Source organism: Campylobacteraceae bacterium (assembly GCA_013215945.1).
Classification (GTDB): domain Bacteria; phylum Campylobacterota; class Campylobacteria; order Campylobacterales; family Arcobacteraceae; genus NORP36.
The window spans coordinates 1-57,671 of record JABSOM010000012.1 but is presented as its reverse complement, the minus strand read 5'-3'; the positions used below and the strand labels follow the sequence as shown (position 1 = coordinate 57,671).

Here is a 57,671-nt window from a genome sequence, read left to right as displayed (position 1 = left end):
TATATTCAAAGTCTTGGGCTTAGTCCTCTTATTATTGGAATAATACTAGGAATTGTATATGGAAATACCCTTGGAGTATATTTACCTCAAAAATATTCCATAGGAATAATTTTTTCAACAAAAAAACTTTTAAAAATTGCTATTGTATTTTATGGATTTAGAATCACTTATCAAAGTATTTTTGAATTGGGATTATCTGGTTTTGTAGCTGGTGTTTTAATTGTAACAATGACATTTACTCTTGGTTATTTTATAGGAGTGAAACTTTTGAAATTAGATGCACATACTACTATCCTAATAGCAGCAGGAAGCTCTATTTGTGGAGCCGCAGCTGTATTAGCTACAGAATCTGTTTTAAAAAGTGAAGCGTATAAAACAGCAATTGCCGTATCTTCAGTTGTTGTTTTTGGAAGTACTTTAATGTTTTTATACCCCTTTTTATATAAAATAGGATTTATTTCTTTGGATGAAAGTGAGATAGGTATTTATATTGGCGCTACTTTACATGAAGTAGCAAATGTAGTGGCTGCAGGAAATGCAATAAGCCAAGATGTTTCAAACGATGCTGTTATTGTTAAAATGATTCGTGTAATGATGCTTGCGCCTTTTTTAATAATTTTAGCTTTGTTTTTAAAAAATAAAACAAGTAGCGTTACAAATAAAACACCTCTTTTTATTCCTTGGTTTGCCCTTTGTTTTATTTTAGTAGCAGGTTTTAATTCTTTAGATTTATTACCTTCTACTTTTGTATACGCCATTAATGAAGTAGATACTTTTGTTTTAACAATGAGTATGTGCGCACTGGGGATGGAAACAAGTTTTTCTAAATTTAAAAATGTAGGGCTTAAACCTTTTTATCTATCTAGTATTTTATTTCTTTGGCTTATTTTTGGAGGCTATTATATTACAAAGTTTTCTATTAGTATTTACTAGCTAAAGCGCTTTTTATTTTAGAGCTATAATCATTTTTTAAATAAGAAGATGTTTTTTTAAATTGGTTATAATACGAGTTCAAGATTAAAAGGAACAAGGTGCAGTATATACATGACGAGGTTTATTTAACTCACTTACAAGCGTCAAAACTAAGTAAAACTAAAAATTTACAAAAACAGATATATAAACTCTTATTGGATTTAATTACAAAGGGTATTTTGCAATCCATGGTAATATTATCTGATAAAAAAATTTCACTTACTTTGAATGTAAGTAAAAGTCCTGTACGTGAAGCTCTTAAACGCTTAGAACAAGATGAACTTATTCGTATTATGCCTCAAAGTAAAACCTATGTTTTACCTATTAATATAAAAAAAGTAAGAAGTTCTTATCTTATAAGAGAAGCTTTAGAGTTAATGCTTATTAGAGAAGCAATTAAACACGTAACACAAGACGATATCCTAATCTTAGAGTCTTTGCTTCAAAAACAACAAGTGGCAATTAATAAGGATGATATACAAAATTTTTATCTATACGATGTGGCTTTTCATTTCCATCTTGCAAAAACAGCAAAATTATTAGATGCTTGGACTATTTTGGAAAAAATAAATTTGCATATTGATAGAGTACGATGTCAAAAAAATGTTACTTCAAGTTTAAATGTACAGTCTATAAAAGATCATGCAGATATCTTAGAAGCCATTAAAAATAGAAATCAAGAAGAAGCAAAAAACTTAATGTCTTTGCATCTTACACGTGTTATTGCTTTAATAGATAAAGAACTAGATAAAGAATAAACTAGCGTGATAAAGAGATACCAACAGAGATTCTATTAATTTCTTTGTCATAATCAATTAAACTTTCCCCATAACCAGAAGACAGTTGAACATAAGCAAAAGCATTTTTTCTAAAAGCAAAAGAATAATCTATTTGTATTAGTCCTTTGTTTTCTTTATTTAATTTAAAATTGTTTCTTAGTTTTAATTTTAGAATATTGTGTCGATACACATAAGAGAAATTCATTTCTCCATAACCATAATACTTATATAAATCAGGGTTATCATCTTTAGAATCTGGAATTCTATACCAAACTTGCGGTTTAATAAACATATCTCCTACTTGAAAATAAGCTTCTGCATATATTTTATTCCATGACCGAGATTGTTCCCCTTCTCTTCCATTGGATTCATGCATTAAAGAAAGTTTATACGCTTTTAAAGAGGTATGATCAAGGTTTTTATAGGGAAACAAAATATAAAGTTCTGGTTTGTAGTTTGTTTCCCTAAAAGGGGCAGATTCTTTGTATATCTGCCAAAATGAGGTTTGAGTATAAGCTAAATTAATGGTTTCATTAAGAGAGAAAAAATTATATGAAATCGGTTTTTTGAATGATATTTGAAATTTTGCCTCCATATTTTCTCTGTCTTTCTTGTTTTTTAAGTCGTAAGAAAAAGGCAGGAAATAATTGTCTTTATAGGGATAAATATCAAAAGAAGAAGTAATCACTTGTTCAATACTTTGATTTGTTTCTTCATCTTCACTTTTGTCTATGTTTTCATTAAAAAATTGTACTTGTTTATTGGTTATGCTGTCTTTTTGAAGTAGCTTTTTGTATAAAATATTTGCTTCTTTATATTTTCCTTGTTTTTCCAGTTCTTGTGCTTCTCTTAAAACATCATTATTGGCAAAAAGCAAAGACGAAAGAAAGAGAAGGGAGTATATTTTTTTCATGGGCTTAAATATTTTCTTTCTTTACTTCTTTTATTCTTAAAGAACAGAGTTTACTGCGTGCATATTTCATTTTTGACCTTTATTATAGAGAATAGAACTAGCATACTCTAAATTTGCAATTGAAATTTCATAGGAATAATAAATATCAACCAAAGAGCTTAGTGCTTTTGTAAACTGGACTTTAGAGGTGTTTAACTCATAAATATCATTTAAACCATTTTTATATCTTTCTTGGGATAAATACAGATTATCTTTTGCTAAAGCAAGGCTTTCTAAAGAAAGTTTTGTACTCTCATAGTTTTCCAATAATGAAATATACGCTGCACTTATATTTTCTTGTATTTTCAATTCTTCTTGTACTCTTTTTTCTTTATTTTGATTGAGTGCACTTTTATTTTTAAGTACTTTGGCTTTAGAAGAAAAACCTGTGAAAAGATCCCATGAAAGGTAAACTCCTACAATATTTTGTTCTTTGTCTAAAAATTGTTCGTGGGAGAGGGTATTATTATAAGATGCTTGTATATTTACTTTTGGAAAAAACTCTGCATTGCTACTGCTTAAGGCATCTTTATTTCCTTGAATTAAGTATTCATACATTTTAAGTTCATATCTGTTTTTTAAGCCTTGAGCCAAATAATATTCTAGGTCTTGTAAAGGAGGGGCAATCTTTTTACTTAAGTCTTTAATATCGCGTTTTTCTTCTTTTATAAGATATTTTTCTTTTGTACCTAAGAGAGAAATCAAACTATTGTAGGCTTGTTTTAATGCAAAGTTTGCTTTTATTAAGTCCAGTTTTGATGTGGATAAAGAAAGTTTAGCATTTGAAATATCAATTTTACTTTTTATTCCTGCATTTACATACTCTTGTATTCTATACAATTGTTGGGCATCTATGTCAACAGATTGTTGCGCTACTTTAATCAGTTCATAATTCTTTAAAATACTGAAGTACGCTTTTTTGACATCAAAACTAACTTTAGAAACAATGCTTAATACTTTTTCTTTGGACGCATTATAATTACTTTTACTTGCTTTTATACTATAAGATGTTTTTCCAAAATCATAAATAAGTTGTTTGGCTATAAGAGAGTATGTTTTTACGCTCTTATCTTTGACAGCAGATGAAGCTTGTTTTATATCATAAGAACTAAGATCTGCATTGGCACTTAGTGTAGGTAAATATGCAGCTTTTGTACTTGTAATATTGGCGTATTGTTCTTCTTTAATATATTTTTGTATTTGAACAGAAGGATTGTTTTTTAATGCCAGTTCAAGTAAAGCCTGCAAATCAAGGCTTGTACTTGCTTGTAAACTCAAACTTGATAATAGAATAAAACTAAATACTTTCATTGTTTTTTTCCTTTTTCATTTTTTTCTTTTCTCTTAATCTTTGTAAAACAACAAATAATACGGGACTTAAAATAAACGTTAATATGCTTGATACTAACATTCCTCCAAAAACAGCTGTTCCTAAAGAGGCTCTAGCTGCTGCCCCTGCGCCGCTTGCAAAAACAAGAGGTAAAATACCCAGAAGAAAAGAAAAAATAGTCATTAAAATAGCTCTCATACGTAAAATAGAAGCTTTTATAGCTGCATCTACAATACTCTCTCCTTGATCTCTTAACTCTTTTGCAAACTCTACAATTAGAATAGAGTTTTTGCAGGACATGGCTATTAGAAGGACCAGTCCAATTTGTGTATAGGTATTGTTTAAAAGACCTGCCATCATATTTGCACCTAACGCGCCTAACATTACAATAGGAATAGGTAACATTATCATTAAGGGCATCAACCATGATTCATATTGTGCTGCTAAAAATAAAAATACGATAAAAATAGATAAAGCAAAAATATACATTGCCGCATTTCCTGCTTCTTTTTCTTGTAAACTTAAGCCTGAAAAAGAATAAGACATACTTGAAGGAAGGCTTTTAGCAATGTTTTCTATACTTCTTAGAGCATCAGAGGAACTAAAACCTTCTTTAATATTATGTATACCGTTAACCGAAATACTTTGGTAAGAGTTAAAATGCGTAATACTGTTTGCACCTACTATTTCTTTGATACTTAAAATGGCACTTAAGGGTATTAGTTCCCCATTTTTGTTTTTAACAAAAAAACGTGAAATATCATTTTTATTGTCTCTGTATTCTTGCTGTGCTTGGATAAAAACTCGATAAGATTTTCCAAATTTAGAAAAATCATTGACATATAAAGAACCTAAATAAGACTGTAATACAGCAAATACATCGGATAATTTAATATTTAAAGCAGCCACTTTATCTCTGTTTACATCAATAAAAAGTTGTGGATATTTGGAATTAAATGTGGTATAGGCCATCATTATGGTATTTTCTTGATTTAATTTCTGTATAAATTCTTTTGCATGGTTCTCAAAATCAAGTAAAGGAATATTTTGTATGTTTTGAAGTTTTAATTCAAAACCTCCTACTGCTGAAATACCAGGGATAGAAGGCATATTAAAAACTCTCACCTTAGCATTGTCAATACTTTGCGTTTCTTGATTGATAGAGCTAATAATACCATTAATAGATGTTTGAATGGTTTTTCTTTTTTCCCAATCGTCTAAAACAATAAATAATGTAGCCGTAGATGAATCAATTGCGCCTGAAATAACAGAAAAACCTGGAATACTTAGAACATCAGAAACGCCTTTTGTATTTTGTATAATAGCACTTACTTTTTTGGTTACTTCATTGGTTGTTTTTAGTGTTGTTCCTGCTTCAAGACTTATAGATGCCAATAATGTACCTTGATCTTCATTGGGAATAAAACCAGTAGGCAGAATTTTAAAAGCCATAAAAGTTGCGCCTAATAATAAAACATAAATAACTGCAATGCTAATCCAGTGTTGAATTAATTTTCTTAAGATTTTTTCATAACGTACTTTTAGTGCTTCAAGTGCTTTATCAAAAGCTTTAAAAACAGCATTTTTTTCTTGATCTTCTCTTTTCCTTTTGAGGACAGTCGCACATAAAGCAGGCGATAAGGTCAAAGCATTCAATGATGAGATAATTACTGCAAAAGCGATAGTGGTTGCAAATTGTTGATACAGCGTTCCTGAGATTCCTGGAATAAAAGTGACAGGAATAAAAACAGCTAATAAAACAAGCGTTGTAGATATAATAGGTGCAAATACTTCTTTCATTGCTTTTGTTGTGGCTTCTTTTAAAGAAATATCAGGATTTTTTTCTAAGTTTGCTTCAACATTTTCAACCACAATAATTGCATCATCTACTACAATTCCAATTGCTAGAATTAAACCAAAAAGAGTGAGTGTATTGATTGAAAAATTCATAGCCAAAAGAAGAGCAAATGTTCCTACTAAAGAAACTGGAATGGCAATGGCTGGAATAATAGTGGTTCTAAACGATTGTAAAAAGAAGTATACAACTAATAAAACTAAAACCAAGGCTTGAAATAAAGTAATAACCACTTCTTTAATAGATGCTTCAACAAACTTAGTTGTATCATAAGTGGCTTTTATTTTAAGACCAGGAGGAAAGGTTTTTTCAACTTTTTTTAAAACCTCTTGAATATTTTTTGCAAGTTCCAAGGCATTTGAGCCAGGCAATTGATAAATACCAAGCATGGCTGCATCTTTATTGTTTAATCTTGCATCCCATGAGTAGGTTTCAGCTCCTAATTCAATGTTTGCAATATCTTTAAGTTTTATTTGAGAGCCATCTTCATTTTGTTTTACAATTATGTTTTCAAATTCTTCAACGGTGTTTAGTTTGCTCTTAGAAACAAGAGAATATTGAAACTTGGCATTAGAATCATTGGGACTGGCTCCAATACTTCCTAAAGCTGCTTGCAAATTTTGAGCTTTAATAGCAGCACTTACATCATTTACGCTAAGTTTTAAGTTGGACAAAATATTGGGATTAATCCAAATTCTCATAGAATATTTTTTCTCTCCTAAGTTTTGCACATCTCCTACTCCTTTGATTCTTTTGAGTTCTTCAATGATATTAAGGCTTGCAAAATTGGATAAAAATAAAGCATCATGATCCTCATTCGAAGAGGATAGGGTTAAAATTTGTAACATTGAGGTTGATTTTTTTTTGGTAATTACCCCTTGTTGTTTGACACTTTCAGGCAAAGAGGGAAGGGCTAAAGCTACTCTGTTTTGAACATCAATGGCTGCTGTATTTAAGTCATAACCGGATTCAAAATATAAATTAATATTGGAACTTCCATCAGAAGAAGAGATTGAATCCATATAAATCAAACCTTCTAAACCATTGAGTTGTTGCTCCAAAGGAGAAGTAACAAAACTTTCTACACTTTTGGCACTTCCCCCTGTATAAGAGGCTTTAACTGAAATGGAAGGAGGTGAAATCTCTGGAAACTGAGCTACTGGCAATATGTTTAAAGCAATTAAACCAATCAAAATAATGAAAATAGCAATTACTTTTGCAAAAATTGGACGTTTGATAAAAAATATTGAAAACATTATAAGCCTTTTATATCAATAGAATTCGGACGCTCTATTCCTTCTACTTTTTGTGCTATTTTTAATTTGTTAATAGCACTTATAATGACCTTATCTCCTTCTTTTAATCCTTTTTTTATAATAACTAAGTCTTTGTTTGAATAAGTGATTTCCAGTTGTCTGATTTCAATGCTGTTTTCTTCATTCACTATATAAACATAAGCTCCCAATTGGTTTCTTGATATTACTTTTGGAGAAAGTGCAATAAAAGGAATCTTATCACTTATAAATAGTTTTATATCCACAAATGTTCCTGGAAATAAAATATTGTCTGTATTATTAATACTGGCTCTTAAAGCAACTGTTCCCGTACTTTCATTGCTAATAGTATCAATAAAATCTAATTTTCCATACAGTTCCAAATTTTTATTGGCATTTTGTGGAATGACTTTTATCTTAGGATATTTTTCTGCTTTGTATTTTTTAATTAAAGAAACTTCATTGGCACTTGGATTAAAGTTTACATAAAGAACATCGCTTTGAACAATATTGGCTAAAACAGTATTTGTATTAATCATATTCCCTATATCTAAAAGAGCTTTTCCTATACTTCCTTTTATGGGAGCTTTAATAATAGTATATTCAAGATCCAATTTTGCTTGTTTAATAATGGCTTTATCCGCAGTAATTTGGGCTTGCAGTTGTTCTTTGACTGCTATTAATTCATCCAGTTTTTCTTTGGGAGCCAGTTCTTTTTGTACTAAAGGTTTGTATCTGTTGACATTAGCAAGTGCCAATTTCAAAGAGGCTTTGTTTTTATTAAGTGTGGCTTCTTTTTGCAATAAGGTAATTTTATATTCGCTGTCATCAACTTGGAATAAGGCTTGCCCTTGGGTAATTTTTGAGCCAGGAGTAAAAAGTATTTTTTTTAATTCTCCTTGTACTTTTGCTGTAATGGAAACATTTTTAGAGGCTTGTGTTTTTCCTGAGAAATTAACCCAAATAGCATAGTTTTGTTTTTTTATGGTATTAATATTGACCTGTGTTGTTTTTTTTATTACTTCTACTTTTTTTTCTTCTTTATCTGAGCAGGCCTGAAAAAAAACAAGAGTAGAGAGTAAAGTCATTGTTAAAATATATTTTGTTGTCATTAGAACTTCCTTATTGGTATGAATCATATTAAGATAATAAAGTGTCAATTTGGTTTTATAATTGTTATGTATTTTACAAGAAAAAAGGTAAATAAGTAGAATAAACGTAAATATTTAAACAATTTAGTATACTATAAAGTTATTTTACATGCTGTAAGAAACAATAATACTAGTTTTATGCTTTAAAGAAAGCCTTTTAATATGATTTTACTTCTACAACTCACAAAATTTTTCTCTTTAAACACAGGCAGATTAAAAAAACTCTTTATCTATAATAAGTGATTTTTTCATTATTCATTTCCTTTATCTTAAAGTATTTTATTTCCACACCCTTTGAACACTTTTTGTCTTTATACTAGAGAACAAGGAGTATACATGCACATTAACAATATTATAAATGTAGAAGCCAAAAGATATGTTTTCCCAAGTTATGCAAAGGAAGAAAATAGCGATGTTTTACAAAGTCCTGGCATCAAAGAAGTAGAAAAAGAAAAAGATATATATTCAAAAGAGGAAAAAACTGTTTTATATTATAGTTATAAAAATAATCAAATGACAAAAAATGTAATGGATATCTTATTTGAAAAAGAAGCAGAACAAAAACATGAAGTGTCGGCACTTTCTCTTTCATCGTATCAAAAAAATCAAAGAGAACAAAAAAATGAAGTTTTTTCCTATTATGTATAAATTCAAAATATTATTTTTATGTGTTCTGATTACTTTTTTACTCTATTTTTTATTGGATAAAGTATTATTAAATGAAAATATGTTTACAAAACAGAATGAACAGCCTGTTTTTTCTTCTTTAGTAATCTCTTTTAATGAAGAAATAGAAGGTGTCTTTTTCATAGAATAAAAATATTTTCTTAGTTTGAAAGAAGGAGTAAATTCTTCTGATTTTATTTACATTTTTAGAGCCTATACTTTATATAGAGTTTTTCTGAAAGCTTAATGACAGTTAAGTTTGCTAAAATTTTTATATAAAGGATGTCAAATGAATTACAAAAAAATGTTTTTTCCTATTGGTGGAGGAGAAGAGTTAGAAGAAAGATTACATGGGGCTATGTTAGTGGCTAAGTATTTTAATGTAAATCTGGAATTTTTACTTTGTTTATCTAATCCCAATCGTAAAATGCTCAATACCATTAATTTACCTTTAAACATTCAAGAAGAAATCTTGGCCGTTCTTGAGGGGCAAGTACAAGTTGAAGAAGAAAAGTTTTCTAAACTTTTCAAAAAATTGGCCAAAGATAATGATATTGAAGTAAGTAAACTTTATTATAAAGACAGAGCTTCTGTTTATTTTACAAGTAAAGATGGACTAAGAAGTGATTTGGTAAAACAAGCATCAAAATTTTGTGATTTAGTAATAGCTGCTGCTCCTCCTTTAGGTGTCTCTACTGCTACCTTTGAAGCTGCTGTTTTAAACAGTGGAAAACCTGTGTTAATGATTCCTAGGAATATGCAGATTTTTGATGCAAATAATATCGTGATTGGTTGGAATAATTCCCCAGAGGCTTCACGTGCAGTGACTTCGGCAATTCCTTTATTGCAAAAAGCAAAAAGAGTGCATATTGTATCTTCTTTAGAGTATTCAAAAAATGATGATAATATGAATAATTTACTTTCTTATTTGGCATATCATGATATTGATGCTACTTTTGAAATTGTAGAAACAACAAAAGTTCCAGGAGAAGCTTTATTAAATGCGGGACTTGATGGAAATTTTGATTTAATCATTGCAGGTGCTTATGGACATAGAGGGTTAAGAGAATTAATGTTTGGGGGAGCTACCAGATATTTACTTGAGAACTCCGTGTTACCTATTTTTATGTCACATTAGTTTAATGAAAATATTACTTTTAGAAGATAATGAAACACTTTCTTATGGAATATATAAAAAATTAAAAGAAAACGCTTATGTTGTTGATCAATTAAATGATGGAATGGAAGGTTTACTTGCTTTAAAAACAGGATCTTATGATTTACTTATTTTGGATTTAGGTTTGCCTTCTTTGGATGGAATTGATATTATCAAAAAACTACGCAGAAATAAAGAGATTATTCCTATTCTTATTATTTCTGCAAGAGATAAATTAGATCAAAGAATATTAGGACTTGATACAGGTGCAGATGATTATTTATGCAAACCTTTTGAATTAGACGAAGTAATTGCACGCGTACATGCGCTCTTAAGACGCAGTAAAAACAAAAGTTTAAAAACAATTAAATACAAAGATTTAGAATTTGATTCCAAAAGCAGAACCTTACGTAAAAATGAACAAAATATAGAATTAACAAAAAGAGAATTAAGTATTTTTGAATATTTATTGTTTAATTTAGATACCGTTGTTAGTAAAGAAACCATTGTTGAGCATATCACTTCTTATGATGATGATTTTAATCCTACTGCTGTTGAAATATATATTTCAAGACTTAGGAAAAAACTTTCTTTTTCAATTAATTTAAAAACAGTTAGAGGTTTAGGTTATATCCTAAATTCATAATGAAAAAAAACATTCAATCCATTCGTTCGCGCTTATTAATATGGTTAAGTATTCCTTTAAGCATATTTACAATTATTTTATTTGTTTATATTTATTTTTTGGTGAATCAAAAAGTAAATGACTTTTTTGATAAAACGCTTTATGCTACGGGAAAAAGTATTGAAGACAGTATTGGAATTGAAGAGGGTGTTTTAAGTGTTGATTTACCTTATTTTGCAATTGATTTACTCTCATCAAATGGTGCTGGCTTGATTTTTTATTCTGTTGTTGCAAATGAAGATAATCGTTTATTGGTGGGTTATGAGGATCTTTTTAATAAAGATGTTTTAAAAAAACAAGACAAAGTATTTTATAATACAGTATATGCAGGTGTAACTTTGCGTGTCGTATCTTTTAAAACATCAATAATAAAAGAGAATAAAGTTTATTATTCAAGTATTACCATAGCAGAAAGTACAGAATCAAGAGTCCAAACAATCAATGATATTTTAAGTTCTTTATTTATCATTTTGTTCAGTGTTGTTCTTTTTACTATAATTATTTCTTTAATTGCTGTGAAAAAAGGTCTTTATCCTTTGTATTTATTGCAAAATTTAATATTAAAAAGAGATTCAAGGGATTTAAAAACAATACACTTTGACGCACCAAAAGAACTGGAAGAAATTCTTAAAAGTATTAATATACTTTTAGAAAGAAGCCGTGATAATATTGAATATATTGAGCACTTTAATTCTGATGTTTCTCATCAATTACGTACACCATTAGCTGAAATAAAAGTAACACTAGAACTTATGTATGAAAAAGACAATAAAGAATATATTTCTTTACTTAAGTTGGTTAATTCCATGAGTCATATTACTGAACAGCTTTTACTCTATGCAAAAAGTAATCCCAATAGTATAAATCTAAAGCGCTTTAAAAAAGTAAATTTACGTGTATATTGTAAAAACTACGGACTTCGTATTGCTACAAAAATATACGCAGAAGGTTTTGAATTTGCTTATGAAAGTTTTAGTGAAGATGTTTTTATTGATGTGGATACAATAATGTTGGACTCTATGCTGGATAATATTATTAATAATGCATTGTATTATGCAAGAGATGAAAAAAACAAAGCCTTAGGTACTATTACTTTGTGTTTAGAAAAACACAATGAAACCCTTTGGATTAAAATTAAAGATCAGGGAAAAGGCTTAAATAAAAAAGAATTAAAACATATTTTTGAGCGGTTTTACAGAGTCGATTCCTTTAAAAGTGGCAGTGGTTTAGGACTTAGCATAGTAAAACAAATAGCTCTTTTACACAATGCAAAAGTGGAAGCACGAAGTGATAAGGGTTTAGAAATTTCTATTATTTTTCCTTATTTGAAGACTTAGTATTGAGAAATTAAAGCTTCAATTAAAAGTTTAAATCCTAAAAGTAAAATAACGTATTTCAGCATTATTTTAAATAATTTGTTACTGGATTTAGCTAGAAGTTGTTTCCCAATAAATATACCCAAATAGGAGCTTAGTATTAATAAACTTATTAGAGATAACCAAGGTAAATAATCAAAACCAAGGGATGCAAACAAGAAAGATTTTATTAAGTTTTGTGTACAAATACACCAAGCAATTGTAGCAATAATTTCATGTCTCTCTTTTAAAAAAGAGGCTAGAAATAATGCAAGCAATGGTCCCATTACTCCCATAAACATAGTTAAAAAACCAGTTAATGCTCCAAAACCTACTATTGTTACAGCACTTATTTTCACTATTTTAAAATTAGGAAGCAGACTTAAACTTATTATTCCAAGTCCTAAAATGAGTTTTAAAATAAAATCAGGAAGGGTAATTAAAATATTTGATGCCAGATAAAAACCTAAAGCAGAACCTAGCATAAATAAAATATAAAATTTCTTTAAAAAGTGTTTTCGAAATAAAAATGAACGAAATACCCCAGCCCCACCTTGTGTTAATGCATGAATAGGAATTAAAACCTGTATTGGCAAAAATTGTCCCATTGCAGCAATAATAATTAATCCTCCTCCTGAACCAATATTGGTTGAAATAATTGCTCCTAAAAAACAAGATAAGAGAAGAACAATTAGTTCAAATAAAGACAATGAAGCTGGAAATATATCCATTTATAACCTTTTTAAACAAGCATTTTACTGCCTGTTTAGATAAATAATTTATTTTTTTTGAGTAAATTTTTGTATGAGTTTAGATCCAAAAAGTGAAAATAATAATAAGGACATTATAACCAGTGTAATTGGTCTTTCAAAAATATATGAAAAATTGCCACCTGATATTTGTAAGGTTTGAACCAAAGAACTTTCAGCCATGGCTCCTAATAACATTCCAATTACAGCAGCTGGCACTGAAAAATTATAGCGTCTAAATAACCAACCAATGATTGCAAATACTAATACTGTATTAGGTCCTGACATATTTCCTGTTAAACCAAAAGAACCAGAAACAGCAAGTATTAGTACAGAAGGTACTAAATAGGTCATTTTTACTTTTATAATAGATGCTAAAATAGGAATTAAAAGAAGCCCTAAAATAACAAGTAAAAATACTTGCCCAAAATTAGCAAAAATAATAGCATAAACAATGTCCATTTCTTCTCTTATAAATTGTGGTCCCCCTGTAATATTGTGCATAGAAAAAGCTGCTAACATAACTGCTGTTGCTCCTCCTCCTGGAATTCCAAGTGCTAAAAGTGTTGCCATTGAACCAGCTTCTGAAGTCGAGTTTGCAGCTTCTGAGGCTACTACTCCTTTGGGGTTTCCTTTTCCAAAAGAATCAGGATCTTTATCTCTTCTTTTTGTTTCAATATAAGACAAAAGATTTGACACAGAAGACCCAACTCCAGGAACTGCACCAATTAAAACACCAATAATTGAGCCTCTAATTAGAATTACAGGATAAGAAAATGCTTTTTTAAAGCCCTTAAGAATTTCAGAAATTCGAACTTGTCTTTTACTTTCATCTTCAACTAAAAATTCAGTTTTTACGAGTTTGAAGAGTTCAGATGCAGCAAACATTCCCATCATTGCAGGAATTACAGGAATGCCATCGGCAAGAATTTCAATGCCCATAGTTCCTCTCATAACACCTGCTTCACTAAAGCCAATCGTTCCTATTAATAAACCAAATAACCCTGCGATTAAACCTTTTGTAACATGTTTTCCTGTTAAAGAAGCAATAAGAGTTAAGCCCCATAAAATTACAATAAACATTTCAGAAGGGCCTAACTTAAGGACAAATAAAGACATAGGTTTTATTAAAAAAAACAATAATATATAACCTAAAAAAACGCCAAAGGTTGAGGATCCAAGTGCTAAACCTAGGGCTTCATTGTGTCTCCCTTGTTTTGCCATTGGATAGCCATCGAATGCTGTTGCAATAGCAGAGGAGGTTCCTGGTATATTCATTAATATAGCAGGAACTCCTGCTCCAAAACCACCTCCTGTAAAAATGGCTGTTAAAAACAACATAGCTTGTAAAAAGTCCATGTATAAAGTCATAGGCAAAAATATAGCCATAGCCATAGAAGTTTGTAAACCAGGGGTTGCACCAAAAAATAAACCTATCATAATTCCAGGAATTACAACAAGCCAATAAGAAGGCTGCGAAAAAAGTAAGGTTAAAGCTGCTTGAGCAGCTGGTATATCTATTAAATCCATTATTTATCCTAATAATCTGTTGGAAATACCATCATAGGCATTGGGTAAGGTAACATCATAGAGAAGAAAAATGCAATTAAAAATCCAAATACTATAGAATATCCAATAATCCATGTCCACCTTGTTTCTCCATGGAAAAATAAAAACAGGGCTAAAAATATTACTGTTCCTAAATCAAAGCCGAGATATTCTAGAGTAATTACATATAAAGCAAACAGTATCATTACTGGTATTACAGTAGAAAAACTCTCTTTTTTTTCTTTTTCTTCTTTTGTATCGTCTTTTGATGTAAAAAAATCATAAAGACACAAACACAAAGTAATGGCACAAACAGGGAGAATTAAAATCATATTCTCTAAAGAACTTGAAGCATTGTGTGCATCCAATGCGTACCATACTACAAAAGTCGCCAAGCATAAAATTACTATGCTATTGGCGATTCGTTCATTTGAAATTGTCATTTTATATTACTTTTTTAAAAGATAAGCATATTCTTTGAAAATATCATAAGAATCTTTTATTAATTGGTTGGATTTTTCAGGTCCTGTCCATGTATATCCAATATTGCTTTTTTTCAAGAATTTTTGAACACCTTTTGTTGCTAATGTTCTTTTCATTGCTTGGGTTAAAATATCAAAACGTTCTGGATACTTATTTTTAAATTTTGTTGAAACTGCAAAACCTCTCATTGAACCAGGAAAAACAGGAAGTTGAAAACCTAAAGGAGCTATTGCTTCATTTAATGTAGGCGCATCCCATTGTTTCATTCTTTTGTCTTTTACAATAGCTAAAGGACGAATAAATTCTCTTATACTTTCACTTCCTTGGGCTGAAATCGCAATTAAATCAACTTGACCTCCAGCTACTGCTGTTCTTGCTTTTCCACCTGAACTATAGGTTACTAGATTAAGATTTTCTAAAGGTACTCCATATTTTTTTAACAATAAATTTAAAATTAAATGTCCACCACTTCCTTGAACTACGGCCGCTTTTACCGTTTTAGGTTTGTTTTTAATTTCTTCCATTATTTCAACCATAGATTTGAACTTTGTATCTTTATTAACTGCTAATAATTCAAAATCAAACCATTGAATATTAATAAATGAAAAATCTTCTATTTTATATTTAGCGGAGCCTGTTAGAATAGTTGTTGCCAAATAAGGTGCAAACGTAGATCCAAAAACTGTGTAACCATCAGCTGGTCTCTTTAATACATAGTTTGCTGCAATTTGTGTTCCTGCACCTTTTTTATTAATGACTTTAATTCTTTGTTCAATTTCATCTGAAAAAAAGGTGGACATAGATCGTGACATTCTATCTGCACTTCCACCAATACCAAAACCAACAACTACATTTATTGCTTTATTGGGATAATTTTCAGCTGCCATACTGGATGTAATTAATCCCAAACCTAATAGGGAAACGCTTGCCAATTTCATTGTTTTTTTAAGTAATTTTGTATACATTTTCACTCCTTAATTTTGTTATAAAAGACTTTAACATACAAAGCTATCGTAAAGCTTTCAAAAACAAAAACAGCTTTTAAATATCCACAAAAAAAGTATAAAAAATAAAACTTATTTTATTTTCTAATACAAAAAATGCTATAATCGCGAAATATTATATTAAAGGTTTGAAATGTTAGTTGCACCTTCAATTCTCTCAGCAGATTTTGGAAAATTAAATGAAGATATAAAAGCTATTTGTGATGGCGGCTGTGATTTAATTCACGTAGATGTTATGGATGGGCATTATGTTCCTAATATGACTATTGGACCTGTTGTTGTAAACAGTGTTGCAAAAATTGCAACTAAACCTTTAGATATTCATTTAATGGTTGAAGACAATAATTTTTTTATTGATTTATTCTCACATTTAAAACCCAAATACATCTCTTTTCATATTGAAAGCGAAAATCATCCCCATAGAATTATTCAAAAACTGCGTGCTTTAGGGATTAAACCTGCAATTGTTTTAAACCCTCATACAAGACCAGAAGAAATTGAATACTTATTGGCTGATTTAGATATGGTTTTATTAATGTCTGTAAACCCAGGTTTTGGGGGTCAAAAATTCATACAAAGCGTTGTTGATAAAACCAAAAAACTAAAAACGCTTATTAATAAATACAATCCTTCTTGTTTGATTCAAATCGATGGGGGAGTGAATGATAAAAATATACATGAGCTAAAAGATGCTGGGGTTGATGTTGTTGTTGCTGGTTCTTATGTTTATGGAGCAAAAAACATAAAAGAAGCGATTTCTTCTTTACAAATCTAAGGTTTAAGATGCGTGTAAAAATTTGTGGTATTACTAATTTAGAAGATGCACTTGCGGCAATTGAAGCAGGGGCCGATGCGTTGGGGTTTGTATTCTATGAAAAAAGTCCGCGCTTCATTGATCCTTTAGTGGCAAAAAAAATTGTACAAGCTTTGCCCCCTTTTATTCAAAGTGTGGGTCTTTTTGTTAATGAAAGCTCTAAACATATCAATGATATTTGTTTTCTTTCTCATATGCAATTGGCACAAATTATTGATGATGAAAATATTACAAGTTTCGAAAATCTAAATATAAAACATATTAAAGTATTACGAGTGAAATCAAAAGAAGATTTAGAATCTTTAAGTGATAAATTTGTATTAGTTGATGCTTTTGTTGAAAGTTTTGGAGGGGCTGGTAAAACAATCAATAAAAGCTGGTTTAAGAATATTGATACGTCTAAAATGATTTTAGCAGGTGGCTTAAATGCTTCTAATCTTAAAGAAATAAAAGATCTTAATTTTTTTGGTTTGGATGTAAGTTCTGGGGTAGAAGAAAAACCAGGAAAAAAAGATAAAAATAAAATGATTGATTTTTTAAAAGCAGCCAATGAAAGCTAAAACAAAAAGAAAGAATCAAATACATTTGAGAAATTCTGATATTCTTGCTTCTAAATTAACGTCACAAGACTTACCTTTGGAGGAAGTACTCTCTATCATTAGTACTTTTAAAAATACTTTTTTTAATTCAGCTTCCCTAGAGTTAGAACTTTTAATAGCCAATGGTTTTCCTCTAGAAATACAAAATGAAAAAGTACTTCTAAAAACAGCCCGTACAAGAATCACTGATCAAACATTTTGTATTGTTGATATTGAAACAAATGCTTCAAATATACAAAAAGGTCAAATTATAGAGCTTGGAGCTGTTAAATATAAAAATGGAAAAATCATAGATAAATTCGATTCCCTTGTTTATGCAAAAGACATTCCTCCTTATATACAAGAAGTAACTAATATTACACCCCTTATGTTGGAAGATGCTCCTAAAATACAAGATGTATTAGAAGAATTTAAAATGTTTTTAGAAGATGATATTTTTGTTGCACATGATATAAAGTTTGATTATAAATTTATTTCAGATTCTTTTGAAAAATACGATTTGGGTGTGCTGGAAAATAGAAAATTATGTACCATTGATTTATCAAAAAGAACGATAAAAGCGCAGCGTTATGGCTTGGATTTTTTAAAAGACTTGTTAAATATTGATATAGCTTTTCAACACAGAGCCTACAGTGATGCTTTAAGTACCACCTATATTTTAGAACATGCGCTGGAAAAACTTCCCAATGAAATACAAGTCAGTGAAGATTTATTGGTATTTGCAAAATCCAATAATATTATTAACCCTGCTGTAAAACACTTTGCAAAAAATAATACGGATATAAAAACAGAAGAAAAGGATAAAAATGTTTAACCAAGATATATACTTACGTGCCATTAATTTTGCAGCACATTTCCATGCTGATCAAAAAACGCCAAAAGGTTTGCCTTATTTGACCCACCTTTCATCAGTAGCTATGGAAGTAATCTGGGCTTGTACTGAGTCTTCTTTAAAAGACGAAGATACTGATATCGCAGTATCATGTGCACTGCTTCATGATGTACTAGAAGATACTTCTTGTATTATAGATGATATTTTTAAAGAATTTACAGAAGAAATTGCTTTGGGTGTAGAAGCCTTAAGTAAAGACAAGAGTTTATCAAGTAAAAAAGAACAAATGCAAGATTCTTTGAATAAGTTACTTGCACAACCTTATCCTGTACAAATGGTAAAACTTGCTGATAGAATAACAAATCTACAAAAACCGCCTTCTTCTTGGACTAAAGAAAAAGCTACTTTGTACTTAAAAGAATCAAAACTAATTTTCTCTTGTTTGAAAAATTCTAATATTTATTTAGCCAAACGTTTAGAAGAAAAAATGCTTAAGTATGAAGAATATCTTTAGTATTTTTTCCAATACTTAATAAAAAATGTAATAAAATTTAAAGAAAATATTCTTTTCAAAAATGATATTTTCTTTAATTTCGCTATAATCAACAAAATATTTAAAGGAGCACTTTGTTACTCTATCAACCCATTAATGGCTATTGTTACAATAGTGATACCCATTTTTTATATAACTTTATCACGAAAAACCTAGCAATGTTTAAAAACGTTAGAGGGGAAGTATTAGATATTGGAAGTGGTAGTGGGATTTTAGGCTTACTTTTATGCAGAGATAATGAGAAACTACACTTAAATCAGTGTGAAGTTCAAGACAGTTTTGAAAAACTCTCAAACATTAATTCAAAAAATAATAAAATTATAAATGTTTTATACAAGGGAAAATTTCAAGATATTATTTTTAATAAAAGTTTTGATATTTGTGTCTCTAATCCTCCTTTTTATCATTCAAGTGTAGTAAAAACTAAGAATGAAAATATAAAAACTGCACGATATAACGATGCTTTACCTCTTGAAGAATTCATTAAAAAAACGTCAAAAATTTTAAACAATAACGGTAAGTTTTTTTTCTGTTACGATGTTAAGCAAATAAATGATATTATTATTTTATTAAGTAAATATAAGTTTAATCTTGAAGCTTTGCAGTTCGTACATCCTAAAAAACAAAAAGATGCTTCTTTAATACTGGTATATGCAAGAAAGAATTCTAAATCTTTAACAAAAGTTCTTTCCCCTTTATTTGTATTTGAAAAAGAAGAATTTACACAAGAAGCATTAGATATATATGCTAAATGTCAAACGCACAGTATAAAAGTAGACATATGAGTCAAATAATTAAAAAAAATGGTTTTAATTTTGCTTTTACCCCCAGTGCTTGTGATACATGTGCAGGAAATTGTTGCATTGGCGAGAGTGGTTATATTTGGATAAATAAAACAGAAATGTTAACATTGTCTGAACATTTAAAAATAAGTTTAGATGAATTAAAAGAAAAATACTTGAGAAAAGTAGGGTATAAATATTCTATTAAAGAAAAAAAACTAAGTGCTGATAATTTTGCCTGTACGTTTTTTGATTTAAAGAAAAAACAGTGCTCAATTTATGAAGCAAGGCCCGTACAATGTAGAACGTTCCCTTTTTGGGATTATTTTAAAAACAATGAACAAGAGGTATTTGACGAATGTCCTGCTATAAAAAAATTATAATACTTTTTTTATTTCTTTTTGCTATTAATCTGCAAGCTTCAAAAGCGTATGGAAATGAAGACAGAGATATCTTATTTGCTATTGAGTTTGAACGATTAAATGATGTAAGTTCTGCGAAATTTTTGTATTTAAAACTTTTTGAAAAGAGCAATAATTACGAATACCTCCTTCGATATCTAAGTCTCTCTTTAAATCAAAGAAAATTTAAAGAAGTGAAATATTATGCTTTAAACAATCTTGATAAAGAAAGTTTGCAGTACGAACAAATTCTTAGAATATATATTATTTCACTGATAAATTTACAAGAATTTAAAGAAGCACTTCATTCTTCACGGACTCTTTTATCTCAAAATAAAAGTGCCTTAAATTATGAAATTGTAGCAAATGTTTATTTTGCACAAAGAAAATATAAAGAAGCAATTGAATATTTTGAAAGTTCATATATTGTAAACAATAGCCCTAAAGTTTTATTTAATTTAGTGAATATTCTTTATGCTTATGCCAATGAAAAAAACAAAGCCATTTCTTATTTAGAAACGCATATTCGCTTAAATGGATGTGATTACCTTGTATGTTCAAAGTTATTGTCCATTTATCAAGAACAGAAAAATCTTGATGGTATCATCTCAGTTTTAAAAACAAGTTATTTTTCAAAGAACTCTAATTCTTATTATTCTAAAGATAAAACATTAAACTTATTGATATCTTATATGGCACAAAAAGATATTAACTTGGCTATTTCTTTTTTAGAAAAGAATAAGTTAAGTGATGATACTTTATTTGCTTTATACAAAAGAGCCAATTTATTAACTAAAGCATACCTCTTGGTAAAAAAGATTTATATAAAAAATAAAGAAATTGACTACTTAGCGCAAATTGCTATTTTAGAATTTGAGTTAGCCAAAAATAAAAGCAAAGTTTTGAATTCTGTGATTGAAAAATTTGAAAAAGTATTGAGAGTTTTAGATAATCACGTATATCAAAATTATCTGGGTTATATTCTAATTGAGTATGACAAAGATATAAAAAGAGGTTTGATGTATGTTAATAAAGCTTTACTTCAAGCACCTAAAAATGTTGCTTATCTTGATTCTTTAGCATGGGGTGAGTATAAACTGGGTAGGTGTAAAAAAGCAAAAGAACATATGCAAGAAGTTATTAATGAAGTAGGAGAAGATGATTTAGAAATTAAACATCATTGGAAAAAAATTAAGGAGTGCCTAAAATAATGATTTTAGATGAAATTATAGAAAAAACAAAAGAAGACTTAGAAAAAAGAAAAATTGATTTCCCCCTAGAGTGGTTAGGTAGAAGTTTAAGTGCAAATCCTTTTGCCCCAAGAGATGTAAAAACGTATCTAAGAGCGACAAAAGACGAGCCAATAAGAATTATTGCGGAAGTTAAAAAAGCAAGTCCTTCAAAAGGAATTATAAAAGAAGACTTTGATCCTTTACTAATTGCTCAAGCCTATAGTAACGCAGGGGCTAATGCTATTTCAGTATTAACTGAACCACATTATTTTCAAGGAAATCTTGAATATTTAACGGGAATTAGACGCTATGTTCCTACGCCTTTGTTACGAAAAGATTTCATAGTAGATAAGTATCAAATTGTGGAAGCTTTAGTATATGGAGCAGATTTTATTTTATTAATAGCAAAAGCTTTGAGCACTAAAGCGATAAAAGAACTGTATGAGTATGCACTGCATTTAGGTCTTGAAGTATTAGTTGAAATACACGATAAAGAAGATCTTACAAAAGCTATGAAGTGTGGAGCTAGTATTATTGGTATTAATCACAGAAATCTTGATACTTTTGAAATGGACATGCATTTATGTGATAAATTAATTCCTATGATCCCAAATGGAAAAATAATTATTGCTGAAAGTGGGGTTTCTAATATAGAAACCATTAAAAGATTGAGTGAAATAGGGGCAGATGCATTTTTAATTGGGGAGCATTTTATGCGACAAGATTCAATTGAAGAGGAAGTTAAAAAATTCAAGAATGCTTTAACTTAGACAAAATTAAAAGCAAGAATTTACTTGCTTTTAATCTTCTTGACTCTCTTTTCTTGAAATCTCTTCTTCAATAATATTTATATTTGATAATAAAATACTATAAGATTCATTAAATAAATGGGGATCATTAATATTTAAATCTTTTTGCAGTTTAATGGATTTTAATGCACTTTTTACTGTTTGAATATTATTCTGTAAGTGATTAAAATTTCTTCTTTCTGTGCTTTTCATCACTTTTAAATCTAAAATTTCTTTATTTAAATTTTTATTAAGTTCAAGTAGATTGTTGTTAATAGATTGCATTCCTAGTATATTATTTTGAAGTTTAATTATAGAAATACTAGCAAGCGTTGCAAAAGCTTTTAAATACTGTGTATCCTCATCAGTAAACGCTATATAGGTACCATCTTTCATTTTATTGATTAATTGTATTACCCCAATAGTAATCATTGTTTCTGGGTTCACTAAAGGAATAACCAGCATATTATTTGATTTATATTTAAAGTTTTTATCAAATTCTTTGGTTTTTGAAAAATCATACTGCGAATTTTCGTAAATATTATTAACTGTAATTATGCTTGAGCTGTTATATGCTTGTACTGCAATTAGTTTTGAATTATTTTCTAAAGATAATCTTATGTTTTTTGATTTATTTTTACTATCATTATCCAAAGATATTAAGGTGTCATTTTGAAAAATATGGAATCTTAAATAGTCATTTTCTCTTAAATAAATGGTTCCTGCATCACAAGAAATATGATTTCTAATATAAAACAAAAGTTGTTCAAGTAATTTATCTAAAGAATAGTTGTCTAAGTGGATGATATTATCTTCTGTGTTTATAATATTGTTTATGTTCATAATAATCCCAAATTTTATTTAGAATACTTTAAAATGCTTTAAAAGAAGGTGAATTCTTTGTATTGCAGGTTAAAGCATCAATATAGAAATAAATCTTTATTTAAATAAAGAAGAACCCACTCGTATCATATTTGAACCACATTCAATTGCAAGCTCAAAATCTGAACTCATTCCCATAGAACAATATCTTGCTCCAAGAGGTTTAACTTGTTCATAAATCTTTTTTGTACTTAAAAAAGATTTTTTAATCTCAAGTCTTTCTTTACTATGTGCCCCAATACTCATTACCCCAATAAGTTTTATAGCACTACAGTCTTTAAGGATTGTTTTATAAGCCTCAAATGCTTCTTCTTCTTTAAATCCGGTTTTACTCTCTTCATTAGCAGAGTTTATTTGCAATAAACATTTCATTGTTCTGTTTTTTGCCAAGAGTTTTTTATTAAGTTCATATGCCAATTCCAAAGAATCAAGAGAGTGCATTAAGGTAGGTTTTGCATCAATCAAATTATTGATTTTGTTTTTTTGCAAATGTCCTATAAAATGCCATTCTAATGGTAAATCATCAAGAGTTACCATTTTCTCTTTTAAATCTTGTACTTTATTTTCTCCATAAGCCCTTTGACCTACATTGTATAAAGTTTCTATATCGTCTGTACTTGAGTACTTAGATACTGCAATTAATTTTACAATATGATGATCAGAGACTCTAAGACGTGCGCCTTCTATTTGTGTTACTATTTTGTCTAAGTTTTGTGTTGCTTGTATTTTATTCATTTTTATCCAAATAATCTAATTATATCGTTGTACATTCCTAAAGCCATCAAAGAAGCTAAAATAAGCCATCCTACAATTGTTAAGAACATAAATACTTTATCGCTTGGTTTTTTCCTAGTTATTATCTCATAAATGTTGAACATAATATGTCCACCATCTAAAGCAGGAATAGGAAGTAAGTTAAGTACACCTAAATTTACTGAAATTAAAGCGGTAATTGACAGCAGCGCTATAATACTAGATGAACTGGCATCTGATATTACTTTTCCAATAGTTATAACCCCACCCACTTCACTAGAAGGAATAACGCCTGAAATTAACTTTTGAATACCTTTAAAAATCATTGAAGAAGATTGAAGGGTTTTTTCATATGCAAAAACAAAAGACTCACTTATACTTAAGTCCAATACAATTACTTTAGGTGCAGGAGAAATACCAATCATTCTTTTTTTAATATCTTCTTTGAAAATATTTTTGGCATCTAAAATTTGTGGATTTAAAACAAAGGTTTGAACTGCATTATCTCTTTTAACATAAAATTTTAAGGCACCATTTGAGTTTCTAATAATTTCACCAATATGGTTCCATTCTTTGATTTCTACATCATTAATACGTAAAATTTCATCGCCTTTTTTTAATCCAGCCATTTGTGCAGGTGATTTTTCTTGTACGTTTCCAATATGTGGTGCTAATGCATTTGCACCAAGACTTGCAATAACAAAATATAAAATAGCTGCTAATAAAAAGTTAGCAAAAGGACCTGCTAATAAAATAATAATTCTTTGCCAAGGTTTTTTAGTATTGTATGAGTCATCACCTTCTTCTATTAAAGCAGGATCTCTGTCATCTTGCCCTTTCATTTTTACATAACCCCCAAGTGGAATTAATGAAAGTTGCCATCTTGTTCCTAACCATTCTTTAGCAAAAAGTCTTTTTCCAAAACCAATTGAAAATACGTGAACTTTTACACCAAAATAACGAGCAGCTGTAAAGTGCCCTAATTCATGAAAAAAAACCAAAAATGATAAAACTAGTAGAAAAGTAATAGTACCCAATATAAATCTCCGATTTAAAATAAGAAGAGAAAATTAAATATTATTTTCTCTTGCGTAATTGTGTTAATTTTTAAAATAATCTCTTATATATTCATAACCAGAATATAAGGTTAATAAAACAGCTAACCATAAAAGCTCATTTGCATAAGGCCAATTCATAATTAAAAAACCTATAGCAAACATTTGTGAAACTGTTTTTACTTTACCAGAAAAAGTTGAGGCAACATTTTTACCTTCTTGTGCTGCTACTACTCTAATTCCTGTTATGAAAAATTCACGTGAAAGAATCAAAAATACAGCCCAAGCAGAAGCTCTATCAATTACCATTAACCCAATAAAACCAGCAAGTACCAACATCTTATCGGCAAGTGGATCTAAAATTCCACCTATTTTTGTCATTTGATTCCATCTTCTTGCAATATATCCATCAAAAAAATCAGTTACTGAAGCAATAACAAAAATCAAACCTGCAAAATAATCAAACCACGAAGGGTGCCAAGAAGCAAAAATTACATTGTCCCTATCTACAAAAAACCACAGCATTAATGGTGCTAAAAGTATTCTTAATATAGCCAGTGCATTAGGTAGATTGTATGAATGACTCATTATCTAAAAGTAGTTCCACCATCAACTACTATGGTTTGTGCTGTAATCCAAGAAGCATCATTAGTACACAAGAAAAAACATGCATCAGCTAAATCTTTAGGTTGCCCAATACGATTTAAAGCAGATAATTCAACTGTTTTTTGTTTCACTTCTTCATAATTAGTAAACGCTTTTAGTGCATCTGTATCAATAGGACCTCCAGAAACAGCATTTACTCTAATCCCAAATTCACCAAGTTCTGTTGCTGCATATCTAACCATAGCTTCAACCGCTGCTTTATTTGTACCATGACCAGCATAATTTTGAATATATACTAAGTTTCCAGTAGAACTTAAAGAAACAATAGAACCACCTGTTCCTTGTTTTTGCATTCGTTTAGCAGCTTGTTGTGCTCCACATACAAAAGCATTAACTGTAGCTGTATAGATATTGTTTAAACCTCTTGGTTTTAGTCTCATAAATTTTCCATATCCACCCACAACAGCTCGCCCATAAATCATTGCATTAGAAATAAAATAATCAACTGTTTCAAAATCTTCATCAATTTTTAGAAACAGTTCTTTATATGTTTGTGGCTCTAAGATATTTAAATGATAAGCTCTGGCTTTAACACCAAATTTATCTTCTAAATCTTTTGCAATTTCATTTGCAATTTCTTCGTTAGAATTGTATGTAAAAGCAATATTTACACCTTGTTTTGCGAACTTATAAGCACATGCTTTTCCTATACCTTTAGTTGCGCCACTAATTACTAATGTTTTGTTTGTCATTATTTTATTACCTTATATTGTTTTAATACTTCTTCTAATTTTTTCATTGTTTCTTTACTTGGTGCTGTTAATGGTAAACGATATTCTAAGGTATCTAATAAACCTGCTAAGTACATTGCTGCTTTAATAGGGATTGGATTACTCTCACAAAACAATACTTTATTTAAAGGATATAAAAATTCATTGATTTCTCTTGCTCTTTTTAAATTCCCATTTTGTACACAATGTACTAATTCACTTTTCAAATCAGGTAAAAGGTTAGCAGTTACAGAAATAATTCCCGTAGCTCCATTGGTTAACATAGGAAAATCAATAGCATCATCTCCTGAGATAACATGAAAACCTTCTCTTTTTGAATGAATTTCAATGGCACGTTCTAGCGAACCAGTTGCTTCTTTTATTGCATAAATATTAGGAATGTCATCAAATAAACGAATGGCTGTATCTGCATTTAAATCAACACCAGTACGTCCGGGAACATTGTATAAAACAAAAGGAATATCTACAGAAGTAGCAATTGCTTTATAATGTTGGTATAGTCCTTCTTGCATAGGTTTATTATAATATGGAGTTACTGATAATATTCCATCAGCTCCTACAGCTTGTGCATGTTGTGCAAACTCAATAGCTGAAGCAGTAGCATTAGAACCAGCACCTGCTATTACTTTTACTTTTGTTCCTTTACAAACATCAACTGCAATTTCTATACATTCTTTATGTTCTGCATGAGATAAAGTAGCACTTTCACCTGTTGTTCCTACGGGAACCATTACATCCATTCCTTGATCAATTTGTCTCTGTATTAAACTTGCAAATTTTTCTGAATCTAATTTCCCTTTTTTAAAAGGTGTAATAAGTGCTGTCATTGCCCCTGTCATAATTTCCATTGTTTCTCTCCTACTATTCTTTAGTATTTTTATCATTTTTTAAAATGAGTGTTGTTGAATTGTTTTTATTTAAATAAGTATTTGCTACTTTTATTAAATCTTCTTTAGTGATTTTATTAATATCATCTTCATACGAAAACAAGGGTTTAATATTGTCTCTTACAAAATATGAACCGTATAAAGATGCAACAGAAGAGGAAGATTCAAGTGAAAAGATAAAATCTGCTCGTGTATTGATTCTAATTTTCTCTATTTCTTTTTTTGTTACTTTTCCATTTTTTACATCTTTAATGATTTTTAAAATCTCTTTTTCAACGTCTTTTGCTTTAACACCTTCATTACAAACGGCCACAAACATAAATACACCAGGATCTTTTAGTTCCATATTATAAGCATATACTTGGTTAACCAATTTTTTTTCATCTACAAGAATTTTTTGTAAAATTGAACTTTTCCCTGAAGAAAATAATTCAGATAAAGCAGACAGTGCTACTTGATCTTTATGCTCAAAATTAGGAATATGATAAGCAATAGTTAACATCTCCACACTTGAATTCTTATAAATAATCGCTCTTTTTGCCCCATCTTGTTTAGGCTCAATTGTATGTATTTTGGAAGGAAGGTCATGCTTATTCTTAATAGAAGCGAAATGCTTCTTAGCACTTTCAAAAACCTCCTCTTTTGTAATATCTCCCGCAACAACTATAATTGCATTTTTTGCTTGATAGTAGGTTTTATGGAATTCTTTAATATCAGAAATAGTCCAATTTTTAATATCGTTTATAAAACCAATAGGTGTCCAATGGTAGGGGTGGTACATAAATACATTGTTAAACAATCTAAATTGTAAATATCCCATTGGGTTATTATCTGTTCTCCAATGTCTTTCTTCCATAACCACATCTCGTTCTGGTTGAAATTCTTCATCTTTTAAATTAAGATTTTGTAATAAATCAGAAAATAAACCTAAAGATTTATCCATATTTTTAGAAGAAGACTTGATATAATAGTTGGTATAATCAAAAGAAGTAGAAGCATTATTAACGCCACCAAAACCTTTAACTATTTCATCAAATTCACCTGCTTTTAGGTTTTTAGTTGATTTGAAATTTAAATGTTCAAGCATATGAGCAATTCCTGATTTTCCCATTACTTCATTTCTTGAACCTACTTTATAAAAAATATTTGTAGAAACAACAGAGCTGTTATTATGCATAGGTATAACTACAATTTGTAAACCATTATCTAAGGTTTGCGTAAAATATTTTGGTAAACTTGAACTCATTAATTCCCCTGAAATTATTATTAATAGTAAAAAATTAAATATAAAAAAGTGCTTTTTTGTTTTAACATTCTTCATTTATATTCTTTTATTTTTCATTTTTTAGGTCTGCTCCAATAGCATCTGATATATGATTATATCCATCTTTTTCTAAGAGCTCTAAAATTTCTTCATTTATTTTTCTAACCATAGAAGGGCCTTCAAAAACCATTCCTGAATAGGCTTGAACCAAAGAAGCTCCCGCTTTAATTCTTCTATACGCTTCAGCACCATTTGAAATTCCACCAACTGATATTAAAATAGTTTTCCCAAATAACTCTTTTGCTATTTCTTTGAATAAAGTATACGATTTATCGCTTAAACAAGCCCCCGATAAACCACCAAAATCTTTTGCATCATTAACAAGAGCATATTCAATAGTTGTATTCGTAGCAATAATTCCAGCAGCTCCTGCTTTAACTGCACATTTTGATAAAGATATAGCATTACTTACACTCATATCAGGTGCAATTTTTAAGAAAATGGGTTTTTTACTTAGTTTTTTAGCCATCACAAAAAGTTCTTTGATAAAAGTTTCATTTTGTAAGTCTCTTAAATTAGGTGTATTAGGAGAAGATATATTAATTACAATATAATCACTTATATCTTTAAATCTCTCAATAAGTACTTTATAATCATTAATTGCAAATTCTTCAGGTGTATTTTTATTTTTTCCAATATTTGCACCAATTACAATTGCATGTGGATAAACTTTTTTTAAGTTCTTGGCAACTTTAAACGAACCCGCATTATTAAAACCCATTGCATTTTGAATGGATTTTGATTCAATATGTCTGAACATTCTTGGTTTAGCATTACCATCTTGTGGTCTTGGTGTCATAGTACCTATTTCAGTAGCTGCAAAACCTAAAGCCATCATAGAATTAACCATTGTTGCATTTTTATCAAAACCTGCGGCTAAACCAACAGGATTAATAAATGGAATTCCTAAAATTTCTTGTTTTAGTTTTGTATTAATTATGAAGTTTTTATTCACCATATAATTATTAAAGAATCGTATTCTTGGCAAGACTTTTAAAGCAAATTCTGAAATATTATGTGCTGTTTCAGGCTGGAAATTAAAGAGTATTTTTTTTAGGTTTTCATAGTTAAACAAAGCTATCCTTTTTGATTTTATATTTTATCCAAAATAATGTAAATTATTCTTTAGAGCAGGGGCTAAATTAGCCCTAAAAGTAAATTAAAAATTATTTCTAATTGTTTTTACTTAAATACTTGCAAGATTGTAAAGTCGTTTGTATTCTTTAGAGTTCTTAAGTAAGTTTTCTTCACTGTCCATTGCAATTATTTCGCCTTTTTGAAAAACAGCAATTTTATTTGCGCTTTTAATAGTTGATAATCTGTGTGCAATAATAAAAGTTATCTTATTAGAAGATATTTCATCAATAATTTCCGAAATAATACTTTCACTTTCATTATCTAAAGCAGATGTAGCCTCATCTAAAATTAAAATCTCTGGATCTTTATACAAAGCTCTTGCAATTGCAATTCTTTGCCTTTGCCCGCCTGAAAGATTAGTACCCGCTTCATCCAAAACAGTATAAATTCCTTTTTCTTGTTCTTTTACAAAATCATAAGCATGGGCTTGTTTTAAAGCTTTAATTACTTTTTCTTCATTGATTTCATATCCATAAGCTACATTCTTAGCAATACTGTCATTAATAATATAAACTCTTTGTGTAACAATAGAAATTTTTTCTCTTAAAGAATCAATATTTATATCTTTTATATCGTGATTATTAATAGTAAGTTTACCCTCTGAGGTATCGTAAAAGCGAATAATCAAATTAACCAAAGAAGATTTTCCTCCCCCACTGTCACCTACTAAAGCAATCTTATCTCCACGTTTTGCACTTAAATGTATATTTTTTAAAGCAGTAAAATTATCGTATTTTAAAGAAACATTGTTAAAATCAATTGTTTGGACTTCCTCACATTTTAAAGGACCTGATATTATTTCTGTTTTATGAGCAAATAATTGATTAATTCTTTCATTTGCTGCAATTGCATCTTGCATTTGATTGTACACTCGTGATAATCTTTTAATAGGGGTATAGAGCATAAAGAGGGCAGTTGTAAAGGATAAAAAAGAACCTGTTGTTATAATGCCATCAATTACTTGAGCCCCTCCAACAATAATAACTGCTGCAAAACCCACAGAACCTATGATTTCCATTACAGGTGATACTAAAGCATTTACTTTAACACCCTTCATATTTATACTAAAAAAGTTTTGATTGTGTTTTGCAAAACTTTTTAATTCAAGTCTTTCTGTTGAATTTGCTTTTATGAGTTCAATATTTTGGAAGGTTTCACTTAAGTGTGTAGTAATATCTGAAACACTCTCTTGTGATTTAAAAGAAAGAGCTTTCATTTTTTTAGCCAATTTACTTAAAGGTAGAATGGCTAGAGGTAAAACAATTAAACCATAAAAAGCAAGTTCATAACTTTGGTAAATTGCAACAGAAATAAGTCCAATTATCGTTAAAAATTCGCGTATCATATCTGCTATTTGGTTTGAGACTGCGGATTGAATACGGTTAATGTCATTGGTTATTCTAGATATTAATTCCCCTGTATGTTTTTTTTGAAAAAAATTCATATCAAGTTTTAAAATATGTTGTAATAATTTATCTCTAATGATTCTTACAATGTCTTGTCCTATATAAGAAATATAATAGGTTTGTACATAACCACCCATACTTTTAGCAGTATATAAAAAAACAATAATAAAAGGCATGATAAAAAGCATATCTCTGTCTTTATTAATAAAGATATCATCTAATAAGGGTTCTATAACATAAGCAGTTCCAGCAGTACCACTTGCTACTAAAATCATACCTATAACGGCATAAAAAAATTTGAGTTTGTAATTTTTAAAATAAGGGAGATATTGTTTGTAAAATTCTTTCATAGATGTCCTACTCTTTGTATAAGAGTAGGATTATATCTAAAATTTACTTCGTTACATATACAGCGCGTTAACGCAAAGTATAATCATTAAAAATAACATGTATACATTAATATTAATAAAGTTATAAATATAGTTTCGATTTTTCAATAGTTTAAATATTGTAAAAAGTGTATATGCTTTTAAAGCAAACAATAAACCAAGAATAATGGGAGATTGTACTTCAAACATTGCTACTAAAAAAACGCCACAAATTACTGTTAATAATAACCAAATAAAGGTCATTCTAACCAAACTATCAACTCCAAATACTTTGGTAATAGTAGGAAAACCTGCTTCTTCATATTGTTTATAATATTTTAAATTTAAAAGCCAAAAGTGAGGAATTTGCCAGGTAAAATAAAATAAACCCAAAGCAAAGAATCTCATGTCAAATTCGTAACTTCCTGCAGAAACCCAACCAATATAGGGAGGAATAACTCCTAGAACTGCACCATAAACACCAGCATAAATACTGTGTCTTTTTGCAGGTGTATACAGAAGATTATAAATAATTACAACTGCTAAAAAAACGACTAGACCTGTAACTCCATGAGGAATATAAATAAAGAAAAAAGAGGAAGAAGTAATAATTATTCCAATAATTAATGCCGTCCTAAAACTCATATCCCCAGAAGGAATAGGTCTGTTTTTAGTACGAGGCATTAAAGCATCTTTTTTATATTCTTGCGTTTGGTTAAAAGTAGATACACCCATTGCTAATAATAAAACAGCAAGATAAGGGTATAAAAGACCCATATCTATGCTGCCATTAGCAAGAATATATCCAAAAATCGCAGATAAACTAATTGTAAATGATAAAGGAAACTTTGTTAATACATATATATTCTTGATCATATTATTTCTTTAAATACTCAACAATTGCATTTACTTCATCATCAGATAATACATCTTTAAATGGAGGCATAATGTTTTGGTATCCTTCAACAATTTCAGTTTCTGGATTTTTTATTGCTTCAATTAAATATGTTTCATCAATGGTAATTTCAATAGTTTTACCATCTTTGACAATTTTTGTTTTTCTTCCCATAATATCTTTAAAGGTAGGACCAGCTGATGGAGTTCCATCAAGTGTATGACATCCAATACAACCATTAATATCAACAACTTCTGCTCCATTAATTGATGGTTTAGCAGCTTCTACTTCTATACCTTTGAAATAATTAAGAACAAGAGTCATATCTTCTTTACTTAATGCACCTTTAAAACTAGGCATCATTCCGGCCATAAAACCTTCAACAACTTCAGCATCTGGATCATCAATTGCTCTCACTAAATAAGCATCGTCTCTTGTTACCGTTTTAGTTACGCCATTACTTATAACTTTAACTTCTTTGTTATAAATATCTTTGAAAGAAGGACCTGCAGATACTGTACCATCTAGAGTATGACATCCAATACAGCCAGTTTCATTAAACACATCCATTGCTGTTCGCGCAGCAACTACTGTAGGATTTAAAAATTCATCAAATTCTTCTTGAGATACAACTTTTACATCGGCTCTCATATATGCATGTCTTGTACCACAGTACTCAGCACACATAATGTCAAATTTTCCTAGTTTTGTAGCATTAAACCACAATTTTGTGATTTGTCCAGGAACAATATCTTCTTTAATTCTAAATGCAGGCACATAAAATGCATGTAATACATCATCAAGTGGAGCAGTCATGTTTAATTTAACATCTTGTCCAATAGGAACTATTAAAGAAGAACTCTTTTTACCATTTGCATACTCAAAAGAAAAAGACCATTTTTTACCAATAACTTTTACAACAACTGCTTTATCATCAGCTGGCATAGTTCTTTGAATCTTTAAAGCATCTAATCCAATATAAAAAATAACCATCATTAAAATAGTTGGAATTATTGTCCAAGCAATTTCAAGTGGAGTATTATGTTTAATATTTTTAGTATCTGTTGGCTTTGATCTTTTTTCATCGTATTGATATAAAAAGATAAACATAGCACCTATAGTAATTACAAATAAGAATAAACAAATTAGATTTACTGTCCAAAATGCATAATCAATTTCACCGGCGAAACTTGATACGCCTTCCATTCCTTCTAACATTCTATTCTCCTAAGTAAAAAAATCATTAATACTATTTCTAAAAATTGCATCAAAAGATGTAATTATAAAAAATATACTAAGCGTAATAAGTGCTATTAAAACAATCCATCTATACAATGGTTCTTCATACTTAAGGTGCATATAATAAGCGCCAATTAAAAATGTCTTAATTACTGCAATAAACATTTGAATTGCAATCGTATTTTGAAGATCTTGATGCATGAAATAAGGTTGTAAAAAAGTTAAAGTAGTTAATCCTATTAAAGCAAAAAATACTTTAATAAACATACTTTCTGTTAATGTTTCGTGATTTGTCATCTTATCTCCCTAATCCAGTAATGTAAAAGAGTGGGAATAAAAATACCCAAACCATATGAACTAAATCCCAATATAAAGCTACATTTTCAAATATAACATATTTTTTTGTAGTAATTGTTCCTTTGTTCATTAAAATTAATACCCAAGTCATTAAAGCAATACCAATAATAATATGAATTCCATGAAGTCCTGTCATTGTAAAGTATAAACCAAAGAATAAAATAACTCCACTTTCTTTTGCATTTAAAATGTCAGAATCAGGATAAATACCATGATGAATCTCAGCCATCCACTCAAAATACTTAATCGTTAAGAAAAGAATTGAGAAAACAATAGTAAGTACAATTTTAACTTTTGCTTTTGAAACTTCACCATTTTTAAAGTTGATTAAACCCATACCTAAAAAGTATGTAGAAATTAAAAGAACAAAAGTATTAACTCCACCAAGAACAATATTTAACGTAGCAGATGCTTCTAAAAAATTATCTGTATATCTGTAAAAGTAGAATGTAAATACTAAGAACATTCCTCCAAATAACATTAACTCTGTAAATAAGAAGAACCAAAAACCAAGTTTTGATGCTTGATAATCATCATTAAAGTCTACGACTTCATGAGGATTACCTTGTTTATCGTAGATAATTTCTATTTCACTTGAATGATCCATGTTATCTCCCTTTGTGAATTTCATCATAAAGATTATGAACGGGTAAACCATCTTTATAATCGTAAGGTTCAAAATCAATATATGGTGTATTTCTAAAGTTTTCTAATGGTGGTGGTGAATCAATTTGCCACTCTAACGTAGTTGCATTCCATGGGTTTGCACTTGCGATTTCTCCATTTTTTAAACCTTTGATTAAAACATAAGCCATAAATCCAATTCCTGAAAGTGTTAATACCGCACCAACACCTGAAATTTGATGATAAATAGTAAATTCTGGTAAATAATCAAAATATCTTCTAGGCATACCTAAAATTCCAGCTATAAACATTGGGAACCATAATATGTTAAATCCTAAGAAAATCATCCAGAATGCAATTTTAGCTTTTGCTTCGTCATACATTCTTCCAACAAATTTTGGATACCAGTAATGAAATGCTGCAAACATCATGAATACAACTCCACCAAACATTGCGTAATGGAAGTGAGCAACAACATAATATGTATCATGTAAGTGAGCAGTAATCCCAAGTGTTGCTAATACAACTCCTGTTAGTCCTCCAATTGCAAAAGTAACAATTGTTCCAATAACCCATAACATAGGTGTTTTCATTACAATTGAACCTTTATACATAGTAGCAATCCAGTCAAAGAATTTAATACCAGTAGGAATTGAAACAAAAAATGTTAAAAATGAGAAAGTAACTTTCGCCCATTCACTCATACCAGAAGAAAATAAGTGATGTCCCCAAACCAAGTATCCGATAATAGAAATCATTGCAGAAGAAATTGCAATTGATCTGTATCCAAAGATAGTCCGTCTACAGAATGTAGGTACGATTTCAGAAACAACACCAAATGCTGGTAAAATCATTAAATAAACTGCGGGATGAGAATAAATCCAAAATAAGTGTTCATAAAGAATTGGATCTCCACCTTTTGCAGGATCAAAAATACCAATACCAATTGTTTTTTCAATAATTACTAGAATTAATGTAATTCCAATTACAGGAGTAGCTAAAACTTGAATCCATGCAGTTGAATATAAACCCCATACAAATAAAGGCATTTTAAAGAATCCCATACCAGGAGCTCTTAATCTGTGAATAGTTACAACAAAGTTAATTCCCGTAAGAATACTTGCCATTCCTAAGATATATGCAGCACTTAAAGCAGCAATTACATTTGTATCTGTATTAACACTATAAGGCGCATAAAATGTCCATCCAGTATCAGCAAAACCATTACCTACAAATAATGAAGATAAAGCAATTATTGCACCTAATAAAAATAGCCACCATGAAAATAAATTTAGTCGTGGAAATGATACATCTTTTGCACCAATCATAATTGGTAATAAAAAGTTACCAAAAATAGCAGGAATACCTGGAATGATGAATAAAAATACCATAATTACCCCATGCAAAGTAAATGCCTGGTTAAATTGATCTGGAGTTAAAACTTGTTCTCCTGGGAAGAACAGTTCAATCCTCATTGTTAGTGCAACTAGCAGTGCTACTGCAAAAAATGCAAACATTACAATCATGTAAAGTATTGCTATTCTTTTGTGATCAATAGAAAAAATCCATTGTAAAATTTTATTTTCATGATGTCCAAAGACGGTGTGCGTCTCATCATAAAAGCTTTTGTGTGTCATTATCTCTCCTTTTCGTTTGATGGAAACGCTTACGCGTCTTTTTCTTCTTTTTCTTTTCGTTTTTTTATTTCTTCTAATTTTCTTTTGTCATCTCGTTTACCTGTTCGGTATACAAATACAAAAAATGCTACTACAGTAGCAAAAATTAAACCGCCGACAATTTTTTCCGCTTTAAACAAATACGTTTTACTTTCTGCATCGTAAGCAAAACAGTAAAGTAAAGTATTTGCAATTGTTGGTCTTGTTTTTTCTTCGCTTGCTTCATAAATCGCAAGTTTTAGATCAAAAGGTAAGTACGTGATACCATTTAAATATCTGCTTACTTTCCCTTTTGGTGTTAAAACCATGATTGCTGCAGGATGCAAATAATCAACAACTCCATCTTTTACACGTCGTTCATATTTAAAACCAACAGAATTTGTTATTATATCTATATTTTCCTGATTAGTTGTGGTTAGAAACGACCATGCATTTGCATTAAATGGTTTTTTAAAGGTCTTAAAGATTTTGTCTTTTGTTTCTTTTGCATGTTTAAAAGTGTCATTTTTTTCAATACTTAGGGTAATTACATTAAATTCTTTTCCAGGGATCAGTCCAATTCGGGGAATAACATCTGCAACTTCGTATAACATAGGGGAACATAAAGTAGGGCAGTTGAAGTAGTTAATAGTTAAAATTGTAGGTTTATTATCTATTATTTCTCTTAGCGTTTTTACTTGATTATATTCATTCGTAAACTTTAAATCTAAATTGATTTCTTTGTCTTGTTGTTCATAAATTCCGATTTCTACAGAAAACAATGTACAGGCGGACAAAAGTAGGGTCAAAAGTACTTTTTTTAGCATAGTAAAATCCTTACACTATTATTTATTGGAATAATAGCAGTAAAAATAAAAAAGTTTATTTATAAAATTAATTAATATTATTTTTTAAGAAAACTAGCTATTTTTGAAAAGATTATAAAACTTTTTAAAACCAAATTCTTTTATTGTATAATAAAATAATACAAAACCACCGATTGTACTAGCAAATGCAAGACCAGTTGCTCCATAAGGTTTAAATAAAATTAAAGAAAAAACTATATTGAAAGTTAAAGCTTTCATAGATATTTTTGCTGCAATAAATTGTTTTTCTTGTGCATATAACCATAAAGAAAATATTTTTGATATTCCATATGGCAAAAGACCAATTAAATACATTAAAAGTATTAATGCTGTATTCATGGTATCTACTTGCGTAAATTCACCTCTTTGAAACAGAAGTTCAACAATGAATTCATTGAAAAATATTCCAATAAAAGAGGATATCAGTAATAAAACTGACAAAATCATACTTGCTTTCTTCATTAGGCTTAAAGCTTTATTTTCATTTTTGTTTTTTATAGCTTTTGCTATCATGGGAAACAACGCTACACTAGTAGCTATAGCAAATAATGCCAAAGGAAGTTGAAAAATTCTATTGGCATAATAAAGGTAAGAAATACTTCCACTTATTAAAAATGATGCTAACCACGTATCTATAAATGCCGATAAATGGGCTGTTGATGAGCCCAATGTTGCGGCAGCAAAAGAATTATAAAATTTTCTTTGTGCAAATTTGATTTTATTAAAACTTAAGACTTTTAGCAAATTTTTGTTTTTCAAAGCAATAATATGTACTAATATTTGAAGCATTCCACCTATTAAAACCCCATAAGATAGGTAAAAAGTAATATCGTATTTGTCCAAATCTTTTGAAATTAATAAAGCAGCAATTAAAGATAGATTAAGTAAAGCTGTTGAAAATGCTGTAGTAGCAAAATGATTTTTATACTGTAAGAGTGCGGCCATAAAGGTTACAATAAATATCATTGGTAAATAATAAAAATTTATAGCAAGTAAGGGAGCTGTTAATTCTATTGTTTTATCATCAAAACCAATGGCAATAAAACTTGTTACAAATTTTGAAAACAGTGTTACTAAAAGTGATAAAAGCATGATGAAAGCAAAAAATGAAAGAAATATTGCAGATGAAAATTGTATTTTATGTTTACTTTTTGCATAAGCAGGAATAAAAGCTTGAGTAAAAGCACCTTCTGCAAAAATTCGTCTGAATAAATTGGGTACTTTAAATGCAACAAAAAAGATATCTGAATATATATTAGCGCCTAAAATTGATGCTGTTAATAAGTCACGAATAAAACCTAGAACTCTTGAAAATAATATACCTGAACTGTTTGTAAAAATAGATTTAATAAGCATAGTACTCGCTTTTTTTATTAATAATTATTTGTGCCTTGTTTTTGAAAAAAGACAAATGCGCTTGTATTATATTAATTTTTTGCCCATTTTTAGGTAAAAGTGTTTTATCTTTGGAATAAAGTCTTATTTTATACGTATTATTCTTTTTGACATAATACAAATAACCCTTTTTATAGTGCCCCTTAAGATTGATAATAAGTTCATTTTGATATTTCATATCAAATAAATTTATACTTTTGGCTTGGGTGAAATACTCTATTATATTTTCTTTTTTTGGATGTTTTTTAATTATTCTAAACGAGCTTATTTCTTTTAATCCATAATGTTCTTTTGTTTTTAAAATGTATAAGTTATAAGAAGATGAAAGTTCAAGTTTTTCTTTTGAATTATAAATGTATATGGCTCTATTATTCTTTTGTTTAATTATGTAGTTGTTCTTATTTTTGTATATAACTACAGCATTTTTAATTTTTATATTTGTAGCGTTATTTTTATATAAAGCGGCTATGCCCTTGTTTTGTGTTACTTTTTTTATTTGTTTATAAGGTTCTGTATCAAAACTGGCAATAATTGCTAAGTGATCAGAGTATCCTTCTCCCGCATGCACTGTATATTTTTTTATCATTTTCCAACGGTGTATTTTTTTCTTAGTAATAAGATAAGGTTTTTTTAATACCTTAAAACTATTGTTTATATAAGAAATATTTTTTTGATCAAATAAAGCTTGGGGCAATAATATATTATCCGGTGTGATTTTATTGTTTCTATACATTGCAGAAAAACGTTCTGTGTATTCAAGTTCGTACCATAAGTTATAATGATAGGGATTTTTTTTGTGTATTTTATTTGATGAGAGTAGAATATCATTTATACCTGTAATATTGTAGCTGTCATTTAAATCTTTATTTAGTTTTAGTGTTTCTTTCTCATTATAATTACTGTTAAAATCTCCAAGTAATATATAATCAAGATCTTCTTGAAATTTTTTTATATAGTTATTGAGAGTATTTGCATATAAAATACGAAAAGATTCTTTTTGCCTTTTTGATGGCCAATGGTTGTTAAATATTTTGATGCGTTTGTTTTGTATTTGTATATCTACTTCTTGAATATCACGCTTGATTTTTCTTGATTTGACCTTTAGGGTATGTTGTTTTAGAATTTTATAATTACTTAATACAGCCAAACCTATGGACGATTTTTTTTGTTTACTAAAAGCATGGTATTTATACTTGGTTCTTTTTTTTAAAGACAGAAGGGCGCTAAGGGATTCAATTTCTTGTAAAACAATAATATCTGCATCTAAGCTACGAATTACTTTTGAAATATTATTGAGTTTAATGTCATGCGTTTTTTTATTCCAAAGAGATGTAGTATTAGGCACATATTCTTTATATTCTGTACCATCATTTTTTAAATCAAAAAGATTCTCTACATTGAAAGAAGCAACAGTAAATTCTTCCGCAAAAAGCACTTTTATTAATAAAATAAAAATAAACAGGGATTTAAAAATCATCTGTCATTTTACCCAATACTAACAAAAAGTGACTTTTCTTTATTTTAAAAAACTATTTTTTACTGTTTAAACGTGATTGATATTCTTGTGGGTGAGCACATACGGGACAGATTTTAGGTGGTTTTTTCCCTCTGTGTACATGTCCACAGACTTCACAAATCCATTCTTCATCTTTATTTGAGCTTAAGTGTTCTTCATCATTTTCCAATCTTTCTAAAAGCATTCTATACATGTTTTCATGCTCTATCTCTATTTTTCCAATACCAGCAAGTATTCGTGCTGCTTCTTTATGTCCTTCTTCTTTTGCAATGGCTGAAAAATCAGGATACATAGTTATATTTTCATAGGCTTCACCTTCGATTGCTTCGCGTAAGTTTTCTTTTGTATTTCCAAAGTCTTTTTCTATTGTTAAATTATTATAAAGCTTTAATTCAAGTTTAGCATGTACTTTTTCATTATTGGCAGCTCTTTGAAAATGTTCTGCAATATCTCTATATCCTTCTTTTTGGGCTATTTTTGCATAATATTCATATTTATTTCTAGCCATAGACTCACCTGCAAAAGCTTTAAGTAAAACAACTTGTGTCAAACTTTTAGTAATATTTTCCATGTCTTTATTACAACAGGATAAATTTCCTTTTCCCGTAACTTGTACTTCAACTTCACTACCACAGGTAGAACATTTATATAATTCATATTGTTTCATCTATTTTCCTTTAGGGGTTTAATATTCAATATCATAACTAAATAAGTTTATTTATTATAATACATTCTTCTCACTTAAGGATAATAATTATCCTTTGATAATTATAGTCCTAAAATACTTAAAGGAAAATTATTATTACCTAATAATATATATCCCTAATTAAACATTTATAAATAAGGCTATATAATTAATTAAGTTTGTATTTAGAATAATTTGCTATTTACACTTATTTATTGTATTATCGCGCTATATTGGAGTTAAATTATGAATTATACGAAGCTTTTAAAAGATTATAACCTTAAAGTAACCCCACAACGAATTGCTATTGTTGATGAATTACATAAACATGGGCATATGAATATTGATTCTTTATACCAAGTATTATTAGTAAAGTTCCCAAGTATTTCTTTGGCAACTATTTATAAGAATATTAATGCAATGATTGAAAAAGTATTTGTTGATGAAGTTAAGATTGAACATAAAAAATCTGTTTTTGAATTAAGTAAAAAAGATCATGCTCATACTATTTGTTCTACTTGTGGAGAAATTGAAGATATGGATTTTTCTTTGCAAAACTTAATGAAAGAAGTAGCTTCAAATTCCAGTTTTGAAATTGAAAAAACTTCTTTATGTTTCACAGGTATTTGTAAAACCTGTGCTTCTAAATAAAGGTAACTACCTTTATTTAGAAACCATTGTTTATAACTAAAGCAAGTACTACCATTAATACAATTCCCGCACTTCTATTATATAACCTGTTTGCTGTTATAAATACCAACATTAAAGAGAGTATAAAAGCAGCCGCAATATCAAAGAAATAAGCGCTTAAATCCACGTTCAAAGGATTAACAATAGAAGCTATTCCTAATACCATTGTAAAGTTTGCAACATTTGAACCTATAATATTTCCAATAGCTAAATCTGCATTATTATTTAAAGCAGCTTTTATTGAAATAGTAAGTTCTGGTAAAGACGTACCAAAAGCAACTAAAAATAAGCCAATAATCCATTCACTTATTCCAAATTCTCTTGCAATATTAGAAGCACTAGAAATAGCAAAATCAGCCCCTCCTATTGTAAGTAGAAAACCAATAATTAAAAAAAATGAAGCTTTTCCCCAGGCAAATTTTTCTTTATCATCTTCATGTGATTCTTCTACTTGATTGGATGAAATTAAAAAAGCCAAATAAGATGCCATTAATATTAAAAATAAGACACCATCAAATGCAGTTAATTGCCCATCAATTGACATTAAAATAAAAATTAGAATAGGAAATAATGACCAGGCAGAATCTTTTGCAAAAATATCTCTGCTTGGATTGATATTTTTAGCAATTAAAAATACCGTACCCAATACAAGGGAAATATTAAAAATAGTACTTCCAATTACATTTGCAACTGCAATGTCACCACTTCCATGTAAGGATGCAGATACCGAAACAGCCATTTCAGGTAAAGAAGTACCTAGGGCAACAAGAGTAGCTCCTATAACAAAAGGTGAAATTTTATAATGCAGTGCAATTTTTTCACTTTGATTGATTATAAAGTCTGCTCCAAAAACAAGCGCCGTCATGGCAAGAATAAATATTACAATATCCATTTTATTGGTTCCTTATTATTAAACTATTTGGTAAATTAAATTCTTTTATAAGTTCTTCTTCTTTATCTCTTTGTTTTCCATTATCTATTTCATGATCATAACCTAAAAGATGCAATAAACCATGTATAAATAAGAGAGTAAATTCTTCTTCTTCTTTGTGTTTATATAAAGAAGCTTTTTCTTTTACGAAATCATATGAAATTACTATTGAGCCAAGAGGCATATTGGGAAAGTCAAACTCCAGAGGAAAAGATAAAACATCCGTCGCTTTATCTTTTTGTCTGTGTTCATTGTTAAGGTCTTGTATATATGAATTGTCACAGATAATAAGCTCTATGCTTTTATCACTAAGACTTTTTAATATTTTCTCACATAAGTGAGGTTTAAAATCGAATGTACTTTGGTTGTCAATATCAATCAAAATCTACCTTATAATTTTTCGCAATTATATCGAAAAGTTATAAAGTAAGAGATTAAAAAAATGAAGTATTTTTAGGCGCTTAAAATAGTTCCAGCATTTTATAAACTTCATCTACATCATAGGTAGTTAGTTTTAGTTTTATCTTGGGTTTTTTTGCAATGATAGCTTTTTTTATACCTTGGGCTTGGGCTTCTTTTAAGCGTAAATCCATGGAATATACATCTTTTATTTCACCGGTTAAAGAGACTTCTCCAATAAAAACAGATTCTTTTGAAATAGGTCTGTCTCTAAAAGAAGAGATAATAGCTGCAATCACAGCTAAATCAGCAGAACTTTCTTTGATTTTGATTCCACCAGAAATATTAATAAAAACATCATAGTTATTCAAAGGTAAATCAAGCTTTTTTTCAAGCAATGCCAAAAGCATATTTAAGCGTGAAATATCAAAACCAGTAGATGAACGTTTGGGATTAGGAAAATTAGAATCACAAACGAGGGCTTGAACTTCAAGAATAAGTGAGCGAGTACCTTCAATTGCTACTGTTAAAGCAGAACCTGCTTGAGATTTACTTTTGTCAAAGAATTTTGAGGATATATCTTTAGCAGACAGCAAACCTTCATTGGTCATCTCAAAAATACCAATTTCACTCGTTGAGCCGAATCTGTTTTTAAAAGAACGTAACATTCTTAACTCTTTTGAAGCTTCTCCTTCAAAATATAAAACCGTATCAACCATATGTTCTAACACTCTTGGACCTGCAATTGCACCATCTTTTGTAATATGTCCAATAATAAACATAGAAATATCACTCTCTTTTGCTTTTCTCATTAATTCAAAAGTAATTTCTTTAACTTGTGTTACAGAACCTGGGGAGCTTGTAAGATTACTTGAATACATAGTTTGTATAGAATCAATAATAACTACTGCATAGTCTTGTCTTAATAACTCATCTTGTATTTCTTCTAATTTGATTTCTGGAAATAAAAACAGATTTTGATGATTAGCATCCAGTCTATTGGCTCTTAGTTTGATTTGTCCCATGCTTTCTTCACCTGAAACATAAAGAACTTTTTTCCCATTTTTTGCAATTGAACCAGCTACTTTTAATAAGAGCGTAGATTTTCCAACGCCTGGACTTCCCCCTATTAAAGTCAAAGAACCAGGAACTATTCCTCCTCCCAAAACTAAATCAAATTCGTCATTATAAGAGGAAAAACGAATAATATTGTCTTGTTTTACATCGGTAATAGCAGTAGCTTTTATTTTTGTAGAAACAATTTTCTTGGTTTGTTCTAAAACTTCTTGTTGAGCGCTTGAGAGTTCAATAAAACTATCCCATCCCCCACAATCAGGACATTTTCCTAACCATTTGCCAACTTGTGTTCCACAATGTTGACATTCAAATAAAGATACTTTTTTTTTCGCCATAATAACCCTCTGTTTTTTCTTATTATAAGGATAATACAATATAATTTACCTAAGATTAAAAAACATTACAAATAGAAATAAAATACAAAAAAGAGAAACAATGATAATTTATATCCATGGTTTTGCATCCAGTGGTTTTGGAAACAAAGCAAAACTTTTTAAAAAGAAGTATAAAGAAGATATTCTTATACCTTCTTTGTCATATGTCCCATGTTTAGCACTTAATACCTTGGAGCAAATTATTGAAATGTTATTGCATAAAAATGAGAAAGTACGTTTAATTGGATCCTCTTTAGGAGGTTTTTATTGTATGTATTTAGCCAATAAATATAAAATAAAAGCAGTATTAATTAATCCTGCAATTTATCCTTCTAAAACATTAGAAAAAATTGGAATGCAAACAAATTATTACGACAATTCTTTATTTGAAGTAAAAAAAGAACATTTAGAATTTTTAAAAAATTTGGAACAAAAGAATCTTAAGAATACAAAGGATTTTCTTCTTTTACTTCAAAAAGAGGATGAAGTATTGGATTATAAAGAAGCTGAATTATTTTTAAAAGGAAGTCTTATGTATATAGAAGAGGGTGGAAATCACAGTTTTGAAAATATTCATAAATATTTCAAAACTATAAATGATTTTTTTAAATCTTAGTATTCGTATTTATTTACATGTGCTTGAAAAGCATCAATACTAATTACGATATTTCCTTTTACAGATTTTAAAGATTTTATATTACTGTGTTCTTTTTTAAATATATATTCATATTCTTTAGCATTTTCCCAAATTCGTAACTCTGCTTGTTCAATTTTCACAGCTGTTTCATATAAAGGCTCAATCAAGGTTATGTCAGCTTGAAAAGCAGTAATATGAAACATTTTTTTAGGGAGTATAAAATAACACGTATTTTGTTTCACTATTAGTGTATTTTCTTTGACAAAGCTTACTTCTTTTGAGCATGAATATTTAGAAATATTATTTTTACTCCAATACATTACTGCGTTCGCTTGATGCACTTCAATATTCTTTATATTTTCTACGTTTGTCCAATTTTGTGTTATTTTATTTTGAATATTTTCTGCATTGTATTTGCTGTAATCAAAAGCATCTTGCGTAAAATATTTGAAAAGAAAAAATGCAAGAATAACCAAAGATATAGAGAAAACAGAAAGTCCAATAAAAAATTTTTGTAATTTAGGCAAAGTACCTGTTTTTTTTACTTTTATTTCAGGATTATCTTCTAAATAAGAAAGGGCCAAAGCAGAAGCTGATCCAAAACGTTGTATTGCATCTTCGTAAGTGGCTTGACTTTCATCTATATATGATGATATTTCTTTTAGAATATCATCTCTTTGTTTTTTAGGAAGAAGAGATAACTCTTTTTTTAATTCACTAAGATATGTATTTGTTTTCATTATTTTTCCTTCATTATTTGATTGATACTTTTATGGTGTTCTTCGTAAGCAAGTAAGAGTAAAGGCAAAATTTCTTCACCTTTTTTTGAAATTGTATATTCTCTTTTGGGATGGCCAGATATTTTTGGTACATTCCATGAAGAACTTAACCAGCCATTTGTTTCCATTCTATTAAGTAAAGGATATAAGGTACCTTCATTTATAGATAAATTATGTTTTTCAAAAAATCTAAGAATGGCTAAACCATGCATGGGCGAGTTCTTTTTTAAAGACAAGAGAGTATAGAGTTCTACATAACCTTTTCTAAATTGGGTTAACCATTTTTTATAATCATCTTGCATATTTATCCTTTGATAAATATATTGTATCACATTTTACTTTGTATTACATAGTAAAATGCATTGAATTGGGAAATGATTTATTTTAATGCAAAATCTTATAAATACAAAGAGTAGGGCTTAAAAAAATGGGGATGTATAGTAGAGAGTAAACAAGAACTAAAACAGGATTTACATCCTGTTTTAAAATTAAAGACCTAAGTCTGCTTTAATTTGATTTGCCCATGCTTCTAGTCTTTCGTCTGTTAAGTCATCTTGATTGTCTTCATCAATAACCAAACCTAAAAACATATCATCAACTACTGCTAATGATTCTTCATAATCGTAACCTTCAGTTGAAGTTTGACCAATAACATTAGCCGCTTTTACTTTTTCATGTAATAAATAAAGTGATTCTGCAAAAGTATCTCCATAACCGTCTTGATCACCAAGACCTAATAAAGCTACTGTTTTACCTGAAAAGTCAATTTCATCTAAATTGTCTTCAAAGTCTTCCCAATCTGATTGTAAATCTCCTGAACCCCATGTTGAGCTTGCAAGAATTAATTTATCATAAGATGAAACTTCATCTGTAGAAGAATTCTGTACTTCTATTAAATCAATATTGTCTTCACCTAAAATTTTTACTAATCTTTTACAAACATCTTCAGTCATACCACCGTCACTACCGTAGATTAATCCAATTTTACTCATAATTGTTCCTTTATACTATATAATATTAATTGTCGGGATAATAGTGTAATCAAATTAATATTAAATTATTATTTTATTTACACTTTTATCTTAAGATTATTTTTATAAATAATCTCTTAGTTTTTATCTTCTAAATCCTTGGTAAAAATACCATCTAATAAAGAATCTACAAAAGCATCGGCTGAAAATTCAATTAAATCTGTGGCTTTTTCACCAATTCCTACATATAAAATAGGGATTTTTAATTGGCTTGCTATTGAAAATAAAGCGCCACCTTTTGCTGTTCCATCTAGTTTTGTAACTATAATTCCATCAATTCCAATCATCTCATGAAAAGCTTTGGCTTGTGCAATAGCTGAGTTTCCTTGCGTACCATCTAAAATCATTAGTTTTTGATGGGGTGCATTCTCTTGTGCTTTAGAACATACCTTTACTATTTTTTTAAGTTCATTAGAAAGATTTGTTTGTGTTTGCAAACGTCCTGCTGTATCTATTATAACATTGTCAAAGTCTTTTGCAATACCAGAAGAAATAGTATCGTAAGCAACTGCTGATGCATCATGACCTTGTTTGGTTTTAATTATGGCGATGTCTAGTTTAGTAGCCCAGGTACTTAATTGTTCAATGGCTGCTGCTCTAAATGTATCTCCAGCACCTAGAAGTACTTTTTTATTCATAGATTTATATCTGTTCGCAAGTTTAGCAATTGTGGTCGTTTTACCGGCCCCATTAACGCCAATAATTAATTGAACAAAAGGTTTAGGAAGGTTTTCTTCTTCTATTTTAGGCATATCTGCAAATAAAGGAATTAATTTTTCTCTTAGTTGTTTTCTTGAAATAAAATTCTCAAAACCTTCCATTACTTGTTCAATCACTTCGTATTCCATATCGGCTTCAATTAGTACATCTTCAATTTCATTAAAAAAAATAATTTCTTTTTTCTTGGGAATAATAGAAGAAAAATTAGAAACTGTTTTTTCTAAAGCTCTTGAGAAAAAGTTTTTTTGAATCTCTTTTTCATCCCTTTCTTTGGTACTTTTTATAGTTCCATTTACTGTTTTATCATCTGTTATTAGATCTTCTTTTGTTTCCTTAATATTTGCATGAGAAATATTTTGTTCTATTTCTTTTTCAACTTCTATTTCTTCTTTATTTTTTTCATTGTTAGATGAAAGAACTTGAAGTTCTTCTTGTTTCTCATTATTATTCTTTTCTTTTTTCTTAAAAAAACTAAACATTATTTAATTGCCCTTTGTATATCGCTTTCTAACATTTCTTCAGGAACCATACCTTTGTATTTTTCCATAATTGAACCATCTTTTTTTAATAAATACATAGTTGGAATGGTTTTAATTCCTCCTAAATGTTGAGCAAAAAGCTCATTACTTACTCCATTGGTAGTTGGGTATTGAATATTAAATTCATTCATAAAAGCAAGCATATCTTCATTACTTTTCTTATCAGATACTAAGATGTTTATAATTTCAAAATCATTTTTGTATTTTTCTCTTAATTTATTTAAATGTGGAAACTCTGCTCTACAAGGAGGGCACCAGGTTGCAAAAAAATTAATTAATAAGGCTTTATTTTGATAGTTGCTAAATGCCAGAGTATTTTCACTCGTAATTATTTCTAAGTTTACGCCTCTTACCGTCGTTAAGCTTATTTTGGGGTATTTTATTTTTTCTTCTGTACTATTTTTTGAATCACAAGCTACAAATACGAGTAGGGGTATAATTGCAAAAAATGCCATGTGTTTAAACTGCATTTTAAGTCCTTTAGGTAGAATATTTATTAGGATATGAATAATATCTAAGTAAGGCTTAAATATGTTAGAAAATCACAAGGGTGATTTTAGAAAATCGTGTATAAAAAGATTAAAAATTCAAAGTAAATTACGACGTGTTAAAAAAGATTACGATGTTATAAATAAATTATATAAATTAATTGATTCTTTAGGTGCTAAAAAAGTTTTATTATATCTTCCTTTAAAAATGGAAGTTAATGTTATGCCTTTAATTAAAAGATTAAAGAAAGAGAAAAAAGTGGACGTTTTCGTGCCTTATATGCAAGGAAAAAGTTTCAAAGCAGTTAAATATAGATTGCCTCTAAAAGTCAAAAAATTTGGTATAAAAGAACCAAACAATTCTTATTTAAAAAATGATATTGATTTAGCCATTGTTCCTTGTGTAGGAATTGATGCTGTATATAAAAGAATTGGTTTTGGAAAAGGAATGTATGATAGGTTTTTTTATTCATTGAAAAATAAACCATGCATCGTATTCACACAATTAACCTATTGTAAGAGCTCGAAAATTTTATCTAATCATTACGATATTCAAGCAGATTATATTATAACAAGATAAAAATACAAGACTTTAGTGTATTTTTTTAAAACAATTTAAAGGTTTTGAGTATGGAAGTATTATTATTAGAAGGATTGGTTTTAGCAATTTTTGTTGCTGCTATTACAATCTTTATAAAAGGAAAATTTGAAAATGCAAAATTTGACATTTATACTGAACAAGCAAAAGCAAAAGCCAGAGTAATTGAGCATGAAGCACAAGCTATTCTAAAAGATGCAAAAAGCAATGCAAAAAAAGACTACGACAAAGAATTTAATACGGCAAAAAAAGACTACGATTATATGTTACAAAAAATTGAAAAAAAAGAAAAAGAACTAAATTCTCATTTAGAAACACAATTAGAGAGTATTAAAAAAGAAAAAGATGAAGTAGAAAATAACAGTGAAAAAATTAAAGTATTAAAAGAGGGTTTAGAAAAACAAAAAGAAACCTACGATACTAAAATAACGGCTGCTATAAAAGTATTAGAAAATGCTTCTGGTTTAACACAAGATGAAGCAAAAGAATTAATGTTAGATAAAGTAAAAGAGGACTCGAGAGCCCAAATTGCCTCTATTTTTAGAAAAAAATACAAAAATGCAGAAGTAGACTGTGAGTTAAGTATTAATAATATGCTTGCAAATGCCGTTACTAGATATGCAGGTGAATTTGCTGCTGAGCGACTTATTAATAATATTCCTATTAATGATGATGAAACCAAGGGTAAAATTATTGGAAAAGAAGGACGTAATATAAAAGCCTTAGAAATGCTTTTAGGCGTTGATATTATTATTGATGATACTCCAAATACTATTACTGTTTCTTCTTTTAATTTATACAGACGTGCCATTGCAACTAAAACAATCAAAGACTTGATTGAAGATGGAAGAATTCAACCCGCAAAAATTGAAGAAATCTATAATAAAGTTAAAATTGAATTTGGTGAAAAGATTCTTAAAGAGGGTGAAGATGTTGTTTTAGAACTTGGAATTAAAGCAATGCATCCAGAACTTGTAAAATTAGTAGGGCGATTAAGATACAGAGCTTCTTATGGGCAGAATGCTTTAAAACATACACTTGAAGTATCTCATTTAGCTGGTTTAATTGCAGCACAAATGGGTGGGGATCCAATTCTTGCACGTCGTGCTGGATTATTGCATGATATTGGTAAAGCATTAACACATGACATGCCAGGCTCACATGTAGATTTAGGTGTTGATATTTGTAGACGTTATAATGAACCGCCAACTGTAATTAATGGTATTTATGCCCATCACGGTTTTGAAGAACCTATTAATGTTGAATCTGCTGCTGTTTGTGCTGCTGATGCTTTAAGTGCAGCAAGACCAGGGGCTAGGCGAGAAGTTTTAGAGAGTTTCTTAAAAAGAGTAGAAGAAATTGAACTTATTTCTACTTCTAAAACAGGCGTGCTTAATGCTTATGCTATTAATGCAGGACGTGAAGTAAGAGTTATTGTAAAAGCTACTTTGGTTAATGATGATGAAGCGGTTATTTTAGCAAGTGAAATTGCAAAAGAAATTGAAGAAAAAGTTCAATATCCAGGTGAAATAAAAGTGAATGTAATTAGAGAGTTAAGAGCTCTTTCTTACGCAAGATAAAATCAAAGAAATAAAATCAAGCAGATAAGAATTCTTATCTGTTTTTTCTTTGTTTTTTAACTTTATTTATCCACAAAAAATTTAAAACTACTACGCTTAAAATACTTACAAAACAACATACAACAAACGCTCCCACATATAAAGATGAGGCAATCTGGCTTAAATTTTCATGCATAGTATCCAAAGAAAATTCAATAGCATTTTGATTGTTTAATAAAATATTCCCCAATTCATATTCAAAATAATAAATAAAAGGCATAGTAATAGGATTTGAAATCCATATTAGTACTAAGGGTATGGGAAGATTAACATTTAAAATTATTGCTAAGAGTGTTACTAAAAGCATTTGAAAGGGCATTGGAATAAAAGCAATGAACATACCTATAAAAACACCTGCAAGTACTTTTTTTCTGGATAAACTCCAGATTTCTTTTTTTTGCAATAAAGAGCCAAATATTTTTAACATTTTATTGTCTTTAATCTTTTGATGGTTAGGCAGAATCTTTTTTAATGTTTTTCTTGGCACAAGATCCCTTTGTTTTTTTGCATTATAACAAAATAGTCTATAAAATATTATTGGTGAAGGTTTATTACTGGAATAATGCACTGTATAAATAAAATATATGGGTTTAATTTATAAAAAAAGATGTATTTTTTGTTTTAGGCATTAATTTTTTCTGTTTTTTGAAAAAAGAAATTTAATATAAACTCTAATTAGCTATACTACGTAAAATTTATTTATGAAGAGAATTATGAAAAAAGAAATATTTACTACACAGATTATAGCAGGGAAATATAAAGGTAAGAAGTTAGAACTTCCTTCTTTAGATGTTACGCGTTCTTCAAAATCGCGTTTAAAAGAGTCATTTTTTAATGTACTACAGTTCGATATTATGGACAAAGTATTTATTGAAGCGTTTGCAGGATCTGGATCTATTGGTTTAGAAGCTCTTTCCAGAGATGCAAAAATAGCATATTTTATTGAAATCAATAAAAATTCTTACAATATTTTAAGAAAAAACTGCAAAAACCTTAATACTTTGAATGCACAAATGATTTTTGGAGATACTTTTGTTGAGTTCCCCAAATTACTTACTAGTTTAAAAAACTCTAACGAAGAATTAATTATTTATATTGATCCTCCTTTTGATTTTAGAGATGGTATGGAAAATATTTATGAAAAAAGTTTTGAAATGATTAAAAACATTGAAAATGAGAATGTTTCTTTAATTTGTATGGAACATGTAACAAGTTTAGAAGTGCCAGAAAACTTAGGATTATTTACTATGATTAAAAGCAAAAAATTTGGAAAAAGTACTTTATCTTATTTTAAAAAAGTATAATATATAATAAAATATATTATATTCCTAGGAGTTCAAGATGAGATCTTTGAAAATTATTTTTTATATGCTGCTGGTATCACTCTTTCTTAGTTCTTGTGCTTCTAAAAACAGCCCTTCTTTAAATGATACTATGAAAACATTTTATATTGATGAGAAAATAGAAGTATATAAGATAAAAGAAAAAGTTCCTTCTCCTATTACTTTTGGACTTTCTTTAGGGGCATTATTTGGAAAACACTTTTCTTTAGGTATGGGTGGAAAAGTGAATCCCAAAATTAATAATACCGATTCTTTGGCTTTAGAGCGAAGTGTACTTTTACACAAAATAAACTTAGAAAAATTAACAAAAGAATATTTCCTTGAACAAATATCAGCCCATGAACTTTATTCTAAAAGAAGAAAGATTTTCTCTGCTTATAAAATGAAACTGTCAATTGTAAATTATGATTTTGATGCTCTTTTTTTATCTGAGCTTGCGCAAGTAAAGATTTATATACAAATAGAGATTTTTAACGAATCCAATGAGCTTGTATATGAAAATATAAATCACAGTACTTATAACAAAAATTCGGATGCTTTTAAAAAAGAAGATATTTTACTAAATGATTATGTTCTTAGGAATTTATTCAAAAGTGCTATTAAAGATGCTTTAAAAACACTCATAAAAAAAATGAGTGAAAATACTAAATAAGACCTACATCTTATTTAGTATTTTATCTAATAAACCTGTGGGTAAAGTGCGTTTTAAAAAGCCCATAATATAAGTAGCTTTTGTTACATAATATCTTCCTCTTGGTTTTTGGCTTTGCATTATTTTTAAAACAACATTAGCAACGCTGCTTGCTGGTAAATTAAAAGGCGTAGACTCTTTATCATCTTCCAGTCTTTTTTGTAAATCTTTTTCATATACGGTTTTAAAAAAGCTGCTTTTGATATCAATATTTTTAACAAATTTACTCAAAGCATTTTCTCTAAATTTAGACGTAACAGGACCTGTATTAATAACAGAAAGTGTAATCTTACTTCCTAGAAGTTCTTGCCTTAAGGTATCACTTAAACCCTCAATTGCATATTTGCTGGCATTATAAGCGCCTCTAAACTTTAACGATATTATTCCTAAAACGGAACTGTGTTGAATAAGTTTTCCATAACCTTGGGCTCTAAATATTTTCATACTTTGAACAGTAAGTTCATGAAGTCCAAAAACATTGGTTTCGAATTGTTCTTTTAATACGTCAACGCTTACATCTTCAAGCGCACCAGGTTGTCCATAACCTGCATTATTAAAAACAGCATCCAGTGTTTTATCTTCGTGAATAATAGAATACAAAGCATTTTGAATGTCATCTTTTTTTCTAACATCTATTTTTAAAGTGATAAATCCAAGATTTTTTAAGTTTTTGATATCTTCATCATCTCTAGCAGAGGCATACACTTTATAGCCATTATCTTTGAGTGTAAGAGCTGTTTGTAAACCAATTCCACTTGAACATCCAGTAATTAATATATTTTGCATTTTTAGTCCATATTTATTTAGTATTTTTATATAAGTGGATATTATATCCAAAGCAAATAAAGCAAAGGTAAGACGTGAGAGCAATACAAAAGCGCCTAGACATAGAAGTAAAACAAAGAAATAATAGCAGTGAATTATCAAGTGATAAACCAGATCCTTTATTCATTGCAAGACAATATAAAGATGAATATATCATTTTATTATGTGCATTATATGCTTATGGAAAAGCGTCATTAATAGTAAGGTTTCTAGAAAAATTAGACTTTTCTTTGCTTAATGAAAGCGATGAAATAATAAAAAAAGAACTCTCCTCTTCCTACTATAGATTCCAAAATGCTTCTGATGTAGCACAGTCTTTCATATCGTTTAAACGGTTAAAGCATAAAGCTTCTTTAAACGATATTTTTTTAGGCGCGTATAAAAAAGATGCGAGTGTTTTAGAAGGAATAGATGCCATTATTACAGCGATTGCAGAGGTAAGTGATTATAAATCACAAGGTTATACTTTTCTAGTTTCTAAGAATTTTAAAAGAGATAAAATAGGAAATATCAAAGAAATTGGCAATGGGGCGTATAAGAGATGGAATATGTATTTGCGTTGGATGGTTAGAAAGGATGAATTAGATTTGGGTTTATGGAAGGGTGTGGATACAAAAGATTTGATTTTGCCTTTGGATACGCATACGTTTAAAGTATCGCAAAAATTAGGGCTTTTAAAGCGAAAAACGTATGATTTGAAATCTGCTTTAGAGATAACAGAATCTTTAAGGGCTTTTGATAAAAAAGATCCCATTAAATATGATTTTGCTTTGTATAGACTAGGGCAGGAACAGATAGTATAAGAGAAGAAAAAACTTTTAGCTTTACTTTTTTAAATACTAAATAATTAAGTTTTTATACTGTATAGTTTATTATTGGCTGATATTAAAAGGTGTTTTTATGAAAGAAAATAAATTAAAGTTTGGCATCAAGAATAAATCCTTGTTATTTTTTTCAATGATATTTTTGATACTAATCTTTATTAGTATTTACATTGGAATATCATCTTTGTATGAAGCAAAAAAATCTACCATTAAAACAGGCAATGAATTATTAATTAATCAAACGAAAGAATTTTACTTAAAGTATACGCATTTACAAAAAGAAACGTTAAAAATGCTGATAAAAAATATTGAAGCAGATGTTTATAACTTACAAGACTTTACTAAAAAACTATACTTAAACAAAGATATTATCGATACTAGAAAATATTGGAATTATAAAGAGCATTTAATTCACCTGCCAAATAATCAATTAACAGAAAAAACATCTGATATTTCTACCCTATGGACACCAACGTGGATGAAAGTGGATGAGAGAGTATTAAAGAAAATTGAAATAAGTTCTTATTTAAATGAATATTTTGAACCATTATTGAACAGAAATATAAATACTGTTGCAAACTACTTTTTAGGAACAGAGGGATTTTTGCGCTACTACCCAAGAGTAAATATGCTGGAGTTATTTCCACCTGATTTTAGAACTATTGATGACATTTATTTTCTACCTGCTACCCCAAAATTTAATCCTGAAAAAAAGTTGCTTTGGACACCTTTATATCAAGATCCCGCAGAACAAGGTTTAATGATTAGTGCAATTGCTCCTGTTTATGTAAATGATAATTTTATTGGTGTTGTTGGAACCGATTTAACCCTCAAAAATTTATTAAAAAATTTATTAAAAGAAAATGAACAAGGTTATTCCATTCTATTGGATAGCAGTTTTAAAGCTATAGCTTTATCTAAAAACGCAATAAATGAAATTTATAAAAAAAATAATATTGAACTTTCCAACAAAACATTGCTCGATTATAAATCAAACTTTAAAAAATTATTTAAAGAGATAAACAAAACAGAATCTGGTTTTGAAAGAATTGTTTTAAATAATAAAGAAATGTATATATCTTTTTCAAAATTGAACGATTTAGGATGGATATATGCAGATATATTATATGCAGATGAAATTTTTAAAGTCACAAAAGAGCTAAGTAGTAATATAGATAGTATTATCAATAAATCTGTTGAAAAGTTTCTACTTCCGCTAATCATATTTTTTGTTATTTTTGCTTTTATAATTTCCATGGCTGTAAATAAATTTTTAATGCCTTTAATTGAATTATCAGATATAACAAAAATAATTGCAAGAGGGGACATTACTAAAGAAATTAAACTAGAATCAAAAGATGAAATTGGTATTTTAATTTCAAATTTTAAAGTTATGCAAAAATCAATTATAAAACAACAAAAAAAATTAAACAAATTCAATGATAACCTTAAACAAGAAGTATTTGACAGAACAGTAGAACTAGAAGAATCAAATGATGAATTAGAAGAAACAATCTCTAATTTAAAACAAACTCAATCTAAATTAATTGAATCCGAAAAAATGGCAAGTTTAGGTGGACTAGTTGCAGGTGTTGCACATGAAATAAATACACCAGTAGGCATTGGACTTACGGGAATATCTTATTTAGTTGATATAACAGATGAAATCATATTAAAATACAATAACAATAATATGACTAAAGAAGAATTTGAAGAATATCTAGAAGAATCCAAAGATATACAAAGGCAAATCAATACTAACTTAATAAGAACGGCTGCTTTAGTTAGGAGTTTTAAACAAACTTCAGTAGATCAAACTCATGAAGAAATAAGAGAATTTTATTTAAAAGAATATATTTCTGGAGTTCTATTGAGTATAAGCAATATTACAAAAAAAACAAATATTAATATTAACGTTGATTGTGATGCTGGCGTAAAAATAAAAAGTTATCCAGGTGCATTTTCACAAATTATATCAAATTTAGTTATTAATTCTGTACGTCATGGTTTTAAAGAAAAAGAAAAAGAAAAGGGAAAGATAAACATAAGTATTGTACTAGAGTCAAATAGTATAAAGTTAATTTATAAAGATAACGGAAAAGGAATACCCAAAGAGAATATAAATAAAATTTTTGAACCATTTTTTACTACAAATAGAGAACATGGAGGGACAGGTCTGGGATTAAATATTATTTATAATATAGTGACCTCAAAATTAAAGGGAACAATAAATTGTCATAGTGAAGAAAATAAAGGAATAGAGTTTGTTGTTATTCTTCCTTTCCTTTAATTAACTCTTATATTCTAAAACAAATTTAAAAAGGAAAAAAATGAATATTCCCGTACTTATTGTTGCTTCGTTCACATTATTAGCCGTCATTGCTCATGTTTTTGGAGGAACAAAAGATTCAGCAAGTATTATTCCCTCTAAGAATAATTCGATCTTGATGCGTAATTGGAAACAATCTATGTGTGCGTTTCAAATGCTGGCAGTAGATTTACTCTTAGTATGTGTTTTATTGTTTGTTATTTCTTTAAGTAATTTAATTAGCTTTGAATATGAATTAACGTTATTTCTAAGTTTACTGTATTTGATGTGGGGGATTGTTTGGTTACTTCAACTTTTTTGGATTAAAAGTAATGTAAAAACTTTTTTTATTCTACCTCAATGGATATTTTGGTTTGTCGGTTCAGCTTTACTTTATTATGGTGCATAATTAAGAAATTTTAATAAGAACTTCTGGCTTGATTTTCCGTATTAAGAAGAGGAACTTTTGTTTTAATTATTATGAAATATTTCATAATGTAATATTTTAAATATACCTACCTTTTTTTAAGCTATTATGTGAAAAATATCATAAGGTCTGTATATGAAACAATTATTTTTAAGCTCTTCTTTTTCAAATGTTATAGAACTATTTACAAGCTATGTAAAAGAAGAAGTCAAGGCTAAGAGGGTTACTTTTATTCCTACTGCAAGTATTCATGAAGAAGTTAATTTTTATGTAGAGGATGCAAAAAAAGCTTTTGAAGAAAAAGGTATGATCCTTGATATTCTTGAAATATCTACTGCTTCTAGCAATGAAATAAAAAATAAACTGGCTAATAATGACTATATTTATATAAGTGGTGGGAATACTTTTTTCTTATTACAAGAATTAAAAAGAACAGGAGCAGATGCACTTATTAATGAACAAATCAATTTAGGAAAAATATATATCGGTGAATCAGCAGGTTCAGTGGTAGTTACTCCAAATATAGAGTATATAGAAGATATGGATAGTAAAAAAGGAATTATTTTAAAAACCTTTGAATCCTTAGGATTAATTGATTTTTATGTAATCCCACATTATAAGAATTTTCCTTTTGCAAAAGCAGCAGAGATTACTGTAGAAAAATATAAAAATAAACTTGAATTAGTTCCTTTTTCAAATGATGAACTTATAGTTGTTAGTGGAAATGATTATTCAATAATGAAGAAAATAATAGAGTAAAATAAAAGTGAGATTTGATTTCTGGGTCCACCTCAATTAATAAAATTTATTAACTTAAAATTATTAATACATAATGCTCAAGTATTAAAAAAGAAGCAAATATGTATTGATAAAGCCCTTCGGGTTCCTAAATATTTTTATTTGTTAGCTAGGATATGAAACTTATATAATGAGATTATGTGAATATGTTAGTATATTTGCATAGAGTTTG

At 28.9% G+C, this 57,671-nt stretch carries 61 protein-coding genes (1 of these 61 running past the window's edge); 25 read left to right on the top strand and 36 right to left on the bottom strand.

The window, feature by feature from the left end; genetic code table 11:
* Positions 1-933, top strand: partial view of a YeiH family putative sulfate export transporter gene (locus HRT41_12460; protein NQY24836.1) — the 3' portion only. Its footprint begins 108 nt before the window's first position; 933 of the gene's 1,041 nt are visible here — the last part of the coding sequence; its start codon lies beyond the left edge, outside the window; its stop codon occupies positions 931-933.
* Positions 934-1,031: 98 nt separating this feature from the next.
* Positions 1,032-1,730 (top strand): GntR family transcriptional regulator, encoded by a 699-nt coding sequence (locus HRT41_12455; GenBank protein ID NQY24835.1) that lies wholly within the window; start codon positions 1,032-1,034, stop codon positions 1,728-1,730.
* A gap of 1 nt (position 1,731) precedes the next feature.
* Here the strand turns inward: HRT41_12455 and HRT41_12450 are convergent, their stop codons facing one another.
* From HRT41_12450 to HRT41_12435, 4 genes are all read right to left on the bottom strand, one after another.
* Positions 1,732-2,664 carry a phospholipase A gene (locus HRT41_12450; protein NQY24834.1) on the bottom strand — a complete coding sequence of 311 codons (933 nt, stop codon included), beginning with the start codon at positions 2,662-2,664 and terminating at the stop codon, positions 1,732-1,734.
* 66 nt (positions 2,665-2,730) lie between these two features.
* Positions 2,731-4,014: a TolC family protein gene (locus HRT41_12445; protein ID NQY24833.1), complete on the bottom strand. Its 1,284-nt coding sequence runs from the start codon at positions 4,012-4,014 to the stop codon at positions 2,731-2,733.
* Positions 4,001-7,144 carry an efflux RND transporter permease subunit gene (locus HRT41_12440; protein NQY24832.1) on the bottom strand — a complete coding sequence of 1,048 codons (3,144 nt, stop codon included), beginning with the start codon at positions 7,142-7,144 and terminating at the stop codon, positions 4,001-4,003. Before HRT41_12440 ends, HRT41_12445 begins: the two co-directional genes overlap by 14 nt.
* A complete protein-coding gene (locus tag HRT41_12435) occupies positions 7,144-8,274 on the bottom strand; it encodes an efflux RND transporter periplasmic adaptor subunit (GenBank protein ID NQY24831.1) in 1,131 nt (376 codons plus the stop codon). The genes HRT41_12440 and HRT41_12435 overlap by 1 nt, the downstream gene beginning before the upstream one ends.
* 375 nt (positions 8,275-8,649) lie before the next feature.
* On the opposite strand from HRT41_12435, the gene HRT41_12430 reads away from it, so the two are divergent.
* The 5 genes from HRT41_12430 to HRT41_12410 all read left to right on the top strand — a co-directional run bounded on the left by HRT41_12430 (position 8,650) and on the right by HRT41_12410 (position 12,157).
* Positions 8,650-8,961, top strand: a complete 312-nt coding sequence (locus HRT41_12430; GenBank protein ID NQY24830.1) for a hypothetical protein — start codon at positions 8,650-8,652, stop codon at positions 8,959-8,961.
* Positions 8,936-9,130 carry a hypothetical protein gene (locus HRT41_12425; protein NQY24829.1) on the top strand — a complete coding sequence of 65 codons (195 nt, stop codon included), beginning with the start codon at positions 8,936-8,938 and terminating at the stop codon, positions 9,128-9,130. Before HRT41_12430 ends, HRT41_12425 begins: the two co-directional genes overlap by 26 nt.
* A 138-nt stretch (positions 9,131-9,268) precedes the next feature.
* Complete coding sequence (locus HRT41_12420; GenBank protein NQY24828.1) at positions 9,269-10,117, top strand: universal stress protein; 849 nt, start codon at positions 9,269-9,271, stop codon at positions 10,115-10,117.
* Positions 10,118-10,121: 4 nt separating this feature from the next.
* Positions 10,122-10,781: a response regulator transcription factor gene (locus HRT41_12415; GenBank protein ID NQY24827.1), complete on the top strand. Its 660-nt coding sequence runs from the start codon at positions 10,122-10,124 to the stop codon at positions 10,779-10,781.
* The gene (locus HRT41_12410) at positions 10,781-12,157 is read left to right on the top strand and encodes a sensor histidine kinase (protein ID NQY24826.1); all 1,377 of its coding nucleotides are present in this window, start codon (positions 10,781-10,783) and stop codon (positions 12,155-12,157) included. The genes HRT41_12415 and HRT41_12410 overlap by 1 nt, the downstream gene beginning before the upstream one ends.
* Here the strand turns inward: HRT41_12410 and HRT41_12405 are convergent.
* The 4 genes from HRT41_12405 to HRT41_12390 are packed head-to-tail and all read right to left on the bottom strand — an operon-like array spanning position 12,154 to position 15,920.
* The gene (locus HRT41_12405) at positions 12,154-12,906 is read right to left on the bottom strand and encodes a TSUP family transporter (protein ID NQY24825.1); all 753 of its coding nucleotides are present in this window, start codon (positions 12,904-12,906) and stop codon (positions 12,154-12,156) included. The genes HRT41_12410 and HRT41_12405 overlap by 4 nt on opposite strands.
* Positions 12,907-12,954: 48 nt before the next feature.
* Positions 12,955-14,454 (bottom strand): tripartite tricarboxylate transporter permease, encoded by a 1,500-nt coding sequence (locus tag HRT41_12400; GenBank protein NQY24824.1) that lies wholly within the window; start codon positions 14,452-14,454, stop codon positions 12,955-12,957.
* Between the two features lie 8 nt (positions 14,455-14,462).
* Complete coding sequence (locus tag HRT41_12395; GenBank protein NQY24823.1) at positions 14,463-14,915, bottom strand: tripartite tricarboxylate transporter TctB family protein; 453 nt, start codon at positions 14,913-14,915, stop codon at positions 14,463-14,465.
* Positions 14,916-14,921: 6 nt separating this feature from the next.
* On the bottom strand, positions 14,922-15,920 hold the full coding sequence (locus tag HRT41_12390; GenBank protein NQY24822.1) for a tripartite tricarboxylate transporter substrate binding protein: 999 nt from the start codon (positions 15,918-15,920) through the stop codon (positions 14,922-14,924).
* A gap of 172 nt (positions 15,921-16,092) precedes the next feature.
* Between HRT41_12390 and rpe the strand changes: the two genes are divergently transcribed.
* From rpe to trpC, 8 genes are all read left to right on the top strand, one after another.
* A complete protein-coding gene (rpe, locus tag HRT41_12385) occupies positions 16,093-16,734 on the top strand; it encodes a ribulose-phosphate 3-epimerase (GenBank protein ID NQY24821.1) in 642 nt (213 codons plus the stop codon).
* Between the two features lie 8 nt (positions 16,735-16,742).
* Positions 16,743-17,333, top strand: a complete 591-nt coding sequence (locus HRT41_12380; protein ID NQY24820.1) for a phosphoribosylanthranilate isomerase — start codon at positions 16,743-16,745, stop codon at positions 17,331-17,333.
* A complete protein-coding gene (locus HRT41_12375) occupies positions 17,323-18,186 on the top strand; it encodes a 3'-5' exonuclease (protein ID NQY24819.1) in 864 nt (287 codons plus the stop codon). Before HRT41_12380 ends, HRT41_12375 begins: the two co-directional genes overlap by 11 nt.
* A complete protein-coding gene (locus HRT41_12370; protein NQY24818.1) occupies positions 18,179-18,718 on the top strand; it encodes a bifunctional (p)ppGpp synthetase/guanosine-3',5'-bis(diphosphate) 3'-pyrophosphohydrolase in 540 nt (179 codons plus the stop codon). The genes HRT41_12375 and HRT41_12370 overlap by 8 nt, the downstream gene beginning before the upstream one ends.
* Before the next feature lie 113 nt (positions 18,719-18,831).
* Positions 18,832-19,542, top strand: a complete 711-nt coding sequence (locus tag HRT41_12365) for a methyltransferase (GenBank protein NQY24817.1) — start codon at positions 18,832-18,834, stop codon at positions 19,540-19,542.
* Complete coding sequence (locus tag HRT41_12360) at positions 19,539-19,922, top strand: YkgJ family cysteine cluster protein (protein NQY24816.1); 384 nt, start codon at positions 19,539-19,541, stop codon at positions 19,920-19,922. The genes HRT41_12365 and HRT41_12360 overlap by 4 nt, the downstream gene beginning before the upstream one ends.
* Positions 19,898-21,151 (top strand): hypothetical protein, encoded by a 1,254-nt coding sequence (locus tag HRT41_12355; protein NQY24815.1) that lies wholly within the window; start codon positions 19,898-19,900, stop codon positions 21,149-21,151. Before HRT41_12360 ends, HRT41_12355 begins: the two co-directional genes overlap by 25 nt.
* Complete coding sequence (gene trpC, locus HRT41_12350; GenBank protein NQY24814.1) at positions 21,151-21,942, top strand: indole-3-glycerol phosphate synthase TrpC; 792 nt, start codon at positions 21,151-21,153, stop codon at positions 21,940-21,942. Before HRT41_12355 ends, trpC begins: the two co-directional genes overlap by 1 nt.
* Positions 21,943-21,972: 30 nt before the next feature.
* Here trpC and HRT41_12345 read toward each other — a convergent pair whose 3' ends face one another.
* The 18 genes from HRT41_12345 to HRT41_12260 all read right to left on the bottom strand — a co-directional run bounded on the left by HRT41_12345 (position 21,973) and on the right by HRT41_12260 (position 40,383).
* Positions 21,973-22,803, bottom strand: coding sequence for a GAF domain-containing protein (locus tag HRT41_12345; GenBank protein NQY24813.1), 831 nt, complete (start codon positions 22,801-22,803; stop codon positions 21,973-21,975).
* Positions 22,804-22,899: 96 nt separating this feature from the next.
* A complete protein-coding gene (locus HRT41_12340) occupies positions 22,900-23,577 on the bottom strand; it encodes a YggS family pyridoxal phosphate-dependent enzyme (GenBank protein NQY24812.1) in 678 nt (225 codons plus the stop codon).
* 2 nt (positions 23,578-23,579) lie between these two features.
* Positions 23,580-24,632, bottom strand: a complete 1,053-nt coding sequence (gene rseP, locus HRT41_12335; GenBank protein ID NQY24811.1) for an RIP metalloprotease RseP — start codon at positions 24,630-24,632, stop codon at positions 23,580-23,582.
* A 63-nt stretch (positions 24,633-24,695) separates the two neighbouring features.
* Positions 24,696-25,238, bottom strand: coding sequence for a CDP-diacylglycerol--glycerol-3-phosphate 3-phosphatidyltransferase (pgsA, locus tag HRT41_12330; GenBank protein ID NQY24810.1), 543 nt, complete (start codon positions 25,236-25,238; stop codon positions 24,696-24,698).
* Positions 25,238-26,008 (bottom strand): enoyl-ACP reductase, encoded by a 771-nt coding sequence (locus tag HRT41_12325; GenBank protein ID NQY24809.1) that lies wholly within the window; start codon positions 26,006-26,008, stop codon positions 25,238-25,240. The genes pgsA and HRT41_12325 overlap by 1 nt, the downstream gene beginning before the upstream one ends.
* The gene (locus HRT41_12320; protein ID NQY24808.1) at positions 26,008-26,895 is read right to left on the bottom strand and encodes a 4-hydroxy-tetrahydrodipicolinate synthase; all 888 of its coding nucleotides are present in this window, start codon (positions 26,893-26,895) and stop codon (positions 26,008-26,010) included. The genes HRT41_12325 and HRT41_12320 overlap by 1 nt, the downstream gene beginning before the upstream one ends.
* Before the next feature lie 13 nt (positions 26,896-26,908).
* Positions 26,909-28,255: an insulinase family protein gene (locus HRT41_12315; GenBank protein ID NQY24807.1), complete on the bottom strand. Its 1,347-nt coding sequence runs from the start codon at positions 28,253-28,255 to the stop codon at positions 26,909-26,911.
* A gap of 10 nt (positions 28,256-28,265) precedes the next feature.
* Positions 28,266-29,333 carry a quinone-dependent dihydroorotate dehydrogenase gene (locus HRT41_12310; GenBank protein ID NQY24806.1) on the bottom strand — a complete coding sequence of 356 codons (1,068 nt, stop codon included), beginning with the start codon at positions 29,331-29,333 and terminating at the stop codon, positions 28,266-28,268.
* Positions 29,334-29,444: 111 nt separating this feature from the next.
* The gene (locus HRT41_12305) at positions 29,445-31,151 is read right to left on the bottom strand and encodes an ABC transporter ATP-binding protein (protein NQY24805.1); all 1,707 of its coding nucleotides are present in this window, start codon (positions 31,149-31,151) and stop codon (positions 29,445-29,447) included.
* A 51-nt stretch (positions 31,152-31,202) separates the two neighbouring features.
* Positions 31,203-32,045: a UbiA family prenyltransferase gene (locus tag HRT41_12300; GenBank protein ID NQY24804.1), complete on the bottom strand. Its 843-nt coding sequence runs from the start codon at positions 32,043-32,045 to the stop codon at positions 31,203-31,205.
* Between the two features lies 1 nt (position 32,046).
* Positions 32,047-33,282: a cytochrome c oxidase subunit II gene (gene coxB, locus HRT41_12295; GenBank protein NQY24803.1), complete on the bottom strand. Its 1,236-nt coding sequence runs from the start codon at positions 33,280-33,282 to the stop codon at positions 32,047-32,049.
* A gap of 9 nt (positions 33,283-33,291) precedes the next feature.
* Positions 33,292-33,600, bottom strand: a complete 309-nt coding sequence (locus HRT41_12290; GenBank protein ID NQY24802.1) for a cytochrome C oxidase subunit IV family protein — start codon at positions 33,598-33,600, stop codon at positions 33,292-33,294.
* 1 nt (position 33,601) lies between these two features.
* Positions 33,602-34,267, bottom strand: a complete 666-nt coding sequence (locus tag HRT41_12285; GenBank protein NQY24801.1) for a cytochrome c oxidase subunit 3 — start codon at positions 34,265-34,267, stop codon at positions 33,602-33,604.
* A 1-nt stretch (position 34,268) separates the two neighbouring features.
* Positions 34,269-35,921, bottom strand: a complete 1,653-nt coding sequence (locus HRT41_12280; GenBank protein NQY24800.1) for a cbb3-type cytochrome c oxidase subunit I — start codon at positions 35,919-35,921, stop codon at positions 34,269-34,271.
* A 29-nt stretch (positions 35,922-35,950) separates the two neighbouring features.
* Complete coding sequence (locus HRT41_12275) at positions 35,951-36,766, bottom strand: SCO family protein (protein ID NQY24799.1); 816 nt, start codon at positions 36,764-36,766, stop codon at positions 35,951-35,953.
* Positions 36,767-36,859: 93 nt separating this feature from the next.
* Positions 36,860-38,161 carry a murein biosynthesis integral membrane protein MurJ gene (gene murJ, locus HRT41_12270; protein NQY24798.1) on the bottom strand — a complete coding sequence of 434 codons (1,302 nt, stop codon included), beginning with the start codon at positions 38,159-38,161 and terminating at the stop codon, positions 36,860-36,862.
* Positions 38,151-39,677, bottom strand: a complete 1,527-nt coding sequence (locus HRT41_12265) for an endonuclease/exonuclease/phosphatase family protein (GenBank protein NQY24797.1) — start codon at positions 39,675-39,677, stop codon at positions 38,151-38,153. The genes murJ and HRT41_12265 overlap by 11 nt, the downstream gene beginning before the upstream one ends.
* 52 nt (positions 39,678-39,729) lie before the next feature.
* Positions 39,730-40,383: a rubrerythrin family protein gene (locus HRT41_12260; protein NQY24796.1), complete on the bottom strand. Its 654-nt coding sequence runs from the start codon at positions 40,381-40,383 to the stop codon at positions 39,730-39,732.
* A 261-nt stretch (positions 40,384-40,644) separates the two neighbouring features.
* On the opposite strand from HRT41_12260, the gene HRT41_12255 reads away from it, so the two are divergent.
* Complete coding sequence (locus tag HRT41_12255; protein NQY24795.1) at positions 40,645-41,052, top strand: transcriptional repressor; 408 nt, start codon at positions 40,645-40,647, stop codon at positions 41,050-41,052.
* A 16-nt stretch (positions 41,053-41,068) separates the two neighbouring features.
* Here the strand turns inward: HRT41_12255 and HRT41_12250 are convergent, their stop codons facing one another.
* The 3 genes from HRT41_12250 to radA all read right to left on the bottom strand — a co-directional run bounded on the left by HRT41_12250 (position 41,069) and on the right by radA (position 43,833).
* On the bottom strand, positions 41,069-41,983 hold the full coding sequence (locus HRT41_12250) for a calcium/sodium antiporter (GenBank protein ID NQY24794.1): 915 nt from the start codon (positions 41,981-41,983) through the stop codon (positions 41,069-41,071).
* A 1-nt stretch (position 41,984) separates the two neighbouring features.
* Complete coding sequence (gene ybeY, locus HRT41_12245; GenBank protein NQY24793.1) at positions 41,985-42,404, bottom strand: rRNA maturation RNase YbeY; 420 nt, start codon at positions 42,402-42,404, stop codon at positions 41,985-41,987.
* Positions 42,405-42,483: 79 nt separating this feature from the next.
* Entirely contained in the window at positions 42,484-43,833 is a 1,350-nt protein-coding gene (radA, locus tag HRT41_12240) for a DNA repair protein RadA (GenBank protein NQY24792.1), read from the bottom strand.
* Positions 43,834-43,933: 100 nt separating this feature from the next.
* Here radA and HRT41_12235 point away from each other — a divergent pair, with 100 nt between their 5' ends.
* Positions 43,934-44,488 carry an esterase gene (locus HRT41_12235; GenBank protein ID NQY24791.1) on the top strand — a complete coding sequence of 185 codons (555 nt, stop codon included), beginning with the start codon at positions 43,934-43,936 and terminating at the stop codon, positions 44,486-44,488.
* Here the strand turns inward: HRT41_12235 and HRT41_12230 are convergent.
* From HRT41_12230 to HRT41_12210, 5 genes are all read right to left on the bottom strand, one after another.
* Positions 44,485-45,249, bottom strand: a complete 765-nt coding sequence (locus HRT41_12230) for a hypothetical protein (protein ID NQY24790.1) — start codon at positions 45,247-45,249, stop codon at positions 44,485-44,487. The two genes, HRT41_12235 and HRT41_12230, sit on opposite strands and share 4 nt — an antisense overlap.
* Positions 45,249-45,590 carry a PadR family transcriptional regulator gene (locus HRT41_12225; protein NQY24789.1) on the bottom strand — a complete coding sequence of 114 codons (342 nt, stop codon included), beginning with the start codon at positions 45,588-45,590 and terminating at the stop codon, positions 45,249-45,251. The genes HRT41_12230 and HRT41_12225 overlap by 1 nt, the downstream gene beginning before the upstream one ends.
* Before the next feature lie 186 nt (positions 45,591-45,776).
* A complete protein-coding gene (locus tag HRT41_12220) occupies positions 45,777-46,280 on the bottom strand; it encodes a flavodoxin (protein NQY24788.1) in 504 nt (167 codons plus the stop codon).
* A 116-nt stretch (positions 46,281-46,396) separates the two neighbouring features.
* Complete coding sequence (gene ftsY, locus HRT41_12215) at positions 46,397-47,518, bottom strand: signal recognition particle-docking protein FtsY (GenBank protein ID NQY24787.1); 1,122 nt, start codon at positions 47,516-47,518, stop codon at positions 46,397-46,399.
* Positions 47,518-48,048 (bottom strand): TlpA family protein disulfide reductase, encoded by a 531-nt coding sequence (locus HRT41_12210; protein ID NQY24786.1) that lies wholly within the window; start codon positions 48,046-48,048, stop codon positions 47,518-47,520. The genes ftsY and HRT41_12210 overlap by 1 nt, the downstream gene beginning before the upstream one ends.
* Before the next feature lie 61 nt (positions 48,049-48,109).
* Between HRT41_12210 and HRT41_12205 the strand changes: the two genes are divergently transcribed.
* Both HRT41_12205 and rny read left to right on the top strand, forming a co-directional pair.
* A complete protein-coding gene (locus HRT41_12205; protein NQY24785.1) occupies positions 48,110-48,646 on the top strand; it encodes a 5-formyltetrahydrofolate cyclo-ligase in 537 nt (178 codons plus the stop codon).
* 50 nt (positions 48,647-48,696) lie between these two features.
* Complete coding sequence (gene rny / locus HRT41_12200) at positions 48,697-50,244, top strand: ribonuclease Y (GenBank protein NQY24784.1); 1,548 nt, start codon at positions 48,697-48,699, stop codon at positions 50,242-50,244.
* 34 nt (positions 50,245-50,278) lie between these two features.
* Here rny and HRT41_12195 read toward each other — a convergent pair whose 3' ends face one another.
* Positions 50,279-50,770, bottom strand: a complete 492-nt coding sequence (locus tag HRT41_12195; GenBank protein ID NQY24783.1) for a DUF2062 domain-containing protein — start codon at positions 50,768-50,770, stop codon at positions 50,279-50,281.
* Positions 50,771-50,996: 226 nt separating this feature from the next.
* On the opposite strand from HRT41_12195, the gene rsmD reads away from it, so the two are divergent.
* Both rsmD and HRT41_12185 read left to right on the top strand, forming a co-directional pair.
* Positions 50,997-51,587 carry a 16S rRNA (guanine(966)-N(2))-methyltransferase RsmD gene (gene rsmD / locus HRT41_12190; GenBank protein ID NQY24782.1) on the top strand — a complete coding sequence of 197 codons (591 nt, stop codon included), beginning with the start codon at positions 50,997-50,999 and terminating at the stop codon, positions 51,585-51,587.
* Between the two features lie 37 nt (positions 51,588-51,624).
* Positions 51,625-52,278 (top strand): hypothetical protein, encoded by a 654-nt coding sequence (locus tag HRT41_12185; GenBank protein ID NQY24781.1) that lies wholly within the window; start codon positions 51,625-51,627, stop codon positions 52,276-52,278.
* Between the two features lie 3 nt (positions 52,279-52,281).
* Here the strand turns inward: HRT41_12185 and HRT41_12180 are convergent, their stop codons facing one another.
* On the bottom strand, positions 52,282-53,103 hold the full coding sequence (locus tag HRT41_12180) for an SDR family NAD(P)-dependent oxidoreductase (GenBank protein NQY24780.1): 822 nt from the start codon (positions 53,101-53,103) through the stop codon (positions 52,282-52,284).
* 74 nt (positions 53,104-53,177) lie between these two features.
* Between HRT41_12180 and HRT41_12175 the strand changes: the two genes are divergently transcribed.
* The 4 genes from HRT41_12175 to HRT41_12160 all read left to right on the top strand — a co-directional run bounded on the left by HRT41_12175 (position 53,178) and on the right by HRT41_12160 (position 57,460).
* Positions 53,178-53,945 (top strand): TIGR02757 family protein, encoded by a 768-nt coding sequence (locus HRT41_12175; GenBank protein NQY24779.1) that lies wholly within the window; start codon positions 53,178-53,180, stop codon positions 53,943-53,945.
* Between the two features lie 97 nt (positions 53,946-54,042).
* On the top strand, positions 54,043-56,256 hold the full coding sequence (locus HRT41_12170; protein NQY24778.1) for a HAMP domain-containing protein: 2,214 nt from the start codon (positions 54,043-54,045) through the stop codon (positions 56,254-56,256).
* 40 nt (positions 56,257-56,296) lie between these two features.
* Positions 56,297-56,683 (top strand): hypothetical protein, encoded by a 387-nt coding sequence (locus HRT41_12165; protein NQY24777.1) that lies wholly within the window; start codon positions 56,297-56,299, stop codon positions 56,681-56,683.
* A gap of 153 nt (positions 56,684-56,836) precedes the next feature.
* The gene (locus HRT41_12160) at positions 56,837-57,460 is read left to right on the top strand and encodes a Type 1 glutamine amidotransferase-like domain-containing protein (protein ID NQY24776.1); all 624 of its coding nucleotides are present in this window, start codon (positions 56,837-56,839) and stop codon (positions 57,458-57,460) included.
* Positions 57,461-57,671: the final 211 nt, after the last annotated feature.

Coding starts and splice junctions, on each gene's coding strand:
- HRT41_12185 (NQY24781.1), top strand. CDS start 51,625: ATGAGATCTTTGAAAATTATTTTTTATATGCTGCTGGTATCACTCTTT.
- HRT41_12165 (NQY24777.1), top strand. CDS start 56,297: ATGAATATTCCCGTACTTATTGTTGCTTCGTTCACATTATTAGCCGTC.
- HRT41_12450 (NQY24834.1), bottom strand. CDS start 2,664: ATGAAAAAAATATACTCCCTTCTCTTTCTTTCGTCTTTGCTTTTTGCC.
- HRT41_12370 (NQY24818.1), top strand. CDS start 18,179: ATGTTTAACCAAGATATATACTTACGTGCCATTAATTTTGCAGCACAT.
- rsmD (NQY24782.1), top strand. CDS start 50,997: ATGAAAAAAGAAATATTTACTACACAGATTATAGCAGGGAAATATAAA.
- ftsY (NQY24787.1), bottom strand. CDS start 47,518: ATGTTTAGTTTTTTTAAGAAAAAAGAAAAGAATAATAATGAGAAACAA.
- HRT41_12395 (NQY24823.1), bottom strand. CDS start 14,915: ATGACAATTTCAAATGAACGAATCGCCAATAGCATAGTAATTTTATGC.
- HRT41_12440 (NQY24832.1), bottom strand. CDS start 7,144: ATGTTTTCAATATTTTTTATCAAACGTCCAATTTTTGCAAAAGTAATT.
- HRT41_12225 (NQY24789.1), bottom strand. CDS start 45,590: ATGCAAGATGATTATAAAAAATGGTTAACCCAATTTAGAAAAGGTTAT.
- HRT41_12410 (NQY24826.1), top strand. CDS start 10,781: ATGAAAAAAAACATTCAATCCATTCGTTCGCGCTTATTAATATGGTTA.
- HRT41_12250 (NQY24794.1), bottom strand. CDS start 41,983: ATGGATATTGTAATATTTATTCTTGCCATGACGGCGCTTGTTTTTGGA.
- HRT41_12430 (NQY24830.1), top strand. CDS start 8,650: ATGCACATTAACAATATTATAAATGTAGAAGCCAAAAGATATGTTTTC.
- murJ (NQY24798.1), bottom strand. CDS start 38,161: ATGCTTATTAAATCTATTTTTACAAACAGTTCAGGTATATTATTTTCA.
- HRT41_12375 (NQY24819.1), top strand. CDS start 17,323: ATGAAAGCTAAAACAAAAAGAAAGAATCAAATACATTTGAGAAATTCT.
- HRT41_12415 (NQY24827.1), top strand. CDS start 10,122: ATGAAAATATTACTTTTAGAAGATAATGAAACACTTTCTTATGGAATA.
- trpC (NQY24814.1), top strand. CDS start 21,151: ATGATTTTAGATGAAATTATAGAAAAAACAAAAGAAGACTTAGAAAAA.
- radA (NQY24792.1), bottom strand. CDS start 43,833: ATGGCGAAAAAAAAAGTATCTTTATTTGAATGTCAACATTGTGGAACA.
- rpe (NQY24821.1), top strand. CDS start 16,093: ATGTTAGTTGCACCTTCAATTCTCTCAGCAGATTTTGGAAAATTAAAT.
- HRT41_12285 (NQY24801.1), bottom strand. CDS start 34,267: ATGGATCATTCAAGTGAAATAGAAATTATCTACGATAAACAAGGTAAT.
- HRT41_12340 (NQY24812.1), bottom strand. CDS start 23,577: ATGAATAAAATACAAGCAACACAAAACTTAGACAAAATAGTAACACAA.
- HRT41_12355 (NQY24815.1), top strand. CDS start 19,898: ATGTCCTGCTATAAAAAAATTATAATACTTTTTTTATTTCTTTTTGCT.
- HRT41_12400 (NQY24824.1), bottom strand. CDS start 14,454: ATGGATTTAATAGATATACCAGCTGCTCAAGCAGCTTTAACCTTACTT.
- HRT41_12230 (NQY24790.1), bottom strand. CDS start 45,249: ATGAAAACAAATACATATCTTAGTGAATTAAAAAAAGAGTTATCTCTT.
- HRT41_12300 (NQY24804.1), bottom strand. CDS start 32,045: ATGATCAAGAATATATATGTATTAACAAAGTTTCCTTTATCATTTACA.
- HRT41_12345 (NQY24813.1), bottom strand. CDS start 22,803: ATGAACATAAACAATATTATAAACACAGAAGATAATATCATCCACTTA.
- HRT41_12320 (NQY24808.1), bottom strand. CDS start 26,895: ATGGAAATTATGACAGGGGCAATGACAGCACTTATTACACCTTTTAAA.
- HRT41_12445 (NQY24833.1), bottom strand. CDS start 4,014: ATGAAAGTATTTAGTTTTATTCTATTATCAAGTTTGAGTTTACAAGCA.
- HRT41_12170 (NQY24778.1), top strand. CDS start 54,043: ATGAAAGAAAATAAATTAAAGTTTGGCATCAAGAATAAATCCTTGTTA.
- HRT41_12405 (NQY24825.1), bottom strand. CDS start 12,906: ATGGATATATTTCCAGCTTCATTGTCTTTATTTGAACTAATTGTTCTT.
- rny (NQY24784.1), top strand. CDS start 48,697: ATGGAAGTATTATTATTAGAAGGATTGGTTTTAGCAATTTTTGTTGCT.
- HRT41_12180 (NQY24780.1), bottom strand. CDS start 53,103: ATGCAAAATATATTAATTACTGGATGTTCAAGTGGAATTGGTTTACAA.
- HRT41_12425 (NQY24829.1), top strand. CDS start 8,936: ATGAAGTTTTTTCCTATTATGTATAAATTCAAAATATTATTTTTATGT.
- HRT41_12325 (NQY24809.1), bottom strand. CDS start 26,008: ATGACAAACAAAACATTAGTAATTAGTGGCGCAACTAAAGGTATAGGA.
- HRT41_12260 (NQY24796.1), bottom strand. CDS start 40,383: ATGAAACAATATGAATTATATAAATGTTCTACCTGTGGTAGTGAAGTT.
- HRT41_12435 (NQY24831.1), bottom strand. CDS start 8,274: ATGACAACAAAATATATTTTAACAATGACTTTACTCTCTACTCTTGTT.
- HRT41_12360 (NQY24816.1), top strand. CDS start 19,539: ATGAGTCAAATAATTAAAAAAAATGGTTTTAATTTTGCTTTTACCCCC.
- HRT41_12265 (NQY24797.1), bottom strand. CDS start 39,677: ATGATTTTTAAATCCCTGTTTATTTTTATTTTATTAATAAAAGTGCTT.
- HRT41_12380 (NQY24820.1), top strand. CDS start 16,743: ATGCGTGTAAAAATTTGTGGTATTACTAATTTAGAAGATGCACTTGCG.
- HRT41_12160 (NQY24776.1), top strand. CDS start 56,837: ATGAAACAATTATTTTTAAGCTCTTCTTTTTCAAATGTTATAGAACTA.
- HRT41_12275 (NQY24799.1), bottom strand. CDS start 36,766: ATGCTAAAAAAAGTACTTTTGACCCTACTTTTGTCCGCCTGTACATTG.
- HRT41_12235 (NQY24791.1), top strand. CDS start 43,934: ATGATAATTTATATCCATGGTTTTGCATCCAGTGGTTTTGGAAACAAA.
- HRT41_12305 (NQY24805.1), bottom strand. CDS start 31,151: ATGAAAGAATTTTACAAACAATATCTCCCTTATTTTAAAAATTACAAA.
- HRT41_12205 (NQY24785.1), top strand. CDS start 48,110: ATGTTAGAAAATCACAAGGGTGATTTTAGAAAATCGTGTATAAAAAGA.
- pgsA (NQY24810.1), bottom strand. CDS start 25,238: ATGAGTCATTCATACAATCTACCTAATGCACTGGCTATATTAAGAATA.
- HRT41_12420 (NQY24828.1), top strand. CDS start 9,269: ATGAATTACAAAAAAATGTTTTTTCCTATTGGTGGAGGAGAAGAGTTA.
- HRT41_12210 (NQY24786.1), bottom strand. CDS start 48,048: ATGCAGTTTAAACACATGGCATTTTTTGCAATTATACCCCTACTCGTA.
- HRT41_12280 (NQY24800.1), bottom strand. CDS start 35,921: ATGACACACAAAAGCTTTTATGATGAGACGCACACCGTCTTTGGACAT.
- HRT41_12220 (NQY24788.1), bottom strand. CDS start 46,280: ATGAGTAAAATTGGATTAATCTACGGTAGTGACGGTGGTATGACTGAA.
- HRT41_12315 (NQY24807.1), bottom strand. CDS start 28,255: ATGAAGAATGTTAAAACAAAAAAGCACTTTTTTATATTTAATTTTTTA.
- coxB (NQY24803.1), bottom strand. CDS start 33,282: ATGTTAGAAGGAATGGAAGGCGTATCAAGTTTCGCCGGTGAAATTGAT.
- HRT41_12390 (NQY24822.1), bottom strand. CDS start 15,920: ATGTATACAAAATTACTTAAAAAAACAATGAAATTGGCAAGCGTTTCC.
- HRT41_12290 (NQY24802.1), bottom strand. CDS start 33,600: ATGACAAATCACGAAACATTAACAGAAAGTATGTTTATTAAAGTATTT.